Origin of the sequence: Pseudomonas sp. NPDC079367 (assembly GCF_044542195.1) — a bacterium.
In the GTDB taxonomy this organism is placed as follows: domain Bacteria; phylum Pseudomonadota; class Gammaproteobacteria; order Pseudomonadales; family Pseudomonadaceae; genus Aquipseudomonas.
In genome coordinates this window covers 1-57671 of the sequence record NZ_JBITTW010000020.1, presented here as the reverse complement: position 1 = coordinate 57671, position 57671 = coordinate 1, and the positions used below count along the sequence as shown (strand labels likewise).

46 protein-coding genes and 4 pseudogenes (1 of these 50 running past the window's edge) are annotated in these 57671 nt (G+C 57.1%); 30 read left to right on the top strand and 20 right to left on the bottom strand.

Going from position 1 to position 57671, the window contains the following annotated elements; translation table 11 throughout:
* On the top strand, positions 1 to 665 hold the 3' portion of the coding sequence (locus ACIGDJ_RS16835; protein WP_397479301.1) for a c-type cytochrome. It extends 637 nt beyond the left edge of the window; the window shows 665 of its 1302 coding nt (coding positions 638-1302); its start codon lies beyond the left edge, outside the window; its stop codon occupies positions 663 to 665.
* Positions 666 to 731: 66 nt separating this feature from the next.
* On the opposite strand, the gene ACIGDJ_RS16830 is transcribed toward ACIGDJ_RS16835, so the two are convergent.
* Positions 732 to 1034 carry a hypothetical protein gene (locus ACIGDJ_RS16830; RefSeq protein ID WP_397479302.1) on the bottom strand — a complete coding sequence of 101 codons (303 nt, stop codon included), beginning with the start codon at positions 1032 to 1034 and terminating at the stop codon, positions 732 to 734.
* Between the two features lie 246 nt (positions 1035 to 1280).
* On the opposite strand from ACIGDJ_RS16830, the pseudogene ACIGDJ_RS16825 reads away from it, so the two are divergent.
* The 9 genes and pseudogenes from ACIGDJ_RS16825 to ACIGDJ_RS16785 all read left to right on the top strand — a co-directional run.
* Positions 1281 to 1505 (top strand): annotated as a pseudogene (locus tag ACIGDJ_RS16825) (radical SAM protein); the annotation flags it as partial.
* An 86-nt stretch (positions 1506 to 1591) separates the two neighbouring features.
* Positions 1592 to 3946, top strand: a complete 2355-nt coding sequence (locus tag ACIGDJ_RS16820) for a site-specific integrase (protein WP_058410473.1) — start codon at positions 1592 to 1594, stop codon at positions 3944 to 3946.
* Entirely contained in the window at positions 3943 to 6045 is a 2103-nt protein-coding gene (locus tag ACIGDJ_RS16815) for a site-specific integrase (protein WP_033988177.1), read from the top strand. The genes ACIGDJ_RS16820 and ACIGDJ_RS16815 overlap by 4 nt, the downstream gene beginning before the upstream one ends.
* Positions 6038 to 6982 (top strand): hypothetical protein, encoded by a 945-nt coding sequence (locus tag ACIGDJ_RS16810; protein ID WP_058410472.1) that lies wholly within the window; start codon positions 6038 to 6040, stop codon positions 6980 to 6982. Before ACIGDJ_RS16815 ends, ACIGDJ_RS16810 begins: the two co-directional genes overlap by 8 nt.
* A gap of 412 nt (positions 6983 to 7394) precedes the next feature.
* Positions 7395 to 8675: a site-specific integrase gene (locus tag ACIGDJ_RS16805; RefSeq protein WP_169882235.1), complete on the top strand. Its 1281-nt coding sequence runs from the start codon at positions 7395 to 7397 to the stop codon at positions 8673 to 8675.
* Between the two features lie 444 nt (positions 8676 to 9119).
* The gene (locus ACIGDJ_RS16800) at positions 9120 to 11474 is read left to right on the top strand and encodes an AAA family ATPase (RefSeq protein WP_033988180.1); all 2355 of its coding nucleotides are present in this window, start codon (positions 9120 to 9122) and stop codon (positions 11472 to 11474) included.
* Complete coding sequence (locus tag ACIGDJ_RS16795; RefSeq protein ID WP_033988183.1) at positions 11471 to 13423, top strand: UvrD-helicase domain-containing protein; 1953 nt, start codon at positions 11471 to 11473, stop codon at positions 13421 to 13423. Before ACIGDJ_RS16800 ends, ACIGDJ_RS16795 begins: the two co-directional genes overlap by 4 nt.
* A 381-nt stretch (positions 13424 to 13804) precedes the next feature.
* Positions 13805 to 15781, top strand: coding sequence for a class I SAM-dependent DNA methyltransferase (locus ACIGDJ_RS16790; RefSeq protein ID WP_033988186.1), 1977 nt, complete (start codon positions 13805 to 13807; stop codon positions 15779 to 15781).
* Positions 15778 to 16566, top strand: coding sequence for a restriction endonuclease subunit S (locus ACIGDJ_RS16785; RefSeq protein WP_083514935.1), 789 nt, complete (start codon positions 15778 to 15780; stop codon positions 16564 to 16566). The genes ACIGDJ_RS16790 and ACIGDJ_RS16785 overlap by 4 nt, the downstream gene beginning before the upstream one ends.
* Positions 16567 to 16695: 129 nt before the next feature.
* Here ACIGDJ_RS16785 and ACIGDJ_RS16780 read toward each other — a convergent pair whose 3' ends face one another.
* The 6 genes from ACIGDJ_RS16780 to phnC all read right to left on the bottom strand — a co-directional run bounded on the left by ACIGDJ_RS16780 (position 16696) and on the right by phnC (position 22189).
* On the bottom strand, positions 16696 to 17676 hold the full coding sequence (locus ACIGDJ_RS16780) for an IS5-like element IS1384 family transposase (protein WP_010466230.1): 981 nt from the start codon (positions 17674 to 17676) through the stop codon (positions 16696 to 16698).
* 107 nt (positions 17677 to 17783) lie between these two features.
* A complete protein-coding gene (locus tag ACIGDJ_RS16775; RefSeq protein WP_010466239.1) occupies positions 17784 to 18653 on the bottom strand; it encodes a LysR family transcriptional regulator in 870 nt (289 codons plus the stop codon).
* Positions 18647 to 19657 (bottom strand): phosphonate dehydrogenase PtxD, encoded by a 1011-nt coding sequence (ptxD, locus tag ACIGDJ_RS16770; RefSeq protein WP_003118429.1) that lies wholly within the window; start codon positions 19655 to 19657, stop codon positions 18647 to 18649. Before ptxD ends, ACIGDJ_RS16775 begins: the two co-directional genes overlap by 7 nt.
* Before the next feature lie 8 nt (positions 19658 to 19665).
* Positions 19666 to 20493: a phosphonate ABC transporter, permease protein PhnE gene (phnE, locus tag ACIGDJ_RS16765; RefSeq protein WP_010466252.1), complete on the bottom strand. Its 828-nt coding sequence runs from the start codon at positions 20491 to 20493 to the stop codon at positions 19666 to 19668.
* An 8-nt stretch (positions 20494 to 20501) separates the two neighbouring features.
* A complete protein-coding gene (gene phnD / locus ACIGDJ_RS16760) occupies positions 20502 to 21365 on the bottom strand; it encodes a phosphate/phosphite/phosphonate ABC transporter substrate-binding protein (protein ID WP_010466255.1) in 864 nt (287 codons plus the stop codon).
* A complete protein-coding gene (gene phnC, locus ACIGDJ_RS16755) occupies positions 21362 to 22189 on the bottom strand; it encodes a phosphonate ABC transporter ATP-binding protein (protein ID WP_003118432.1) in 828 nt (275 codons plus the stop codon). Before phnC ends, phnD begins: the two co-directional genes overlap by 4 nt.
* Positions 22190 to 22650: 461 nt before the next feature.
* Between phnC and ACIGDJ_RS16750 the strand changes: the two are divergent.
* The 5 genes and pseudogenes from ACIGDJ_RS16750 to ACIGDJ_RS16730 form a co-directional block, all read left to right on the top strand.
* Positions 22651 to 23163: pseudogene (locus ACIGDJ_RS16750) on the top strand (IS5-like element ISPre1 family transposase); the annotation flags it as partial.
* A gap of 519 nt (positions 23164 to 23682) precedes the next feature.
* Complete coding sequence (ltrA, locus tag ACIGDJ_RS16745) at positions 23683 to 24951, top strand: group II intron reverse transcriptase/maturase (protein ID WP_010466266.1); 1269 nt, start codon at positions 23683 to 23685, stop codon at positions 24949 to 24951.
* Between the two features lie 59 nt (positions 24952 to 25010).
* Positions 25011 to 25481, top strand: a pseudogene (locus ACIGDJ_RS16740) (IS5 family transposase); the annotation flags it as partial.
* A 188-nt stretch (positions 25482 to 25669) separates the two neighbouring features.
* Entirely contained in the window at positions 25670 to 26041 is a 372-nt protein-coding gene (locus tag ACIGDJ_RS16735) for a hypothetical protein (RefSeq protein WP_051488632.1), read from the top strand.
* 244 nt (positions 26042 to 26285) lie between these two features.
* The gene (locus ACIGDJ_RS16730) at positions 26286 to 29084 is read left to right on the top strand and encodes an SEC-C metal-binding domain-containing protein (RefSeq protein ID WP_033987773.1); all 2799 of its coding nucleotides are present in this window, start codon (positions 26286 to 26288) and stop codon (positions 29082 to 29084) included.
* A gap of 83 nt (positions 29085 to 29167) precedes the next feature.
* Here ACIGDJ_RS16730 and ACIGDJ_RS16725 read toward each other — a convergent pair whose 3' ends face one another.
* Entirely contained in the window at positions 29168 to 29824 is a 657-nt protein-coding gene (locus ACIGDJ_RS16725) for a DUF6988 family protein (RefSeq protein ID WP_058410394.1), read from the bottom strand.
* 371 nt (positions 29825 to 30195) lie between these two features.
* Between ACIGDJ_RS16725 and ACIGDJ_RS16720 the strand changes: the two are divergent.
* The 3 genes and pseudogenes from ACIGDJ_RS16720 to ACIGDJ_RS16710 all read left to right on the top strand — a co-directional run.
* Positions 30196 to 31029: pseudogene (locus ACIGDJ_RS16720) on the top strand (PA0069 family radical SAM protein); the annotation flags it as partial.
* A 237-nt stretch (positions 31030 to 31266) separates the two neighbouring features.
* On the top strand, positions 31267 to 31995 hold the full coding sequence (locus tag ACIGDJ_RS16715; protein WP_093096212.1) for a carbonic anhydrase: 729 nt from the start codon (positions 31267 to 31269) through the stop codon (positions 31993 to 31995).
* A 90-nt stretch (positions 31996 to 32085) separates the two neighbouring features.
* Positions 32086 to 33612 (top strand): SulP family inorganic anion transporter, encoded by a 1527-nt coding sequence (locus ACIGDJ_RS16710; protein WP_313000517.1) that lies wholly within the window; start codon positions 32086 to 32088, stop codon positions 33610 to 33612.
* Between the two features lie 125 nt (positions 33613 to 33737).
* On the opposite strand, the gene ACIGDJ_RS16705 is transcribed toward ACIGDJ_RS16710, so the two are convergent.
* A complete protein-coding gene (locus tag ACIGDJ_RS16705) occupies positions 33738 to 34388 on the bottom strand; it encodes a hypothetical protein (RefSeq protein WP_397479304.1) in 651 nt (216 codons plus the stop codon).
* A 370-nt stretch (positions 34389 to 34758) separates the two neighbouring features.
* On the opposite strand from ACIGDJ_RS16705, the gene coxB reads away from it, so the two are divergent.
* The 4 genes from coxB to ACIGDJ_RS16685 all read left to right on the top strand — a co-directional run bounded on the left by coxB (position 34759) and on the right by ACIGDJ_RS16685 (position 39149).
* On the top strand, positions 34759 to 35886 hold the full coding sequence (gene coxB / locus ACIGDJ_RS16700; protein ID WP_101159648.1) for a cytochrome c oxidase subunit II: 1128 nt from the start codon (positions 34759 to 34761) through the stop codon (positions 35884 to 35886).
* Positions 35887 to 35968: 82 nt separating this feature from the next.
* The gene (gene ctaD / locus ACIGDJ_RS16695) at positions 35969 to 37555 is read left to right on the top strand and encodes a cytochrome c oxidase subunit I (RefSeq protein ID WP_039757110.1); all 1587 of its coding nucleotides are present in this window, start codon (positions 35969 to 35971) and stop codon (positions 37553 to 37555) included.
* Positions 37556 to 37684: 129 nt separating this feature from the next.
* The gene (locus tag ACIGDJ_RS16690) at positions 37685 to 38236 is read left to right on the top strand and encodes a cytochrome c oxidase assembly protein (protein WP_016772328.1); all 552 of its coding nucleotides are present in this window, start codon (positions 37685 to 37687) and stop codon (positions 38234 to 38236) included.
* A 25-nt stretch (positions 38237 to 38261) separates the two neighbouring features.
* Positions 38262 to 39149: a cytochrome c oxidase subunit 3 gene (locus ACIGDJ_RS16685; protein ID WP_397479305.1), complete on the top strand. Its 888-nt coding sequence runs from the start codon at positions 38262 to 38264 to the stop codon at positions 39147 to 39149.
* A 9-nt stretch (positions 39150 to 39158) separates the two neighbouring features.
* Here the strand turns inward: ACIGDJ_RS16685 and ACIGDJ_RS16680 are convergent, their stop codons facing one another.
* The gene (locus ACIGDJ_RS16680) at positions 39159 to 39362 is read right to left on the bottom strand and encodes a twin transmembrane helix small protein (RefSeq protein WP_397479306.1); all 204 of its coding nucleotides are present in this window, start codon (positions 39360 to 39362) and stop codon (positions 39159 to 39161) included.
* Positions 39363 to 39432: 70 nt separating this feature from the next.
* On the opposite strand from ACIGDJ_RS16680, the gene ACIGDJ_RS16675 reads away from it, so the two are divergent.
* From ACIGDJ_RS16675 to ACIGDJ_RS16655, 5 genes are read left to right on the top strand one after another with little or no spacing between them, the layout of a single operon-like run.
* Positions 39433 to 40173 (top strand): SURF1 family protein, encoded by a 741-nt coding sequence (locus ACIGDJ_RS16675; protein WP_101159651.1) that lies wholly within the window; start codon positions 39433 to 39435, stop codon positions 40171 to 40173.
* Complete coding sequence (locus tag ACIGDJ_RS16670; protein WP_101159850.1) at positions 40139 to 40732, top strand: hypothetical protein; 594 nt, start codon at positions 40139 to 40141, stop codon at positions 40730 to 40732. The genes ACIGDJ_RS16675 and ACIGDJ_RS16670 overlap by 35 nt, the downstream gene beginning before the upstream one ends.
* A gap of 10 nt (positions 40733 to 40742) precedes the next feature.
* Positions 40743 to 41822 (top strand): heme A synthase, encoded by a 1080-nt coding sequence (locus ACIGDJ_RS16665; RefSeq protein WP_101159652.1) that lies wholly within the window; start codon positions 40743 to 40745, stop codon positions 41820 to 41822.
* Positions 41810 to 42709 carry a heme o synthase gene (gene cyoE, locus ACIGDJ_RS16660; protein ID WP_101159653.1) on the top strand — a complete coding sequence of 300 codons (900 nt, stop codon included), beginning with the start codon at positions 41810 to 41812 and terminating at the stop codon, positions 42707 to 42709. Before ACIGDJ_RS16665 ends, cyoE begins: the two co-directional genes overlap by 13 nt.
* The gene (locus ACIGDJ_RS16655) at positions 42706 to 43341 is read left to right on the top strand and encodes an SCO family protein (protein ID WP_397479307.1); all 636 of its coding nucleotides are present in this window, start codon (positions 42706 to 42708) and stop codon (positions 43339 to 43341) included. The genes cyoE and ACIGDJ_RS16655 overlap by 4 nt, the downstream gene beginning before the upstream one ends.
* A gap of 174 nt (positions 43342 to 43515) precedes the next feature.
* Here the strand turns inward: ACIGDJ_RS16655 and ACIGDJ_RS16650 are convergent, their stop codons facing one another.
* The 3 genes from ACIGDJ_RS16650 to ACIGDJ_RS16640 all read right to left on the bottom strand — a co-directional run bounded on the left by ACIGDJ_RS16650 (position 43516) and on the right by ACIGDJ_RS16640 (position 46033).
* Positions 43516 to 44286, bottom strand: a complete 771-nt coding sequence (locus ACIGDJ_RS16650; protein WP_101159656.1) for a MetQ/NlpA family ABC transporter substrate-binding protein — start codon at positions 44284 to 44286, stop codon at positions 43516 to 43518.
* A gap of 65 nt (positions 44287 to 44351) precedes the next feature.
* On the bottom strand, positions 44352 to 45026 hold the full coding sequence (locus tag ACIGDJ_RS16645; protein WP_101159657.1) for a methionine ABC transporter permease: 675 nt from the start codon (positions 45024 to 45026) through the stop codon (positions 44352 to 44354).
* Entirely contained in the window at positions 45026 to 46033 is a 1008-nt protein-coding gene (locus tag ACIGDJ_RS16640) for a methionine ABC transporter ATP-binding protein (RefSeq protein WP_101159658.1), read from the bottom strand. Before ACIGDJ_RS16640 ends, ACIGDJ_RS16645 begins: the two co-directional genes overlap by 1 nt.
* A 262-nt stretch (positions 46034 to 46295) precedes the next feature.
* Here ACIGDJ_RS16640 and katE point away from each other — a divergent pair, with 262 nt between their 5' ends.
* Positions 46296 to 48437, top strand: a complete 2142-nt coding sequence (gene katE, locus ACIGDJ_RS16635) for a catalase HPII (protein ID WP_101159659.1) — start codon at positions 46296 to 46298, stop codon at positions 48435 to 48437.
* Between the two features lie 46 nt (positions 48438 to 48483).
* On the opposite strand, the gene ACIGDJ_RS16630 is transcribed toward katE, so the two are convergent.
* From ACIGDJ_RS16630 to ACIGDJ_RS16615, 4 genes are read right to left on the bottom strand one after another with little or no spacing between them, the layout of a single operon-like run.
* Positions 48484 to 49197 carry a PA5502 family lipoprotein gene (locus ACIGDJ_RS16630; protein WP_101159660.1) on the bottom strand — a complete coding sequence of 238 codons (714 nt, stop codon included), beginning with the start codon at positions 49195 to 49197 and terminating at the stop codon, positions 48484 to 48486.
* A gap of 37 nt (positions 49198 to 49234) precedes the next feature.
* Positions 49235 to 50023: a zinc ABC transporter permease subunit ZnuB gene (znuB, locus tag ACIGDJ_RS16625; RefSeq protein ID WP_101159661.1), complete on the bottom strand. Its 789-nt coding sequence runs from the start codon at positions 50021 to 50023 to the stop codon at positions 49235 to 49237.
* Positions 50016 to 50801: a zinc ABC transporter ATP-binding protein ZnuC gene (znuC, locus tag ACIGDJ_RS16620; RefSeq protein WP_101159662.1), complete on the bottom strand. Its 786-nt coding sequence runs from the start codon at positions 50799 to 50801 to the stop codon at positions 50016 to 50018. The genes znuB and znuC overlap by 8 nt, the downstream gene beginning before the upstream one ends.
* A complete protein-coding gene (locus tag ACIGDJ_RS16615; RefSeq protein ID WP_024014990.1) occupies positions 50801 to 51283 on the bottom strand; it encodes a Fur family transcriptional regulator in 483 nt (160 codons plus the stop codon). Before ACIGDJ_RS16615 ends, znuC begins: the two co-directional genes overlap by 1 nt.
* Before the next feature lie 66 nt (positions 51284 to 51349).
* On the opposite strand from ACIGDJ_RS16615, the gene ACIGDJ_RS16610 reads away from it, so the two are divergent.
* A complete protein-coding gene (locus ACIGDJ_RS16610) occupies positions 51350 to 52270 on the top strand; it encodes a zinc ABC transporter substrate-binding protein (protein ID WP_178081211.1) in 921 nt (306 codons plus the stop codon).
* Positions 52271 to 52371: 101 nt separating this feature from the next.
* On the opposite strand, the gene ACIGDJ_RS16605 is transcribed toward ACIGDJ_RS16610, so the two are convergent.
* Together ACIGDJ_RS16605 and ACIGDJ_RS16600 are read right to left on the bottom strand one after the other, a co-directional pair.
* Entirely contained in the window at positions 52372 to 53325 is a 954-nt protein-coding gene (locus ACIGDJ_RS16605) for a homoserine kinase (protein ID WP_397479308.1), read from the bottom strand.
* Positions 53326 to 53378: 53 nt separating this feature from the next.
* The gene (locus ACIGDJ_RS16600; protein ID WP_101159665.1) at positions 53379 to 53669 is read right to left on the bottom strand and encodes a DUF2782 domain-containing protein; all 291 of its coding nucleotides are present in this window, start codon (positions 53667 to 53669) and stop codon (positions 53379 to 53381) included.
* 74 nt (positions 53670 to 53743) lie between these two features.
* On the opposite strand from ACIGDJ_RS16600, the gene polA reads away from it, so the two are divergent.
* Positions 53744 to 56548 carry a DNA polymerase I gene (polA, locus tag ACIGDJ_RS16595; protein WP_397479309.1) on the top strand — a complete coding sequence of 935 codons (2805 nt, stop codon included), beginning with the start codon at positions 53744 to 53746 and terminating at the stop codon, positions 56546 to 56548.
* A 419-nt stretch (positions 56549 to 56967) separates the two neighbouring features.
* Here polA and yihA read toward each other — a convergent pair whose 3' ends face one another.
* A complete protein-coding gene (gene yihA / locus ACIGDJ_RS16590; protein ID WP_039757139.1) occupies positions 56968 to 57612 on the bottom strand; it encodes a ribosome biogenesis GTP-binding protein YihA/YsxC in 645 nt (214 codons plus the stop codon).
* Positions 57613 to 57671: the final 59 nt, after the last annotated feature.

Sequence of the window (57671 nt, the reverse complement as noted above, 5' to 3'; positions counted from 1 at the left end):
GTGCACCACTCGAAGGCTGGATCGCCAAGAGCCTGCGCGGCGATCACAAGGATGGTCTGGGCAGCTGGAGTGAAGGGCAACTGGTGCAATTCCTCAAGACCGGGCGCAGTGATCGCAGTGCGGTGTTCGGAGGCATGAGCGATGTAGTCACCCACAGCATGCAGTACATGAGCGATGCCGACCTCACCGCGATTGCCCGTTATCTGAAATCGCTGCCGGCCAATGATCCAGCGGATCAGCCGCACCAATACGACGAGAAAGTGGCCAAAGCGCTTTGGAATGGCGATGACAGCCAACGCGGCGCGTCGGTGTACATCGACAACTGCGCGGCCTGTCATCGTACTGATGGCCATGGCTACACCCGAGTGTTCCCGGCGCTGGCGGGCAATCCGGTGCTACAGACGGACGATCCGACTTCGCTGATCCACATCGTGCTCAAGGGCGGAACACTGCCCGCGACGCACGCCGCACCCTCGACATTTACGATGCCCGGTTTCGCCTGGCGTCTGTCGGACCAGGAAGTGGCGGATGTGGTGAGTTTCATTCGTGGCAGCTGGGGCAACAAGGGCGCGGAAGTCAGTGCCAAGGAGGTTGCGCATCTGCGCAGTGAAGATATGCAAAACACGTCCGGGGATGATCTCGGCCAGGTCACTCAACACAACTAAAAATAAAACCCTGCATGGAATATTCATGCAGGGTTTTCATTTATGAGGTGTTAGCAATAGTTGTGCTTACGGATTAATGATTGCCACATAAGCTTCGGCCAATGCGATCAACTTTTCCTTGTCATCGCTATCAATGTCACCGTCGCCGTCGACATCTTTCTTGTCGGTACGAATGGAGAAGGTCTTACCCTTGTCGGCCGATACCGCTACGACGTAAATCGAATCGACCAGAGTCTCGGTCGATAGCTGTTGCTCTGCATCCCAGCCCAGTTCCTTGCGCGCCAGTTGCAGTGAAACAATAGTGTCGGAGTCGGTGATACTCGGCTGCATCATTTGCAGAAAAACACCGCGTTGGTTCAAATACGACATTCAATCAAATCCTTTTAATTAGTTGGCCGGAGTCTGTTGCCGGTAGTTCCAGAGCCTATATAGGGAACCTGAGATCGGCAATTAGGCATCTGTATCTTCACTTGTCGTTAATCAAGCAAAAAATATATCCGTCGCAAACTTCATCAGCCAGCGGCATGGCCATTTTCGATAGCATCGCTGAACGGTACTGGATCACAGCGCACACCCTCGGATACTGTATGCATATACAGAGCAGAGGTTCGTTCGATGATCACTCCAGTACCACCCCGCGGCCGCGGCACCGCCACCAACCCGCACAACCGCTTCGCGCCCAGTCGTTCGGTGGTCGAGGATGATGGCTGGTATCAGGAAGTGCCGCAGACGCAAAACACCGAAGTGATCATCGAAAAAGCCAAATCGATCATCAGCCGCAACACCTCGCCGGATCTGCCCTTCGACCGCTCGCTTAACCCCTACCGTGGCTGCGAGCATGTTATCGTCGAAACAAAAATGTATGGCCAGACTGTCTAGTGATGCTTGATATTGCTGGCTAAAGACCCAATCCAATTGGAGGTCAGATGCCACGCAAACCCTTCTCCAAGTCTGCCCTTGAGTCGAGTGAACGACCGCTCCTCCAGCGCAAGCTGCCAGAAAACACCCCCCAAGCAATCCAAAAAAGAAGCACTGCAAGGGGACAAGTGGATGTTTCAGCTCAAGGGTTGCTTGTCCGAAACAAGACCACTGGCACCAAGGACTTCGTCCGTGACTTCACCGATTTTGTCAATGAGTATCCGCACCATAAATTAATTGTTCAGCAGTTACTCATAGGTGCGCAGCTCCATGCCGCAAAAAGATTGATCACGTATCAATCCCATCAAGACATCTATTACTCAATCCAAGAGTTTGTGCTGTTTCTAAATAGCGCTGAGCCGATCAATAAATCAGTCAAAGGTGTTGCTGATGTCGATGGGCAGGTATGCATGAATTTTAGGTCATTTTTAATTCGTTCGTATCCAGGCCGCACCGTAAATAGAAAAAGATACGGTGCATTAAAAAATATATTCATCTCGTTGAAAAATAAATATAAAGGGCAGGGCTGGGTCGGCAAAGAGTTTCAATGGCCACTTGGACCGGCGATGAACGAGCAAGTAACAGAAGGATATAGCAGGGAGATTCATAATAAGCTTGTAGAGGGATGCCTGGTTGATATTAAGTTTATTATGAAGTGGATGGAGAGTTACAAAGGTCTAGTGAAAGACGGGCAACCAATGCTGGAATACGATCTTTCATTAGAAAACTTGATGTTTGATCTAGTTATGAATGAGCAGGCCAAAAGATCCAATGGGTCGATCAAGGCGACACATGTTAAGGGGTTTGAGTGGGTCATACGCATCACTGGAGATGTTAAATATTACATACGGGAAAATGGAATAAGTATAGAGAAGTTTCTGGGCATTTACCGAGCCCGCGCCCATGAACTGGCGGCTAAAGGTCGCCCTGTAGTTGGTACTGAGGTCAGTGAACGGGGGATGGTGTATGGCTGTGATCGAGAAGAATCTGGGCGAATTGCAACTGCAAATGTAGGAAGACTTTATCCTGATTGGCCTATGCAAGTGAGCTTCGAGGAAGCTGGACATCTCTTTTCCTCTGAGTGGAGTAAAAACACCGCTCACGGAACAAACAAAAAATATTCTACGCTGGAAAAAAGATTACGGTCGGCCTTGATGTATATGAGGGTCGGGCCAGAGCACCTACCCTATGAAGTAGGTCAAATGGCATACTTCAGCAGAGTAGCTTTCACAATGGGAACTATATTCCCATTCTTTCTCTTCGTGATGTTGCAGACGGGCTGGAACTTTGAGGTTGTGGTATCGATAAGCGATAACCTAGACGACCACATTGAGGAGGACCTTCTGGATGATGACTATGTGATTATTTATGGGTACAAGGGACGGTCCGACAAAAGCCAAATGCATAGATCAAACAAGCGAGATAAGTTTGGCGCGTATCAGGTCTTGCGCTTTGTTGCCGCTGAAGTAACCAAGCATTTGTCGTCGCCTCATTATTTAAAGGGTAAATTATTCCAGTGTGTCATTTCGAAGAATCTTTGGAATAAGTTTGGTCGCTTATGCGCGCCCGTAACCACTACGAATTTTGGGCACGCTTCAACGGAGTTTCTACTTCGCCACGGCATAAAATTGGATACGGATACCAAGTCCCCCAGAATTGAAACGAAACGTCTTCGAACTACCTATGAAACTCGACGGAGAGAACAGGGTTTAGATATTGACGAGGTTTCGGCAATGATGGGGCATTCGAATCTCGATACCACAGTAAATCATTATGATAGTGACTGGGGGGCGGCAGAAATATTAAATGGTCGTCTAAGGAAGATTCAGAGAAAACATGAAGAAGATTTTAGAAGTTACTCAGCAAATCTTCTTACAGATGTGTCTTTGGTTGAGCTGCGTGAAGCCACTCTACGTTGCGGTAGCAAAGAAGAACTAAGGTCAGTTGTTGCACCATTAGTCGGTAGGCTGAATTCTTCTGAAGATGCGGTAATACAGTTGCTTTCTCCGGAAGGTCAGACATTCATTGCAAGTTGTCTAAACTCAAGGCGACCAGATTGGCCAGGCGCTGAAAGTTTTCTTAGGACGGATACGCCGTGCAACTACTTCAATCGTTGTCCGTTATGCTCACAGTGTGTGATCTTCAAAGAAGCATTACCTTTTATTGCAAGAAGAATTTCCGACCTTGACGGTCTGAGGGAGCGGTTAAATCCCTTAGAATGGGAGAAAAGCTATCGGGCTGAGTATTTAGGGTGGAAGGGGGTTATAGAGGGCTGGGGGGACCCGATTGAGATTGCGGAGGCAATAGATCAATCGAAACATCACTGCTATGCACTGCCATTGACAATGATAGGGCTCTCATGACAACTCCAACACGTGACCAATTAAAAGCAGTTTTAGAAGAAATAAGAAGTGGACTGGGTTATTACGAGGAAGAGTCAGAGCCTATCTCTGCTGAAGAAGATGATGAGGCTCTGAGTGGCGACTCTTCACTTGGGCTCATTTTCGATAATGTAAATATACTCAATCTTTCAAAAATAGATAAGAGCGAGTGGAGTTATATTAGGGTAAGTCCTAGAAGCTCTTTCGGCGATCCGGTTTGGGATTTTGGGGATTACCCCTCACCCTATGGATACCCCATACGAATCAATTTTGATTATGATAATATGTATGGTGTGAATGTTTGTGGCGTAGGGCACGAACATTGGGTGAATATTGCTAGGGCGCTGCTATTTTACCGTGTACCGCATTTCGGAATTCATGGTCGTGTTAATGCTTATACATCTCTAGAGACAGATAAAACTAAAGTATTAAGACTTGTCGGGTTGTTTCATGCCGAGGGTCTATATTTAGGTTCTGATAATTCACCAGATTATAGGACGGTGAATGATTTGGCCAAGTCGAGTGTGGAGCACTATATAGAGTCGCTTCCCACCTCTGGAATTAAGTGGGAGTTCTGTTACTTAATGTCCTTCTGGCAGGGCATGTCATCGATGGGTATGCTTCCGCCAGAGTACTCACTATACGATTCATACGTAACTAAAGATCTTGTCGCCAAATATAGAAGAGAATACGACGAGTCCTCTCGACCTTTCGAACCAATTCCGCTCGATGACTATGCAGAAATATTTAAATACTGCGTGGGATTTGTTGAAAACTATAGCGCTGATGTCCTATGGTTGTATAAAAACTTTGCACCAACGATAGTAGGCGCTTTTGAGACTCCCGAAAAGCTTGCCGCGATTAATTTTGGTGTTTCAACGGCGTCCGTTGAGGGGGTTGAAAGATTTAGGGATTATAAGCCAAAGTTGCTAGATAACGGTATGCCCTGGTGGGGAATAGTAATCAAAGAAAGAACGCATGAGAATGATGAGGGGCAGTATTTAAATCAAGCAGCTGTAATTAGCGTCGTTGTAGCTCTGATAGATGCGTGTATCGTACTTCTTCTTTGTCTGACTGGCATGCGTCGATCAGAGGTCATTGGACTTAAGGTGGATTGTCTTTCATTTAAGGCTGATGGATATTGGCTTACTTATACTGTTTTCAAAACTTCGATTTCTTCACAGGGCGATATTAAAACAATACCTATTCCGAAAATTGCTGCGGACGCAATTGAAGTCGTAGTAGAAATGGGACGTGATGCTCGTGCTTATGGTAAGCACGACTATCTGTTTGCCAAGATACCAAAGTTCAGTTTTGGAAACATTCCGCAGACCACTGGGATTGAGCGATCTTGCAATCGAGTGGCAGGCAACCTAGGTATTCAATATAGAGTACACCCACATCGTTTTCGGAAGTCTCTAGCCCTTTATATAATTCATCAAGACTCGCGTAATCTAGAAATTATTAAACGCCTTTTTTCTCACCGTAGCTTAAAAATGACGCTAAAGTACATCCTTTCTTTACCTGGCGTGAACGATGAAGTCAAAGCTACCTTGATTGAGGAAAATACGGAGATTCTTGTCGAAGTTTTGCAAGGAGTCATTTCTGGTCAAATTGGGGGCATTGGCGGGAAAAGGTTGGCCAAGACTGCTAATTCTTCTCCAATACTCAGGGCTAAATTGCAAAACGCGGGGAAAGAAAGCTTAAGTCAGTATGTCGCATCTTTGCTTGATGAAGGTGTGAAGCTTTTGCATAGAACGAATCTTGCAATCTGTTTGCGAACGCCAGGACTTACCAGCGAGTCACCTTGTGATGCTAAGAATGATAGCCCTGGGTCGAGGCTTCATCCAAATTTGTTTGCGTGTGACCCATATAATTGTAGATATGCTGCATTTGTCGAGGCTAATGTTCCATCATTAAAGAATGAGATAATTTTCCACGATAATATGATTAAGCATAGGTACTGTGGAGCGACTCAGAAGGAGTATTCGCAGAAACGAATCGCTGAAGCTTTTAAGAGGCTTCACGAGGTTGTAGGGGATGAGGCACATAATTTCCTTAAGCAGGTAGCGAATGGCTAAGCAAGAACTGCTCAACCGGGTATATGGGACTATTTCAGCGCTCCACAGAGGCGGCCGAAAAAAAATATCCGTGATGGAGGTTGCTAAATTATCTGGTGTCGCTCGGGCAACAATCAATCAAAAGCATGATCCTGACTGGGTGAAGGTCAGGGAAGTCATAAAAAGAACAGTTCATTCGGGGGGGGATGTAGAGGATTCAAGTGTGGTTTTCGAACAACCACTCAAAAACTCTCAAGAAATACATCATCGACTGAAAGAGTTGGAGGAGCAGTTATCCCTACTAAGGGAGAGAGCTAACACCACATATAATCAGTTGATCGAGAGGGTGCAATATTACTTTGCGTTGGCTAGTGAAAAGCCAGCTAAGCAAGTTGAGAAGGCTAAGGTCCTTCAAGAGCTAACTCATCAGAAGAATCAGAACGCAATTTTGCGTGCAGATCTCAAGGCGGCTCTTGCTGAATCATTAACTCCTGCGGTATCAGGAATTATTACTTCAAAAATTATTTTGGAAGTGCCTAATGCAGTATCAGAATCTGAGGCCATTCTGAATTTTTTGGAGAAACTGGACTCGTTATCTAATCAAAATCGATCTTCACTTGTTACCACAGTCTACATAATGTTCGGTCTTCCAATGTGCGGCAAGTCATCTTGGATTGAAAACCACAAGCCATCTACTCCAGGTGTATCCTTATATGTTAGTGGAGCAAGTGATACAGTTTCAATTCGGAGTTTGTTAATTTCTAGAATTAGGAAGGAATTTAACGTGCCTGTGCACTGTGTTCGATTTAGTATAGGCCTTGATGTCTGTATCTCTAGGGCCGAAAAACAGTTCAATGGTGCGGCTCTTGAATTGAATATTTTATCCATTAAAGGTGCGGCTGCGCGGCTCGAAGAAATACAATTCAGCGAAAATTTCGACTCAATCATTTTGGCATGAAATCAGTGAATGGTCTGAAGCGTTTCCAATCGTTTGTTGAAGAGCGACGTCGCTTGGGAGACTGGGCGGAATACGGTTCAGCAGATATGACTAGGCTTTCAAGAGTAAAGCTTGTTGAAGCATGTGGGATTAAGCGGAGCTTAATTTATCAAAATTCACAGGTAGTAGCTCTGCTTCGTGACCTAGAATCCGAATTAAGAGCACATGGTGTTCTATATGCGCGCAGTGCGGATAATAATTGTGTTCCCCAGAATGGTTCAACTCATGACGAGGAATTTGAGCTACGGTTAGTTGATTTATCTGCTTCGCTTTGTCAGTTTAATCAGTATTTAAGTGATGTTTCTAAGTCACTTCTGATGTACCCCTTATCGAGGCCAAAATAATTGTGTGTATCCTTCATTTTGGAAACGGTTTGGCCAGCCACTCTGGCTATATGCGAGCGCGCGTAGGAATTTATTTTGATGATAATCACAACGTCCTTGAAGCACCGACCATGTGGGCGATGGCTGTCTCGAAGATACGTTCAAGGAGTGATGAAACGACAAGAAACTATGCGAATATCCTGAGAAGGTTTTTGCAGTGGTTGGACGATAGCCCAATCGAAGGGGGTGAAGTTGTATTTGGTGCGCAGAACTGGCAGTTGGTGGATGAGGATGTTTTTGATGCCTTCCTTGTTCACATAGCATCTCCAACGGATGCGCTTCCTGATGGTCCGTCTCACAAAACCATGTATCACATTGCGGCAAGGGTCTGGAGCTTCTATCAGTGGGCCGAAAGGCAGGGCTATAAACACTATTTGGATATCAGTAGGACTGATATCCGATACATGCTGAAAGACCAGAAACTCCTGGCCCATATCAACCCAGGGGTTAAAGTTACTACCTTGGGATTTAATCTGCCCAGTGGTAGACCAGCAATGCATCAACGAGAAATGCAGAAATTTGTAAGGCAAACTGATTATGAAATAGCTCTCGGTGTGATGAATGATCCTGTTTATCAAATTATCGCAGCGATCATACGAATTACCGGGCTTAGACCGATTGATCTTTTTCAATTGCCCTACCGAGGGAAAAATGAAAATTATGGATTCATTCCTTATGATGAGGGTGAGTACCCAGAAGGGTTAGATAATGGAGCTATCTATTATTATTTTAGGTCCAAGGGAAAATGGCGTTCCATAGACTTTCCAGGGAAGCTGTGGAGAGTTATTTGCGAGTATTATTTACCCTTAAGGCGGCAACGAGCGAAGCTATATGAGGCTAAGCATGGCATTCCACCAAGGAATAGCGACTTGTTTCTTTCCGCTCGTGGTGATGTTGTTACTCATGGAATGCTTGGTTATAACTTTAGCAAGGTGGTTTCTGCAGCGAAGAACTCCGAGAGCGCTACTGATTTTAAAGCCATACGATTCAATGCACGAATGCTCAGGCACACCTGTGCGACATATTTTGTTTATGAGGCGTTGAAAGCCCAGAATAGACTTGGAAGGAGTTTTGTTTACGATGCAGCGCTCGACGAAGATCTCAGGAAAATGCTGGGCCACACTAATGTTAGAACTACACTCGAATACTATGTTCATCTAGTCAACCGATATGTGCACGACAATCTTCTGACTGATCTTCATCGCTCACGCGTTGATGCTGGTTTGTCCGCTATTTTAGACCGACATAATTACTCTGAGATTGTGGTATAGAACAGGCACTAGAGATGCTGCCTTCTTGGTGAGCAGCTCTGGACACGTCGATATGGTCCGCCTTCAGTCTCTTGGGGCGGCATTGGCCTGAACCCGCAGTCCAAGCTTGCCGCAATTTCCCCAATAATTTTCCTACCTGATTCCTGCGTTGGGAGGGTGTTCCGTGTGTTCTTTTTAGCGCAAGGCAGCTCGCGCGGTGAAATTATGTATTTTCACATAATTGCGCATAATTTAGAAATCTTGGCAGCAACGGCTTGATTCACCGCCCGGTTAGCAACTTTTCCATAGGTATTTGTTGGATAGGCGGAAATATTTGCGTGACAGGTGGAAGCTGGAACTATCTTCCGTCCTGGCCAAGTGACAGTATGCTCAATGTCTTGAGCACCTGGTTACTATGCCGAGGTGTCCTTATCTTCAGTAACTGGGCGGCCGCATGGAGGCACCATGACCACAGACCAGATCCCTGCTTCCTCTCTCACCGATAGCCCACCCTTGATCCCAGCGGGGCCTTCCCCCAAAGCAGCTGCAGCTATCGACACCCCACCGATCCGGCTCGCCTGCCTTGAGGTCTGTAATTTTCGACGCCTGGCCAAGACCCGACTTGAGCTCGACGAGGTCACTACCATTTTGGTAGGTGCCAACAACAGCGGCAAAACTTCCCTTCTTACAGTCCTCCGCAACTTCTTGAGCGAGTCACCCGGATTCCGCGCGTTCGACATTAGCCTTTCGCAGTGGGCGAAGCTGCGCGAGGTATGCCACCGCTGGGAGGCACTTGATGAGGATCCCACGACGGACTCCAAGGATGCCGAATCATGGGAGGCCGAGTATCAGGAACTCCAGGCGTGCATGCCCTTCATTGATCTTTGGTTCGACGCTAAGGAGGGGGCGTACAGCCATGTTGCGCCGTTCATCACCTCGCTGAAGTGGTCGGGTGGCGCAGTTGGTGTACGGGTACGGCTCGAACCTGTTGCAGACGCGAACGAACTTCGCAATCTGGCTTGGCGCTACCGTGAGGCGCGCGCCCCGGTCCGAGAGCTTCCGAAGGATGGCCATGCCTGGCCGATAGATCTGCTTGACTACTGGCTTAGACATTCTGCGGATCTGCGACGCATAGCCGCTTACCGTCTCGACCCCGTGAAGGGCCCCTTGGCCGATAAATCGCGCCGTGACTTGCAGGAGCTGCCACTTGGATCACAACCGATCGAGTTGCAGCATCTGCGCAAGCTCATTCGTGTGGATTTTGTACCGGCTCAACGAGGACTCGGTGCCGAAGAAGACGAAATGCGGTCAGAGTCCGCAAGTTCTCGGCCCGGATTGTTCTCAAGCCAACTCATGAAGTTCGCTCGGCAACACTTGAACGTAGCCCCATCCGGTCACGGACATCGAGAAGACTTGGTCAAGGCCGTTGCTAATGCACAAGCAGACCTCGACAAATCTATCTACAAGGCGTTAAAGCCAGCGATGGAGGACGTGGAGATTCTGGGTTACCCAGGCCTGCATGACCCTCACCAGTTCCATTTTCGTACAAGAATCCAGACCGCAGACCTTCTTGCTCACAGCACGGCCGTACAGTACCTCCTGGACAAAACTGCTGTTGATGAGTCCTTGCCTGAACACTCTATTGGCCTCGGCTATCAGAATCTGCAGTCGCTGAGCTTCATGCTCGTGTCATTCCGCGCCGCACGCCTCAATCCGCCGCAGGGCAGTCCGGCGGCAGTTCACCTCGTGATGGTTGAAGAACCTGAGGCCCATTTGCACGTTCAGGTTCAACGAAATTTTTCGAAGAACGCCCACGAGCTCATTCGTCCAAAGGAGCAGGTGCATAGCTACCTCCGCAGTCAGCTGCTGATCAGCACGCACTCGAGCCATCTGGCTCATGGAGACAACTTCACGCGTCTGCGGTACGTGAGGCGGGTGGCCAGCACGGTGCTTGGCGCAAAACCCAGCACGCAGGTCGTTAACCTGGGCGATGCGTTCGGCGAAGACGCTCCAACCAGGACGTTCGCCGAACGCTACTTTCAGGTGCAACACACCGACCTGCTTTTCGCTGACGCCGCCATCTTCGTGGAAGGAACAGCAGAGAGAATGCTGGTGCCACTTTTCATCGAGCGGGATTTCCCCAAACTTGCCAAGAAGTATGTTTCTTTCCTCGACATCGGCGGTAGCCACGCTCACCGCCTTAAACCCCTGGTGGAGCGATTGGGGATTCCGACGATCGTTATCACTGACTTGGATCCGGTTCTGCCAACCCGAACCGATAAGGGGCGCCTAGTCCGGGCAGCGGTGCACATCGCCGGCCAAGAAAAATTGGAGTGTGGGAATGACACATTGACCTCATGGCATCCGATGCTGGCGGAGTTTCAAGCTTTTGGTAAGCCGACGCCTGCCCAGCTGGTGTGGACATCCGACACAGGCGTTCAAGTCCGCTTCGCGTGGCAGCTTCCGGTTGCGGCTGCCAGCGAGCAGTGGCCCAGCTCGTTTGAGGACTCTCTAGTTCTCTCCAACATCGATTGGTTCAAAGCGTTGGAAGAGGAGGTTGACCCAATCACCGCTGCCAAAGTAAAGCACCGCGGCACCTTGGCAAAGGTGATAGGTCTTGTGCTCGACTACCCAGACCACGCCGAGCTGCTCAAGGAACTCCATGCGATGCTCCGCGGGAGCTTCAGTAAAGGAGATTTCGCGGCAACCCTGTTCGAACGGCTAAATGCTGGCCAAGACCTGAAATGCCCCGCATACATCACAGACGCGCTCACCTGGCTGAGCGGGCAACTCAACGTCACTGCGGGAGAGACCCCTTGAGTACCGCTCTGCCATCGTTTGGAAACGATCGCGACGCTCATGTCGTCGAAGATATCTGCGGCTACATCACGACAACCCCGCCTCGGAGTTTCTTTCTCTTCGCTGGCGCAGGGTCCGGAAAGACTCGCACGCTAATTGAGGTTTTGCGTCGAGTTACTGGAGTGATAAAGCATGAAGCGGGGGCTCACTATGCCGAACGACTTAGGTCTCGTGGACAGTCGGTGCGTGTTATCACCTACACCAAAAACGCGACCGCCGTCGTCAACGGTCGTCTCGGCGAAAATTACCTGACCGAAGTATCGACCATCCATTCCTTTTGCTGGGAACTCATCCAGGGCTTTGATGATGACATCCGGGAAGCCTTGCTTGCGTTCAATGCCGAAGATCTTGTGGCTGCCAAGGCCCATGCGATGGGTAAGAAAAGGGGCGAGTCCGACACCGACCGGCGGAAGTATGCGGAGATCGAGGCAGAGGCGGAGGAATTACGAAAGACTGATGAATTTAGGTATAGCCCGGACAGAAACACATTCGGTCCGGGGGCGCTATCGCACACCAACGTCCTGGACGTGACCGCATGGCTAATTGTTAAACGCCCAACGCTGCAGCGCATCCTAGAAGACCGTCACCCCCTCATCCTTATTGATGAATCCCAGGACACGATGAAGGGAGTACTTGATGCACTATTTGAACTCTCCAAAAACCGTCCGGATCGCATCACATTGGGGCTCCTCGGGGATCATCGGCAGCGAATCTACCCTGACGGTCACCACGACTTACCGTCACACGTGCCGGAAGATTGGGCGCGCCCTGCATTGCAGATGAATCATCGTAGCCAAAAGCGCATTGTTGAACTCATTAACAAGATTTGGGACTCGGACATCGAGGGCCGTACTCAGCCCAAGACTGGTGTCCCCCAGCACCCTAGGACAGAGAAAAACGGTGGAACCGTTCGAATCTTTGTCGGCGATGCTAAGACCGATTCCGCCGAAAAGATCCGGAGGGAAACGGAATGCGCGTTGGCCATGTCGGCCGAAACTGCCTTATCCGCCTGGCAAGAGCGTGGGAGTGGCTACAAAACCCTCGCCCTTGAACACAAACTTGCCGCCAAACGAGGCAATTTTTACGAGGCATACCGCGCGATGGAGCTGCTGGACAAGGATGCCGCAGTGCCTAAGAGCAATGGCGAGCGGACGGGGCCCACTATGGTGAGGCCGCTCCTCGGCCCAATGGTTGAACTTGCAGAATGTCTGCAGCCTGATGGTTCAGTGAACGAGTTCGCCGTCATGGATGTGTTGCGTAGGCACGGCGCACTTGCAAAGGTCCCGGAATCTCGCGCCGAGCGTCAGGCCGCGCTGGACAAAGCTCACGCTGCAGTTATGAGGTTCGCATCCGCCGCCACCAAGCCCGGAATAACCGTGCGAGAAGTCTTGGAACCGATCATCGAAGCCAGCCTCTTCGAAGTGGATAGTCGCCTAGTTGAGGCCTACGGTGATTCGTCGCCTCCTCCTCCAGAGCCAAAGACAAGGAGCAAGGAAGCGAAGGAGGACCGACGTAAGCGTGGCTGGCACGCCCTCTTCGGCACGCCCTGGCAAGAAATTGCTCGTTATCACGCCTATCTTGGGGGTGAAACCGAACTCGCGACGCATCAAGTCGTTAAAGGCTCTGAGTTCAAGCATGTCATGGTCATCATGGATGATGAGGAAGCTGGCGGCACGTGGTTCTCCTACGACAAGCTCTTCGGCGCTGAGGAATTGAGCCCGACTGATCTTGAGAACGTTGAAGGGGGAAAAGAGACCACTATTGATCGGACCCTAAGGCTACTTTATGTCACCTGCAGTCGAGCCGAGGAAAGCCTCGCTCTGGTTCTTTGGGCGAAGAACCCCGCTACAGCGCTCGACGCAATCAAACAGTCCGAATGGTTTACCGAGAACGAGCTTACCGCTTTGTAGTAGCTACTGCAGGCGCGTTGCGATGACCACGCGATTTTACAATTGTCGGTTTCCCTGCACTGGCGTTGGGTCTCCCTCAGCCGCTTGCCTTGTTATGCGACTAGATGATCTGTCTCGAAGAAACAAGCTTCAACCTCAGCGAGGTGCGACGGTAACTGCCGAATCAATCGCTGCCAGCCAAAGTGGCAACAGGCTTCGAGAACGGTATGGGAGTGCATACGGTCAGGACAAATCGGGAAGGTGCCGCCGGCTGACTTGCCTCTGTAGATAGGTCTGGACGCATCAGCGCTTTAAACGCCAACGGCTTTGGGTTCGAAGTGATTTCGCCTGCCCCTCTTCAGTTACACTCGGCGCTTTGCACGCCTTTCAAGGAGCAGTTGCGTGAACACGGAAAACCATTCCCAGACGGCCGCTTTCCTCTGGTCGATTGCCGACCTGCTGCGCGGTGATTTCAAGCAGTCCCAGTACGGTCGCATCATCCTGCCGTTCACCCTGCTGCGGCGGATGGAGTGTGTGCTGGAGCCGACCAAGGAAGCGGTGATCCGTGAGTCCTATGCGCAGGAAGGCCGGCCTGATCTGGTGCGTGAGCGTCTGTTGCTACGCGCCGCCGGCCAGCAGTTCTTCAATGCCTCCAAGCTGACCCTCGGTACCCTGTCCGACACCCAGACCGCCGCCGACTTGATGAGCTACGTGCAGTCCTTCAGCAAGGACGCCCGCGAGATCTTCGAGCACTTCCACTTTGAAGACTTCGTGCAGCAGCTCTCTGCGGCCAACCTGCTGTACCAGGTGGTGCAGCGCTTTGCCGCGACTGACCTGAGCCCGGAGCGCATCAGCAACTTCGGCATGGGCATCATCTTCGAAGAGCTGATCCGCAAGTTCGCGGAAAGCTCCAACGAAACCGCCGGGGAGCACTTCACCCCGCGCGATATCGTGCACCTGACCACCTCCCTGGTGATCACCGGGCAGGACGACAAGCTCAAGCCCAACAGCATCGTCACCATCTACGACCCGACTGCCGGCACCGGCGGCTTCCTCTCCGAGGGCGACGAGTACATCCAGTCCATCAGCCAGCAAGTCACCGTGTCGCTGCACGGCCAGGAGCTCAACCCCGAGTCCTATGCCATCTGCAAGGCGGACATGCTGATCAAGGGTCAGGACGTCACCAGCATCAAGCTGGGCAACACCCTGTCTGACGACCAGCTGGCCGACAGCCGCTTCGACTTCATGCTCAGCAACCCGCCGTTTGGCGTGGAGTGGAAGAAAGTCCAGAAGCAGATCACCGACGAGCACAGCGAAAAGGGCTTCAACGGCCGCTTCGGCCCGGGCCTGCCGCGCGTGTCCGATGGCTCGCTGCTGTTCCTTCTGCACCTGGTCAGCAAGATGCGTGACCCGCGTGAAGGCGGCTCGCGCATCGGCATCATCCTCAACGGCTCGCCACTGTTTACCGGCGGCGCCGGTTCGGGCGAGTCGGAGATTCGCCGCTACCTGCTGCAGAACGATCTGGTCGAAGCCATCATCGCCCTGCCCACCGACATGTTCTACAACACCGGCATCGCCACCTATGTGTGGGTGCTGAGCAACCACAAGGCCGCTGTGCGCCAGGGCAAGGTGCAGTTGATTGATGGCAGCCAGCACTTTGCCAAGATGCGCAAGTCCCTCGGCAGCAAGCGCCAGTACCTCACCGAGGAGCAGATCGACGAGCTGGTGCGCCTGTATGGCCGCTTCGAGCAAACCGCGCAGAGCAAGATCTTCCCCGTCGAAGCCTTTGGCTACCGGCGCATCACTGTCGAGCGCCCGCTGCGCCTGAACTTCCAGACCAGCGCCGAGCGCATCGAAAAAGTGCAGGAAGAAAAAGCCATCGAGAAGATGGACGCCCCGGCACGCCAGCGCCTGATCGAAGCCCTGCAGGCGATGGACGAAAGCCAGCTGCACCGCAACCGCGAGCAGTTCAGCAAGCTGCTGAAAAAGGCGCTCAGCGCTCACGATGTATCGCCCAGCACGCCCGAACTGAAGGCCATCCTCAACGGCTTAAGCGAGCGCGACCCCGAGGCGGATATCTGCCTGGTCAGAGGCCAGCCGGAAGCCGATGCCGGCCTGCGCGACAACGAAAACGTGCCGCTGGGCGAGTCGGTGTACGACTACTTCGAGCGCGAAGTAAAACCCCATGTGCCGGATGCCTGGATCGACGAGAGCAAGCGTGATGAACAGGACGGCGAAGTCGGCGTGGTCGGTTTTGAGATTCCCTTCAACCGCCACTTCTATGTGTTCCAGCCACCGCGTCCGCTGGCAGAGATCGACCGCGACCTGAAAGCCTGCACCGACCGCATCAAGCAGATGATCGAGGGGCTGTCGGCATGACGTTTCCGAGTTATCCGGTTTACAAGGATTCCGGGGTGGAGTGGCAAGGGGCTGTGCCTGCTGAATGGCCACGATCCGCATTAAAGTTTCTTGCCGATTATCAAAATGGCTATCCATTCAAGCCTGAGGACTGGGGTGAAGAAGGGCTACCGATTATCCGCATCTCTCAGCTAACAGGTGATACAGCACCAAATTATTACTCCGGCGAGCTTGATTTTCGTGTCAAGGTTGGCGATGGAGATTTGCTTTTTTCATGGTCTGCAACAATCGACTCGTTCATTTGGACGGGTGGCGCCGCCTGGTTGAATCAACACATATTTAAAGTCTCGCCTACAGTCGAAGCTGATCAAAAATTTCTTTTCTATTTGATAAAGCTTGTTGCTCCAAAATTGGCAGACTTTGATGCTCATGGCAGCACCATGAGGCATATAAAAAAGGAGAGCCTTTCTGAGCGTCTCCATGTTCCGACTTTGGTAGAACAAACCCAAATCGCCCGTTTCCTCGACCACGAAACCGCCCGCATCGACGCGCTGATCGAAGAGCAGCAGCGCCTGATCGAACTGCTCAAGGAAAAGCGCCAGGCCGTGATCTCCCACGCCGTCACCAAAGGCCTCGACCCGACGGCGCCGATGAAAGACTCCGGCGTGGAGTGGCTGGGTGAGGTGCCGGCGCATTGGGTTGTTAGGCGCATCAAACACTTGACCGAAGTGATTTCTAAGGGAACTACTCCAACAACCATTGGTGAAGACTTTCAGGACGAAGGTGTTAGGGATGGTCTGAAGTAGCCATGTATTTCCCCGGCATACCACCTAGCGCAACTTTTAAACTCGCCAAATGATCAAAAAACAATCAATTCGACGAGTATTTCTTACGTTTTCGCCACCCGGACCCCACTCCGGTGGCCATTTCCCGCATTACAGGCGCACCTCTCCTGCATTCGTCAGTAAATGTCGGCGCGCCATCCACAGGTTCGACAGAGCGAACAGTGTCACCAGTTGCGCCGTGTTTTTGGCCAAGCCGCGAAAGCGCACCTTGGTGTAACCGAACTGGCGCTTGATTACCCGGAACGGATGCTCGACCTTGGCGCGCACCTGAGCCTTGGCCTTTTCAATCTTGCGCTTGGCTTTGTACAGCACGCTGCGCTTATCGAGTTTTTTGTAGGTGCTGCGGCGTGCCGCCACCTGCCAGATAACTTCACGTCCTTCATGCTCGGGCCGCTTTTCGACACCGGTGTAGCCTGCATCGGCGCAGACCACGTTTTCGTCGCCATGCAGCAATTTGTCCACCTGGGTGACATCCGCCACATTGGCCGCCGTGCCCACTACGCTGTGCACCAGACCCGATTCGTCATCGGCGCCGATGTGGGCCTTCATGCCAAAATAATACTGGTTTCCCTTCTTGGTCTGGTGCATTTCCGGGTCGCGCTTGCCGTCCTTGTTCTTGGTCGAACTGGGCGCATTGATCAGCGTTGCATCGACGATGGTGCCCTGGCGCAGCGACAGGCCGCGGTCGCCCAGATAGCCATTGATGACAGCGAGGATGCCGGCCGCCAGCTCGTGTTTCTCCAGCAAGCGGCGGAAGTTGAGAATGGTGGTTTCGTCGGGGATGCGCTCCAGGTTCAGCCCGGCAAACTGGCGCAGGATCGTGGTTTCGTACAGCGCTTCCTCCATCGCTGGATCGCTGTAGCCGAACCAGTTCTGCAGCAGATGCACACGCAGCATCGCCATCAACGGGTAGGCCGGACGGCCACCTTCACCCTTCGGATAATGTGGCTCGATCAAAGCAATCAAGCCCTTCCACGGCACCACCCGATCCATCTCGATCAGGAACAACTCCTTGCGGGTTTGCTTGCGCTTGCCAGCGTACTCGGCGTCGGCGAAGGTCATCTGCTTCATCGGGAAACTCGGTGGGTGGGGTCGCGGTATTTTGCCAAATCAGAAAGTCTTTTTCAGAGTTTCCCTAGGCTGACAAGCCAAGCGCTGGATCGCAACCATCCATCACCTTATCCAGCTAGATCTGCCTCCTCCAATAAGTGCCGCACAAATCCCGGCGGGTGCAGATTTCCGGGAGGTTTGCGCCAGATCAGTTGGAGACGCTTTTCAAGCCCCGGGATGGGAAGAGCTACCAGCGCGCCACTGCGAACTTCGTCTTGTACTGCGGAAGCCATCACCAACGACACGCCGAGTCCCGCCCTCACTGCTTGTTTGACTGCCTCGGTGCTGCCTAGCTGCATACCGCTGCGAGGCACGCCCAGTTCGCCAAAGTATTCGGTCAGAAGCCGTCCGGTACCGCTACCCGGTTCACCTCCCAGCATCGGCAGGTCCACCAGACGATCACGTTCTATGCACCCTGCTTCAGCCAGCGCATGGTCGGGGCTGACGATAAGCACCAGCGGCTCGACCCGCCAGAGGCGGTGTTCGAAGTCGGGGTGAGGTAGCCACCATTCCATGATCGCGGCGTCGAGCTGGCCCGCCAGTAGCTGGTCGGCCACATCCGGGTTGGCGGCGATGCGCAGATCCACCTCGCCCCTCTCATTTGCGGTCGTCAGATAGTTGCGCACGAATGGCTGGAGAAGGTAGGTGCCGATGTTGGAGCTGGCCCCGACGCGCTCACGATTGCCATGCAGGGCTTCTAGCGCCCGGGCGTGCATGTCGAGCAAGGCGGTCGCATGCGGCATGAAGGCCAGCGCCCGTGTGGTAGGCTGGCAGCCGCTACGACTGCGCTGCACCAGCGTTACGCCGACCTGCTCTTCAAGCTTCTGCAAGTGCTGCGACACCGTCGGCTGGGCCAGCCCCAACGCCCTCGCCGCGCTCTGAAAACTGCCTGTTTGAACGATCGCTACCAGGCTCTTCAGCCAGACCGGATTCAACATGCGGCAGGCTCGGCCTTGGGCAGACGGTTCGCAGCGTTGATTGGGCGCGCACCTGCCAATACCTGGATGATGTTCTGCGCTGCACAACGTTCAATCTCCAGGCGCACCGCGCGCACTGCCGACCCTATGTGCGGAGTGAACAGCGTATTCGGATGCGCGAGCAGCGCAGGATCGATCAGCCGCGGCCGGTCCGCGCGAGCCCAGTCTTCCATTTCGAATACATCCGCCGCATACCCGCCGAGCTGGCCTCGCTCAAGCGCCGCGAGCACGGCGGCTTCATCCACTACCGAACCACGACAGGGGTTTACAAGCAGAGCGCCCGGCCGTACGAGGGCAAGCAGCTCGGCGTTGACCAGATGCTGGGTATCGGCATTCAAGGGAAGCGCCAGCAGGATGAAGTCCGAGCTGGCGAAGAGTTCGCTGCACGCCACCTGGCGCAGGCCGAGCCGTTGCTCGGTTTGTGTATCCAGAGCCTTCGCCTCGTGGTACTGCAGGGTCGCGCCCCATCCCTGCAAGCGATCAGCCATGGCCAGTCCGATGGCGCCCATGCCAAGGATGCCGACCGTAGCGTTATCCAGCCCCGTGCCGTAGAACTGTGGTTGCCAGCCCTGGAACTCGCCAGAGCGGACGAACGCATCTGCTGCCCGCAGATGCCGCCCCAGCCCCACCGCCAGTCCGATCGCCAGCTCGGCAGTCGGGACCGTCAACAGATCAGGCACGAAGGTCAGCCAGACCCCGCGGGCAGTACAGGCGTCCACATCGAAATTGTCGAAGCCCTTGAGCGCGCAGCCGACTACACGCAGCTCAGGGCAGGCTTGAAGAAAGTCTGCATCGACCCGATCGGGCATGAACGCCATCATCGCCTGAGCATCGCGGCAGCGGCGCAGAATTTCCTCGCGCGTCAGCGTGCTGTCGGTCTGGTTGGTCATCAGCTCGCAATGTGGCGCCAGCAGTTGCAGGATCTCATCGTGTACTCGGTGAGTTATAACGAGTTTCGGCAGCATGGTTTGTCCTATTTGAAACGTTTGCGCAGCACGCCACTGAAGGCGTCTACTAGCGTGACCATGGCCAGGATGACCAGCAGGATTGCTGCAACCTCCTGGTACTGCATGATGCGCAGCGAGCCCATGAGTTCGAAGCCGATACCGCCGGCGCCAACCATGCCCATCACGGTGGAGGCGCGAAAGTTGTATTCCCAGCGGTAGATCGCCACGTCGGCGAACTGCGGCGTCACCTGTGGCAAAACCGCGTGCAGCAGCACTTGCATCGGCGTAGCCCCCGCCGCCCGAGCGGCTTCCACCGGCGCTTCGTCGACGTGCTCGATGGCCTCGGCGAAGAACTTGCCGACCATGCCGACCGAATGCAGACCCAGGGCAAGCACGCCCGGCAAGGCGCCGAACCCTACGGCTGCAACGAAGATGATGCCCATGATCAGCTCCGGCACCGACCGCAGGGCATTGAGCAGCACCCGGGCAACACCGAACACAAGGGGGTGCGGCGCCGTATTGCGCGCTGCAACGAAGGCCACCACCAGCGAGAACACCACTGCGATGGCCGTACCGGCGATGCTCATCGCCAAGGTGTCGATCAAGGGGCGAATCCAGCTTCGATAGCCCGAAAAGTCTGGCGGCATGGCCTCGCCTGCCAGGGTCGCGATGGAGGGCAGCCCGTTCAGCAGCGTGGTGGCATCGAGCAGCCCCACGTACCAGCAGGCCAACAGCACCACTCCGAATACAATCGCCACCTGCCCCAGCTGGCGCCACCAACCGAGGCCGAAGCCTCGAAGGATGTGCTCGCGTTGCTCTGCAGGCAGCGCCTGCACGTCGTAATGAGTAGACATATCGGTGCTCACATCGTGGCGAAGTCGAGGCCGAGCAGCGATCCCATGTTGCGGATCACATCGTAGTCGGCGTCGGTGATTGGCGCGAAGGCCTCGGCCTTGAAGTTGCGCAGCACTTCGGGATCGTCGATACCGACGAATACATCCCGCACCTTGGTTTTCAGCTCGGGGCTCAGGTTCGAGCGCATCGCCCAGGGGTACTGGGGGTATTCGCCGCTGTAACCAAGTACTTTCACCTTGCTCGGATCGATTAGGCCACGTTCGGCTACGTGATTGAAAATTACCTCCGACAGCCCACCCGCATCGGCGTTGCCGTTCGCCACGTTGACGGCAACGGCGTCATGCGTGCCCACAAAATGTTGTTCGTAGTCCTGCCCACCCGTCAAATCGGCCGTCTCAAGAAGCACGGTTTTGGGAATCAAATGGCTGGACGTCGATGCCCGGTCACCATAGGCCATCTTCTTGCCCTTAAGGTCGGCATACTCATTCACGCCTGACGCCACATTGGCGATAATCACCGAGCGATAGGTCGGCTTGCCGTCGATGACCATGGCAGCGAAGGGCTCGATGTCGCTTTTGCTTTTGGCCATGACGTAGGACAGCGGACCGAAATACGCCAGGTCGATACGGCCAAAGCGCATCGCCTCAATCATCGAGGAATAGTCGGTGGTTACGATCAGCTGCACCTTCTTGTCCAGATGCTCTTCCAGATAATCCTTCAGCGGCTGGTTACGCTTGATCAGCTCGGAGGCGTTTTCGTCCGGCAGCAGGGCAACCTTTAGCACATCCGGATCGGCATCGGCCGCTAGGGCGGACAAACTTGAAACAGCGGACAGCAAGCAAGTCAATAAGAGCGCGGATAAGCGTTTCATCGGGACATCTCCAGTGAAGGTTCGAGCATGACAGGTGGTTCAGCCGGAGCATTCGCTGGCTGAGTCGTAGAGCGGCCTGCATAGATGCGCTCAAGCTGCGCATCGGTGAGTTCCGAGGGCGCGGCATCGAAAACGATCTGAGAATCGGCCAGCCCGACGACGCGATCGGCGAAGCGGCGGGCATATTCGAGTTGATGCAGCGAAACGATGGCGGTGATGCCGTCTTCCTTGCAGATGTCGCGCAGCAATCCGAGAACACGGACCGAAGTGGCCGGGTCGAGACTGGCTACCGGCTCATCGGCCAGAATGATCGCCGGCTGTTGCGCTAGCGCACGCGCGATGCCTACCCGCTGCTGCTGGCCACCGGACAGTTTGTCCACCCGGCTTAGCGCCTTGTCTGCCAGACCGACCCGAGCGAGGCAACTGAGCGCAATCTCCTGATCGGCACGCGGCAGAGGAAACAGCGAGCGGAGCGTGTTGTGAAAGGCCAGCCGACCGGTAAGCACATTAGCCAGTGCGCTTTGACGTTCGATTAGCTGGTGGTGCTGAAAGATCATGGCGGTACGCCGACGATGCTGACGCAAGGCCGAGCCGCTGCCGAGTTCACCGAGTTCGCTGGTGACACTGCCGCCAGTGGGCGTGACGAGTCGATTGAGACTACGGAGCAAGGTCGACTTGCCTGCGCCCGAGAGACCAAGCAGCACGGTGAACTCACCACGCCGAAATGCAATCGAGGTATCGCGTAGGGCTGTCACGCCGCCTGGATAGACGACGCTCAACCGGTCGACCCGCAGCACGGCGTCCTGTATCGGATGGGGCGTCATTTGATCACCTTTCGCAATATTGCTGGCCGCACAATTGCGGTTCGCGATGCAAAGGGTAGAAATTCCTTGTTAACGCACTGCTTCTAAAGGATGACATTTCGATGAATACTTCGAATCTGCCGTAGCGGGGCGGCAAGCGAAGCCGTGGAAGAACGGGCGCAACGTAGCGTCTTTCTTCACGCGGGATACAGGAGGCTTTGATTGATACTGCTGCGGATTCGCTACAGTAACGTTGGGCCAGAACGTAATGCCATCCAAGCAAGAGAGCGCACACTAGCGGACTATAGGAGACATTCTATTCTTGCCCGTCGATTGACCTAGGCCGTTATGTGGCTGGTCGAAACCTTCAGGTGCCGCCCAACTAGACGTCTGTTGTCGCGCCCAGCTTAATGCTAGGGAAACTCTGAAGAAGACTTCCAGATTTTGGCAAAATACCCGGATTCCACCCACCGAGTTTCCCGATGAAGCAGATGACCTTCGCCGACGCCGAGTACGCCGGTAAGCGCAAACAAACCCGCAAAGAGTTGTTCCTGATCGAGATGGATCGGGTGGTGCCGTGGAAGGGTTTGATTGCCTTGATCGAGCCGCATTATCCCAAGGGTGAAGGCGGTCGTCCGGCCTATCCGCTGATGGCGATGCTGCGCGTGCACCTGATGCAAAACTGGTTCGGTTACAGCGATCCAGCGATGGAAGAGGCGCTGTACGAGACCACCATCCTGCGCCAGTTCGCGGGGCTGAGCTTGGAGCGTATCCCCGATGAAACCACCATCCTCAACTTCCGTCGTTTGCTGGAGAAGCACGAACTAGCCGCCGGCATCTTGGCTGTCATCAATGGCTATCTGGGCGACCGAGGGCTGTCGCTGCGCCAAGGCACGATCGTCGATGCCACGCTGATCAATGCGCCGAGTTCGACCAAGAACAAGGACGGTAAGCGCGACCCGGAAATGCATCAGACCAAGAAGGGTAACCAGTACTGTGTGTCACGAACACAGGTCAGATGACCTGTGCTGCTGTGCCGAAGATGGAAGTAGGCCTTCCGAAGTCGGCTTGCAGGAGCGGACTTCAAACCACCCGGTGCTGCTGCATCCAAAAGGTGTGGTGGTGAGCGACCGAGGAAAAGTCATCCCTGAGGATGGCAGGTGAGTATGGAGAAGATGAGCGAAAGCAAACCGTCCGATGACGCATCGTTATGCCCAAGGTGCTGCCGAAACTGAGGTGGAGTACTGGCTTCAGGACAAGTCGGGGCGTTACCTGCTTACGGACCCGATGGCAGCCGGTGTATAGGCGGCATGATCTTCATACAGGCTTTGGTACGGAACGTGAGAACCTTGTTCCAGATGCGAAGGAAAATGACAAATGGCCAACACCATGAGGAAGAATACCGATGCTGGAACGAGGGGCGGAGCCTCCCGTAGTAGCGATGAAGCCTCTGTAATGGAGGTGGAGCGAAGGGGCGGCGTTATCCGGCCGACGAGCGTTGCCAACCTCCGGGGATGAGTGGCGTGAGCTCGGCGAAACCTTATGACATAGCGAAACGCACGGTATGGGACGCCTACCAGCAGGTCAGGGCCAACCGCGGTGCTGCCGGCATCGACGATGAAACCATCGCCGATTTCGAGCGGGATCTGTCTAAGAATCTCTACAAGCTGTGGAATCGGATGTCGTCGGGGTCGTACTTCCCGCCTCCGGTCAAGCAAGTAGAAATTCCCAAGGCATCGGGAGGCACGCGCAAGCTGGGAGTGCCCACGGTTGGTGATCGTGTCGCGCAAACCGTGGTCAAGCTTCTCATCGAGCCGGAGCTGGACTCGATCTTCCACTCGGACTCCTATGGGTACCGGCCGGGACGATCAGCGAAGCAGGCGGTGGCGATCACGCGTGAGCGCTGCTGGCGATACGACTGGGTGGTGGAGTTTGATATCAAGGCAGCCTTCGATCAGATCAATCATGGGTTGCTGATGAAGGCGGTGCGCCTGCACATCAAGGAGGACTGGATACTTCTGTACATCGAGCGGTGGCTGGTTGCGCCGTTCGAAACGGATCACGGTATGCGCGTCCGACGCGAACGCGGCACCCCGCAAGGTGGAGTGATCAGTCCCCTCCTGATGAATCTGTTCATGCACTATGCCTTCGACACCTGGATGCAACGTACCAGCCCCAACTGCCCGTTTGCCCGCTACGCCGATGATGCGGTGGTGCACTGCCGCAGTCGAAAGCAAGCGGAGTACGTGATGCGCTCCATTGCTTCACGGCTGGCTGCCTGTGGCTTGACGATGCACCCCGAGAAATCGAAGGTCGTGTACTGCAAGGACAGTAACCGTCGCGCAGGTTATCCGCATGTGAGCTTTACCTTCCTCGGCTTCACCTTTAGGCCGAGGAAGGCGCTCAGCAAACAAGACCAGCTCTTCACGAGCTTCCTTCCGGGAGCGAGTGCGGATGCCTTAAAGCGGATGCGGCAAGCGGTACGCAGGTGGCGACTCAATCGCCAAACCCACGTGACGCTGGTCGACGTGGCTCGGCTCTACAATCCAGTGATACAGGGGTGGTCGCAATACTATGGCTCGTTCTATCGGACAGCCATGCTTGGCATCTTCCAGCACATTGACCGCGCGCTTGAACGCTGGGCCCGACGAAAATACAAGGCTCTTCATAGGCGCAAGCGGCGCATTAGCCAATGGCTGGACAAGATGCGGACTGTGGTACCCCGGCTGTTTCATCACTGGCGAGTGACCGGGCAGCAAGGTTGGATAACGGGAGCCGTATGACGCGAGAGTGTCACGTACGGTTCTGCGAGCGGCTGCGGGGGCAGTTCCCGCGGCCGACTCACCACTTCGGCATGAAGGCGCACATCGGTGTCGATGATGAGTCGGGCTTGGTGCACAGCGTGGTGGGCACGGCGGCCAACGTGGCCGATGTCACCCAGGTCGATAAGCTGCTGCACGGCGATGAGAACATGGTCGGTGCCGACGCGGGTTACACCGGCGTCGAGAAACGCCCTGAACATGAAGGCCGGGGGGTCATCTGGCAGATCGCCGCCCGCCGTAGTACTTACAAGAAGCTTGATAAGCGCAGTGCTTTGTACAAAGCCAAGCGCAAGATTGAGAAGGCCAAGGCTCAGGTACGAGCCAAGGTCGAGCATCCGTTCCGGGTGATCAAGCGCCAGTTCGGTTATGTGAAGGTGCGCTTCCGTGGTCTGGCGAAGAACACGGCGCAACTGATGACGCTGTTCGCGCTGTCGAACCTGTGGATGGCGCGCCGACATTTACTGGCGAATGCAGGAGAGGTGCGCCTGTAATGTGGAAAATGGCTGCCGCGAGGTGCTCGCGGCGGCTAAAAACACAGAAATAAGCGGGTGATCTGAGCGTTTTTGATCGATTTGCCGCTTTTAAAATCGGCAGGGGCTGAAGTCAGCCAGAAATACACAACTACTTCAGACCATCCCTAGGTTCGTCGGATCCTGCCGATGCTATTTACGGGAGCCCAGTGTACGAGCGATTTTGCGAGGAGATTGATAACCTGCTATCGGGCGAAGCGGCAGACACCAATGCCTACGACTATTCGTGTGAAGATTTTGAGGTGACATCTTCGTCGTATGATGAAACCAAAGGCCTACTGGTACTGGAGGTTTCGTTTACTTACTCGGGTGAGCAGGATCAAGATCGTCCATACGCTGGTTGTGAATTTTATCTGGACGTTGAAGTTACGTTGGTGCGGCGCCCTGGTGAGTGGCTATTCGAAGAGGGCTGGGTAGCAGTAACCAAGATTGAGACAGATCAGGATCGCGACCGAGAGGCTGAGCTTGCTGACATGTACGCAGATTACTTGAAGGATAAAAAGCGAACTGATGGCATGTAAGTAAGAGCGCTGCGTGCGCAAAATGGCCGATAGTGGACTCTGGTGATAGCCGCTGTCGGCCAGGAGCAGACATCTGCGAGCTGCAACTCGGACAGTCAGTACCCGCGAATTACCGCGATCATTGAGCCGTGGCTGGGCAGACCGTGACTGGTCGGAAGCTAGGGGCTCGGGTACGCTGGCGACTCCATGAGTTGTAGTGTTAATTCGAATTTATTCTATTTAGCAATTACGAGAGATCAAAAAAATGCAGGGAGGCGATGAAAAAAGCACTCCAGATGTGCTAGATGTTACTCAACTGATACGCATCGAAGCGGTACACAGAGGATTCTTATATCAGCACCTGTATACCGTTGGTTGCTTGCTATTAGCGCAGGCGGCCGCCGTCGATGTGGTGATGGTTGAGCTTGATGAGGATATTGAGCTTGTTACCGATCAGGGACGAATCTATGTGCAGGTTAAGACCCGTTCAAAACCAATCATTCCCAGCGATATTTCAAGCGCCCTAGAGCGTTTTGAAAACCTGCGAAATGAGCATGCTGAGGGGATGCGCAAAGGCGAGGCTGCCTTTGTTATCGTCGCGAACCAAGCACCGAGCGTTCAGTTCCAGCAGACTATCAACGATAAAAAACTCCCCCCTGATGTTCTTTTCGTTTGGCCCCAATCTACTTCTGAACGCCACCCGGCACTTCCGCCCGCCTGGGAGTCGCTAACTGATGCAGCGGCATGGTGTATCGCCCAAGCGGAGAAGCTGAATTTTTCATTGTTGTCCCCGGATTCCCTGATATGGAAGCTAGCCGGACTGGCGCAGCTTGCAGCCACGGGTAGTGCCCCGAACAAACAGCATGCGTTTCACGCCAAAGACCTACCTGCGCTATTTGAGCAACTCATCGTTCAACTACAGGATTTCCCCGCACCTCCAGCGTTTTACAGGCCACAAAAACTGGAGCCATCTCTCGCATCCGACGAGCGTGTACGTATCATTTGCGGATTATCCGGTGCAGGCAAGACAGCGTGGGCAGCGCAGGCAGCTCTACACTGCTCTCAGCTGTGTGCCTACTATGACACCGGCGACCTTCCGGGCCCTGCTCTGGCGAGCACACTGGTTCGTGAGTTGGCAGCGAAATTTGCAACGCCGGATCGGGATGGTCTGCGAAAAATCCTGCTGCCGGGCGCCAGTGGTTACGAGGCACTCAGAACATTCGACACATTTCTGGATCAGCAAGGAGCCACCCTGCTGCTGATTTTAGATAATGCGCATCGTGTTCCTGTAGAAAATCTGCGCGATACACTGAATGCAACCAAATGCATTCGTTTCGTCCTGCTGTGCCAGCCCCATGACAACGTCCGCGAGCTGGAAGCTGTTACTGGACTGCAGCGTGAGGCACTTTTGGGGTGGGATATTGATACGGTGGCCGCAGCAGTAGACGATCTCGGTGGCTATGCCACCGCTCAAGGCTACGAGCAACTGCGGACTTATACCGGTGGACTGCCGCTGTATGTTCAGAGCGCTGCAAAAATAGCGGTCACAGAATACGGAGGCAATGTCGATGTGCTGTGCGCTGAACTTCAGCAGCAGGAAAACAGTGTCGAGACTGCGCAGGAAGTCATCCTTACCCGTATTTATCAGGGGTTTGATAAGTTAACTCAGGATTCGCTGGCATTGTTCAGCCTGACTGATGTGGGGTTGAGTCGCGAAGAAGTTTGTGAGCTTCTGGTCAAGTCACTAAATGTATCCACAGGTGGCGCTGCCTCAATTCTTAAGAAAATGCGGGCCACCGGCACCGTTGAGATTTTTGGGAACCAGATGCTGAAGGTACATGACGCCGTCAGAGCACTGGGGCTGCAGCACTTGGAGCTTATGGATCCGGCGGTGGCAAATAACGCACTTATGGCATTGAAAGAGCTGCTGGTCGTGAGCCTTCACAAAACTCGCGACACATCAAGATTCGCGTTGTTGACCCAGGTTTATATCAAACTCAACGATGTCATGACACTCATCGCACTTTCAGGCGAGGAGCTATTTTATGAGATGGGTATTAACGTCGACATACTGGCAAGTCTAGAACGAGCAACGAATTCAGATACACTGGAACCTGTTCATAAATTCTGGGCGTTGGATGGACTAGTTTTCTCTGAGCTTCGAGAAGGCCGTCCTGATAAAATCGTCCAGCGACTTGAGGCCATGGAAGCTCTTCTTATTGAGTATAAGTTTGATTTTCGTGAACAAATTGCATATGCAATGAAACGGATATTATTCTCAGCAGAAAATGGTAACGCATACGAGGTTAAGCGGCTTGTAGAGCAGGCCATCACGAAGTTGCCCGATGCTGAGCATGAACGCATATTTGACTATAACCATGCCATAGCTCTATGGAAGTTAAAGAGATATAAGGAGGCAGAAGCGCTGTGCTGGAAGGTCACTGATGGATATTACGACCTGTTCGGTATTCGTCCGGCAGATGTGATGGGTAAAAATGCGGATGTGCTATGGAAAATTATAAAACGCCCAGAAAATGTTCATGAACATCTCAAACATCTCGCCGACGCACTAGAGTTGTACGCAATAATCCTTCAAGCGCGTGGAAAACCAACGCCATTCATCCGTATTCATTCGATGAAGTTCTACAACATGGCCGGTGCGCCAGAGTCTATGGTGCGGGTCGGCCAGGATTTGGCGGATGAATTTGTCGCCAGGAAAGACTATGAAGGCGCCAGAGAAGTCATGGAGCAGCACGTTTTGCCGATTGTAAATACGGCTGGACTGGTGAACAGGCTGGTTCAGGTACGAAGCCAATATGCGGTGATACTGGCACTATGCGGGCGGCACGATGACGCAGATGCTGAAATGACACGTTTGGGTCCTTATTTTGACGGGTTGACTGGCGAGCAACGTCAGGAAGTTGAAAATCAATCAAATTACATTGCCCAACTCGCCTATGAGGCGTTGAAACCTACTATCGGGCAGATGTTCGGTGCGGTAGGAAGAAATGATCGATGCCCCTGTGGCTCTGGCCTGAAATATAAAAAATGTCATGGGGCTTGACGGCCTAAGACTGAACAGGGCGCGAGCCTCTTCAACATCGCAGAAATGTCTGCTCTTGGCCGAAAACTGACCACTCCAAACGGTCAATGAGCCGGTTCGGCCGTACGCTTGTATGGTGGGTTATTAGCAGGGAAGCAGTCTTGGAACTCCTTGTAGATGCCTGCCATCATCCCTGTCTCCGGCGGTACACCACTAAGGATCAAAAGCAGATTGCCTGCGATTCCGAGCAGACCATTCGAGTGCTGGATCTCTGCTAAAACCAGCTCTGGCGGAAACCCCCTTCCGTGACGATTAACTGCATGGATGCCTCCATGCACGTAGGAACTCAAAGGTCTCCAAGAGTAATGCTTAAACTCCTTTAGGTGTGCTACCGGAGCGTGCGGAGCTTTCACCTCAATCTCTTCCAACATTTGGCTGAGCATAGGGATTTTGCTTGCCTGCTTTGCCGTCTCATGTGTGAGCTCAGCAAGCATTAAATCCGCCTGACCATCCTTGGCTACATAAAGCACCCACAGTGCGCGAACTAGTGATTCGTACTGTACTCGCAGCAATGCTGCAGCAGAGGTGTACAGCCCTGCTGCCACCAGATGCTTCAGGCCCCGGGCGTGCTCAAATCCTAGACTAGCTAGAGCTTGGGTTGCCTGCAGGCGACTGGAGGCATTGACCAAGGGCAGGGCGAAAAAGCCGACAAGCCTGTCCTCAAGCATGGCCGACCGTGCCAGTAATTCATCGAAGTGCATACAGATGCCCAAGTCAGAGCAGAGTCATGTAGCCAAGGATTCTATCGACACCGGGCAATGACCGCATCTGGCCGATTCCGGCCTGCTACTACCTGGAACTCCCAGCCAAAAGTGGCATCGTGTGTCTCAAAAGCTGGGACGATTCACTACCTGCAGCCATAAACCTATGACGTAGTGGCAGGTTCGGCTCTGGTCGAGGCTTGTTAAGGAGCCGACATCTGCTGTTAGCTGGGCAGCCAATGCCGATGAGCCCGTTGGCCCTAGGTCACGCCGCGGATGCGATTCATTTCTGTTAGACCCGGTATTTCTACCTCTCCCTGGTGATACCCTCACACATCGGTGTCTAGGGGTTGACTTAATGGATAAGGACAGGCTGCATTTATTGCTACGCACGCCCCAGTCACGCCTATTGGGACATGTCGCCGGGCCTCGACTTCGAAACCCGGCTGATTGCCAAGACCAACGCCGCCCTGGTTCTTGAAGAACAGCTGAGCAAACCAGGCTATCAATGCGCGCCGATCAATCTGGGCTCCAACACCGACCCGTATCAGCCGATCGAGCGGGAGTACAAAATTACCCGCCAGACCCTGGAAGTGCTGCTGCGCTATCGACACCCGGTAACCATCGTCACCAAAGGCTCGCTGATTCTGCGCGATCTCGATTTGCTCACCGAACTGGCGCAGCAACGGCTGGTGTCGGTGATGATCAGCCTGACCACCCTGGACGACGAACTGAAACGCATCCTCGAACCGCGCGCCGCTGCGCCCAAGGCGCGCCTGCGCGCAATCCGGGTGATGCGCGAAGCAGGCATTGCGGTCGGCGTGCTGTGTTCGCCGATGATTCCGATGATCAATGACAACGAGATCGAAAGCCTGCTCACCGAAGCCCACGCCGCCGGTGCGCAAAGCGCCGCATACATGATGCTGCGCCTGCCGCTGGAAGTCGCGCCGCTGTTCGAGGAGTGGTTGCAGGCGCACTATCCGCAACGCGCCGCGCATGTGCTGAGCCTGATTCGTCAGAGTCGCGGCGGCGAACTCTACGACAGCCGTTTCGGTGCGCGTATGCGCGGTGAAGGACCGTTTGCCGAACTGCTCGCACAAAGATTCGCCAAGACCATCAAAAAGCTTGGTCTGAACAAACGCGAGGGCTATAACCTCGACTGCACGGCCTTCTGTCCGCCGGGTCGCCAGATGTCGTTGATTTAGCGACAATTGGCTTTGGGTTGACGGGTTGGACTCCTTCCGCCGAAACACGCCAGTCACGTTTTTTGTGACCTGGAACACACGTTCTAGAGCGTTTCATTCAGTTTCAATTAAGTTTCGGCGGCTACCTTGTTCATCGAGTGACTGACGGGTCGGGATGACCCGGATGGTTTAAACAGCCACTGGCTTCATACCGGAATACCGGGGAAGACTCCCTGAATCCGCACAAGAGGATGAATCATGAGTGACAAGGATAAACAGTCGTTGGCTGCCTCGGCGCAAAGCCCTGAAGCGGAATCCGCCGATGCAGCACTGCGACAGATCGTTGATGGCTTTTTACGTTTTCATCATGACGTTTTTCCACAGCAGGAAGAACTGTTCAAGAAGCTCGCCACCGCCCAGGCGCCCAAGGCGATGTTCATCACCTGCGCCGACTCGCGCATCGTTCCCGAGCTGATCACCCAGAGCTCGCCAGGCGATCTGTTCGTCACTCGTAACGTCGGCAACGTGGTTCCGCCGTACGGCCAGATGAACGGCGGCGTTTCCACCGCTATCGAGTACGCGGTACTGGCGCTGGGCGTGCAGCACATCATCATTTGCGGCCACTCCGATTGCGGCGCCATGCGGGCGGTACTCAACCCCGACAGCCTGGAAAAAATGCCGACGGTCAAAGCCTGGCTGCGCCACGCCGAAGTCGCGAAAACCATGGTGCACGACAACTGTAACTGCACCGACGAAAAAGAAAGCATGCCGATCCTCACCGAGGAAAACGTCATCGCCCAATTGCAGCACTTGCGTACCCATCCTTCGGTAGCCTCGCGCATGGCGAACGGTCATCTGTTCATCCATGGCTGGGTCTACAACATCGAAACCAGCGAAATCAAAGCTTACGACGCGGACCAGGGTCGTTTCCTGCCTCTCGACGGCAGCCATCCGATTCCTGTGGCGACGCCCAAAGCGCGCTTCTAAATCTTCCCAACAATCTGTGTGGTATGACGCCGGCCGCTGATTCAGCGGCCCGGCCTCGCCACGCCTGAAGAAAACTTCGGGAGAATCGCCATGCGTGCGGCTCAATTGAAAGCTGTGTTGCCACGGGAGCTGCTCGCTTCCGTGGTTGTGTTTCTGGTCGCCCTGCCGCTGTGCATGGGCATCGCGATTGCGTCAGGGCTGCCGCCGGCCAAGGGTCTGATCACCGGGATCATCGGCGGTCTGGTGGTCGGTTGGCTGGCGGGTTCGCCGTTGCAGGTCAGCGGGCCGGCGGCGGGGCTTGCGGTGTTGGTGTTCGAACTGGTGCGCCAGCACGGCATCGAGATGCTCGGGCCGATTCTGCTGCTCGCCGGATTTCTGCAACTGGTCGCCGGGCGCCTGAAGCTTGGCTGCTGGTTCCGCGTCACGGCGCCAGCGGTGGTCTACGGCATGCTCGCGGGCATCGGCGTGTTGATTGTGCTTTCGCAAATCCATGTGATGCTCGATGCCAAGCCGCAACCCTCCGGGCTCGACAACCTCACGGCATTTCCGTCGGCCGTGGCGCAAGCCTTGCCGTCGTTCGGCTGGCAGGCGGGTCTGCTCGGGTTGTCGACAATTGCGGTGATGTGGCTGTGGGAAAAATTCCGTCCACATTCGCTGCGTTTCGTTCCCGGTGCGTTGCTGGGTGTCGGTCTGGCAACAGCCGCGAGTCTGCTGCTGGCATTGCAGGTCAAGCGTGTTGAAGTGCCGGCGAATCTGGCCGAAGCGATCGATTGGCTCAAGCCTGCCGACCTGATGAGCCTGGCCGACCCGACGCTGCTGATTGCCGCGTTCGCCGTAGCGTTCATTGCCAGTGCCGAAACCCTGTTGTCGGCGGCAGCGGTGGATCGCATGCACAGCGGTGTGCGTTCGGACTTCGACCGTGAACTGTCGGCGCAAGGTGTCGGCAACATGCTCTGCGGCCTGGTCGGCGCGCTGCCGATGACCGGGGTGATCGTGCGCAGTTCGGCCAACGTTCAGGCTGGTGCGACCACACGCTACTCGACGATTTTCCATGGCCTGTGGCTGCTGGCGTTCGTGCTGTTGCTATCGAGCGTGCTGCAAAGCATCCCGGTGGCGAGCCTGGCGGGCGTGCTGGTGTATACCGGTTTCAAACTGGTCGACCTCAAAGCCTTTCGTGGCCTGGGTCGATACGGGCGGATGCCGATGTTCACCTACGCTGCCACAGCGCTGGCAATCATCTTCACTGATCTGTTAACCGGCGTGCTGATCGGTTTCGGCCTGACCATGTTGAAGCTGGCACTCAAGGCTTCGCGCCTGAAAATCAGCCTGATCGACCTGCCGCAGGACGGCGAGATGGAATTGCGTCTGGTCGGCGCGGCGACGTTCCTCAAAGTACCGGCGCTGACCCAGGTGCTGGGCAGCATTCCTCACGGCACGACGGTGCATGTGCCGCTCAACAACCTGAGCTACATCGACCACTCGTGTCTGGAACTGCTGGAAGAATGGGGCCGGGCGAATGCGGCGAAGGGTTCGAAGCTGTTGATCGAGTCGCGCGGATTGAAGCGCAGGCTGGAAGGCCGGGTGCGAACCAATACCGGGATTGGTGCGGCGGGTTGAATCTGCGGGTTGAACTCGCCCCCCTGTAGGAGCTGCCGCAGGCTGCGAACTTTTGATCTTGATTTTGAAAAACAACATCAAAAGATCGCAGCCTGCGGCAGCTCCTACATTGAACTGTGTATGACTCAGGCAGCAGGCTGATCCAGCTCAAGTCCCACACCCAACCGGCGGCTCATGCACGGCCAGCGTTTCCACGCCGCGCCGGTGTCCGGGCTGCTGAGTTTGTCACGGTAGGCTTCCACCGACTCCAGGGCAAAGCTCTCGTCGTTGAGCATCTCGTCGATCGCGTGATGCACCGCTTCGTCCAGTTGGTTGGCGAATGCCTCACCGATCAATTGATGAGCAATCAAATTGGCGACCGTCATGTCCAGAGGGATCAGTGGCTGGCCGAAATGCTTGATGTACAGGTCGTTGACCTCTTCGACAAAACGGTGCGCCAGATAGGCTTCGTCGAGCAGGCTGTCCAGGCCGACATGCCCGGCCATGATGGCCGGCGGCTGGAGGAAATACTGCTCGGCGATTTTCAGCACCGGTTTGATCTGCGATTCGATTCCCGCTTCCTTGGCGACTTCATTGGCTGCGTCCAGCAGATCGGGTACTTCATCGATGTAGGCGGCGACAAAACGCGTCAGCACGCCGTTGGCGTCGGTTTCCGGCAACTGGATCGCCGGGTGCAGGTGAGGCAGCTTGCTTTCCAGCTGACGGGTCAGCAGGCCGGTGTCTTTTTCGTGTTGTTGGGCTTTTTGGATCTGCTCGCGCAATGCGGCGGTGTTCATGAAAACTCCAGGAAACAAGGCAATGAAATAGGGAAGACATAACTTAGCTGGCTTACGAAAAACGCTAAGACGCATTTGTCATAATTATTTCATCCTTGATGCAGCTGCGTTATATCCATTTGCCACCACTCGTCTGCATCCTTCTCCATTCGGGCACTTGAATGCAAGCGGCGGTTGTTTCAGCTCATTGACGTGCGCGGGTTGCAATTCCCGGACGCTGTCTATACTCGCCAATGAATGGAGTTAGCTGATGACGCCCGACTGCACCCGCAGCAAGGCCCGGCGATTCAAGTTCGTAGTCTGATGCAGCCGCTCCCTTGCCGCAGGCGATACGCCGGCGGGATAACAAGAACGATAAGGGGAACCCGCAATGATGCGACATCCACATGTCTGGATGGGCCTCCTGTTGTGGTCGATATTCAGCCAGGCCAACGCGGCCTGGACAGTGAATATGGCGCCTGGAGCGACTGAAATCAGTCACGCAGTATTCGACCTGCACATGACCATTTTCTGGATTTGTGTGGTGATCGGGGTCATCGTCTTCGGCGCCATGTTCTGGTCGATGATGGTACACCGCCGCTCCACCGGCCAGGTCGCGGCGAAATTCCATGAAAGCACCGGCGTCGAGATCATGTGGACTGTCGTGCCGCTGCTGATTCTGGTGGCCATGGCCGTTCCCGCCACCGCGACGCTGATCAAGATGTACGACACCAGCGAGCCGGACATCGATATCCAGGTCACCGGTTATCAGTGGAAGTGGCACTACAAATATCTGGGCCAGGATGTCGAATTCTTCAGCAATCTGGCCACCCCCGCCGAGCAGATCCACAACAAGCAAGCCAAGGGCGAGCATTACTTGCTCGAAGTCGACAAGCCGCTGGTGCTGCCGGTCGGCGCCAAGGTGCGCTTCCTCGTCACCTCCGCCGACGTTATTCACTCATGGTGGGTGCCGGCGTTTGCGGTCAAGCGCGATGCGATTCCCGGGTTCGTCAACGAAGCCTGGACCCGTATCGACAAGCCCGGGCTGTACCGCGGCCAATGCGCCGAATTGTGCGGCAAGGACCACGGCTTCATGCCGATCGTGGTCGAGGTCAAGGAGCAGGCCGACTACGAAAAATGGCTCGCCGAGCGCAAGGCCGAGGCCGCGCAGCTTAAAGAGCTGACCAGCAAGGAATGGACCCTCGACGAGCTCAAGGAGCGCGGCGACAAGGTTTACCACACCACTTGCGTGGCCTGTCACCAGGCCGAAGGCCAGGGCCTGCCGCCGATGTTCCCGGCGCTCAAAGGCTCGAAAATCGCTACCGGGCCGATCAAGGATCACCTGGGCATCGTCTTCCACGGCAAACCCGGCACCGCCATGGCGGCGTTCGGCAAGCAGCTGTCGGAAGTCGACATCGCGGCGGTCGTGACTTACGAACGTAACGCCTGGGGCAACAACAAGGGCGACATGGTCACGCCTAAAGAAGTGCTGGAGCTGAAACAGGCGGAAAGCCAATGAGCCGGTCAATTGCGTACTCCGTGAACCGGTCGGGGCCGCACGCCCCGGCCTGCCCCGTCCACTTTCGTGAAGGAGACCGGCCATGAGCGCTGTCATCGATGACCACGGTCATGCCGACCACGCCCACGGCCCCGCCAAAGGCCTGATGCGCTGGGTGCTGACCACCAACCACAAAGACATCGGCACGCTGTACTTGTGGTTCGCGTTCTGCATGTTCCTGCTCGGCGGCTCGTTCGCCATGGTCATTCGTGCCGAGCTGTTCCAGCCCGGCCTGCAGATCGTCCAGCCGGAATTCTTCAACCAGATGACCACCATGCATGGCCTGGTGATGGTCTTCGGTGCGGTGATGCCAGCATTCGTCGGCCTCGCCAACTGGATGATCCCGCTGATGATCGGCGCGCCGGACATGGCCCTGCCGCGGATGAACAACTTCAGTTTCTGGCTGTTGCCGGCGGCTTTTCTGCTGCTGGTATCGACGCTGTTCACCCCGGGCGGCGGGCCGAATTTCGGCTGGACCTTCTACGCGCCGCTATCGACGACCTACGCACCGGAAAGCGTGACGTTCTTCATCTTCGCCATTCACTTGATGGGCATCAGCTCGATCATGGGCGCGATCAACGTGGTCGCGACCATCCTTAACCTGCGCGCCCCCGGCATGACCCTGATGAAAATGCCGCTGTTCGTCTGGACCTGGCTGATCACCGCATTTCTGCTGATTGCAGTGATGCCGGTGCTGGCCGGGTGCGTGACGATGATGCTGATGGACATTCACTTCGGCACCAGTTTCTTCAGCGCTGCCGGCGGTGGTGACCCGGTGCTGTTTCAGCATGTGTTCTGGTTCTTCGGCCACCCCGAGGTGTACATCATGATCCTGCCGGCGTTCGGCGCGGTCAGCCAGATCATCCCGACCTTCGCGCGCAAGCCGCTGTTCGGCTACACCTCGATGGTTTACGCCACGGCGAGCATCGCGTTTCTGTCGTTTATCGTCTGGGCGCACCATATGTTTGTGGTCGGCATCCCGCTGGTGGGCGAATTGTTCTTCATGTACGCGACCATGCTGATCGCCGTGCCGACCGGGGTGAAAGTCTTCAACTGGGCCAGCACCATGTGGCAGGGCTCGATGACCTTCGAGACACCGATGCTGTTTGCCGTGGCGTTCGTGATCCTGTTTTCCATCGGTGGCTTCTCCGGGCTGATGCTGGCGATTGCCCCGGCGGACTTCCAGTATCAGGACACCTACTTCGTGGTCGCGCACTTCCACTATGTGCTGGTGCCCGGGGCGATCTTCGGCATCTTCGCCTCGGCGTACTACTGGCTGCCGAAATGGACCGGGCACATGTACGACGAAACCCTCGGCAAACTGCATTTCTGGCTTTCATTCGTCGGCATGAACCTGACCTTCTTCCCGATGCACTTCGTGGGTCTTGCGGGCATGCCGCGACGCATTCCGGACTACAACCTGCAATTCGCCGATTTCAACATGGTCTCGTCGATCGGCGCGTTCATGTTTGGCGCCACGCAGATCTTCTTCCTCTTCATCGTCATCAAGACCATCCGTGGCGGCGCGCCGGCCCCGGCGAAACCGTGGGATGGCGCCGAAGGCCTGGAGTGGAGCGTGCCGTCACCGGCGCCGTATCACACCTTTACCACGCCGCCGGAAGTGAAATGAAACGCCTGGCTTCTGTGGGACGGGGCTTGCTCCCGAATGCCATTTTTCATTCAACAGTTGAGTTGACTGATCCGACGCATTCGCGAACAAGCCCCCTCCCACAGGGGTTCTCGATTGAGGATTGGAACCATGGCTGACTCGATCTCGCTGAAGAAACTGGTCACGCGCCTGCTGTTGGTGGTGGTGGCGATGTTCGTCTTCGGCTTCGCCCTGGTGCCGATCTATGACGTGATGTGCAAGGCCTTCGGCATCAACGGCAAGACCGGCGGCCAGTACGCGGGAGAGCAAGTGGTCGACACCTCGCGCCAGGTGCGCGTGCAGTTTCTCTCGACCAACACCGCCGACATGCCGTGGGACTTTTATCCCAAGCATGACGAACTGACCGCCAATCCCGGCGCGGTCAACGAGATGGTGTTCATCGCGCGCAACCCCACCGACAAACCGATGAGCGCGCAAGCGGTACCGAGCATCGCGCCGAGCAACGCGGCGGCGTTTTTCCACAAGACCGAATGCTTTTGTTTTACCCAGCAGGTGCTGCAACCCGGTGAACAGATCGAGATGCCCGTGCGTTTCATCGTTGACCGCGACATGCCCAAGGAAGTGAAGCACCTGACGCTGTCCTACACGCTGTTCGATATCACCGCCCGACATCCACCGGTGGCTGTTAATACCGGCGGTTGAGCGTGGCCGATAAGGAGAACAATAAATGGCAACTCATGAGCACTATTACGTCCCGGTCCAGAGCAAATGGCCGATCATCGCCACGCTCGGGATGTTCGTCACCGTGTACGGCCTCGCCACCTGGTTCAACGATCTGAAGGCGGCACGCCCGGATTCCCACGGCCCGCTGATCTTTTTCGTCGGTGGCCTGCTGCTCGCGTACATGCTGTTCGGCTGGTTCGGTGCGGTGATCAAGGAAAGTCGCGCGGGGCTTTACAGCCCGCAGCTGGACCGCTCGTTCCGCTGGGGCATGAGCTGGTTCATCTTTTCCGAAGTGATGTTCTTTGTCGCCTTCTTCGGCGCGCTGTTTTATATCCGCACGGTTTCCGCGCCGGGTCTGGCGGGCGAAGGCAGCAAGGGCGTGTCGCAAATGCTCTGGCCGAATTTCGAGTACGTCTGGCCACTGCTGAACAACCCGGACCCGAAACTGTTCCCGCCGCCCAAAGACGTTATCAGCCCGTGGGGCCTGCCGCTGATCAACACCATTCTGCTGGTCAGCTCCAGCGTGACCATCACCATCGCCCACCACGCCTTGAAGAAGGGCCATCGCGGCGCACTGAAATTGTGGCTGGCGATCACCGTACTGCTGGGCATCGCGTTTTTGGGTTTCCAGGCCGAGGAATACATCCACGCCTACAAAGAGCTGGGGCTGACCCTCGGCTCGGGCATCTACGGCGCGACGTTCTTTATGCTCACCGGGTTCCACGGCGCCCACGTGACCATCGGCACGATCATCCTGTTCGTGATGCTGATGCGGATCATGAAGGGCCACTTCGACAACGAGCACCAGTTCGGCTTCGAAGCAGCGAGCTGGTATTGGCACTTCGTCGACGTGGTGTGGATCGGCCTGTTCTTCTTCGTCTATGTGCTCTGAACGCCGACGCTACCAGGGCGCATGCGACACCAACTGGCCGCTGTAGAAACCCCAGGCCATCAGGCCGACGGTGACCACGGCCAGTGCCACCCGAACACTCAAGGCGATGACCAGCCGATGGGAGCTGCTGTCGTCCTTGACCAGGAAAAACAGGCCGCTGAACAGGCTGACGACCGTGGCAATCAGCATCAGGACGATCGCTGCTTTGAACATGGCAAGACTCCGGGGGACAGGCGATGCACTTGAGTATAGCGATCGCGATGACTGACTTTATGGCGCGCCCATGAAGCACTTTCGCCCGGGCGTGATCCCCACCGTGGTGGTCGCGTTGTTGCTGCCGCTGATGGTTGCGCTGGGCTTCTGGCAACTGGGCCGGGGCGCGGAAAAAACCGCGCTGCTGGCCAGTTATGCCGAACGTCGCGTGGCCGAACCGATGGCCAGCAGCGAACTCGCAACCAGCGCCGATCCGGCTTATCGCCGCGTGCACCTGCACGGCCAGTTCGACCCCGCCCACACGCTGTTGCTCGACAATCGCCAGCGTGGCGGCAAGGTCGGCGTCGAATTGCTGCAACCGTTTCAGGATCAACGCAGCGGCCTCTGGCTGCTGGTCAATCGCGGCTGGCTGCCATGGCCCGATCGGCGCGTGCCGCCGCAATTCACGACACCGGCCGAGGCGCTGACGCTCGACGCCTGGGTCTATGTCGCCCCCGGCGCAACGTTCCAGTTGCACGCCGATCCGGTCAGCGGTGTCTGGCCGCAAACCATCACCGCCGTCGAACCGGGCAAATTGTGGCAAACCCTGGAGCGCGACGGTTTCGCCTTTGAGCTGCGCGCCGAACCCGGCCCGGCCAGCTATCAGACCGATTGGCCGGTAGTCGCGATGGGCCCGGAAAAACACCTCGGCTATGCCGTGCAATGGTTTGCCATGGCCACGGCCCTGCTTGGGCTTTACCTCTATTTGGGCTGGCACAACGCAAAGGAGAAACGCCATGGGAAGCGCCATGAATCCACCCAGCATGTCTGAGGCCAAACCTGCTCCCAGCCGTCGGCGCGGGCGCATTCAATTGCTGTTGATTGTGCTCGGCGTAGTCGGGCCGATGCTGCTCGCCACCGGCATGTACAAGTTGCAATTCTGGGTGCCGGAAGGACGCAGCTACCACGGCGAGCTGATCGGCAACGGCCAGACCCGCGCCGACCTTGGCGTGCAGGCCGATGAGCAGCGCTGGCAGATTCTGGTCACGGCGCCAAAGGATTGCGCAGTCGACTGCCAGCAACTGGTGTACCTGGCCCGGCAGATCCAGATCAGCCTCGGCCGCGAAGCCGGACGCGCCAGCCATGCGCTCGCCGCCGCGCAACCATTGAGCGCCGAGTACGCCGGCAAACTCGATCGCGAATACCCGCAACTGCAGCGTTATCCACTGGATGCCGGCGTGTTCGCCAGGACCACCGGCGACAAAGCCTTGCCGCAGCTGTGGATCGTCGACCCGCACGGCAATCTGGTGCTGCGCTACGAGCCGAACGTGAAGGGCAAGGATCTGCTCAACGACCTGCGTCATCTGCTGAAACTGTCGAACATCGGATAAGGGCATCGTCATGGCCAAACCTGGATTTCGCCTCGCGCTGTTTGCCACCCTGCTGGCACTGATTGTGGTGCTGCTCGGCGCCTATACGCGCCTGACCCACGCAGGCCTCGGTTGCCCCGACTGGCCGGGCTGCTACGGGTTTATCAGCGTGCCGAAAAGCGAGGCGCAACTGGCCCATGCCGAACTGCATTTCCCGGATGCGCCAGTGGAGGCGCACAAGGGCTGGAACGAGATGATCCACCGCTATTTCGCCGGCACCCTCGGGTTGCTGATTTCGGTATTGGCCGGGCGCGCCTGGGTAAACCGGCGCCATCCGGGCCAACCGGTGAAACTGCCGCTGTTTCTGCTGGCGGTGGTCATCGCTCAGGCCGCATTCGGCATGTGGACGGTGACGCTCAAGCTCTGGCCGCAAGTGGTTACCGGGCATTTGCTCGGCGGCTTCGCCACGTTGAGTCTGCTGTTTCTGTTGACGCTGAGGTTGTCCGGCGTGCTGCCGGCACTGACGGTGCCCAAACGCCTGCAATATTGGGCGACGGCGGGGCTGCTGTTGGTAATCGGCCAGATTGCGCTGGGCGGCTGGGTCAGCTCCAACTACGCAGCGGTGGCCTGCATCGACTTCCCCACCTGCCACGGCCAATGGCTGCCGCCGGCGGACTTCGCCAATGGCTTTCATCTGACCCAGCACATCGGCCCGAACTATCTCGGCGGCCAACTGGACAGCGACGCGCGCACGGCGATTCATCTGACACACCGCATCGGCGCTTTGCTGGTGACAGTCGTGCTGCTCGGTCTGGCCTGGCAATTGAAGGTGGTGGGCATGACGCGTCTGGCTGGCTTGCTGCTGATCGCCCTCGCCGCGCAGATCGCCCTCGGTATCAGTAACGTGCTGTTTCATCTGCCGCTGCCAGTGGCCGTCGCCCACAACGCCGGCGGTGCGGCGCTGTTGCTGACCTTGGTATTGGTCAATTACCACGCGCGCACCAGTCTGCTGCGGGTGACCCAACCGGTGCTGGCGCGCTGGCGCTTGGGTGCGCACAAACCTGCCGTCGCGCCCATCGCATTGAAAGGAGAAACGCCATGGCGAGTCTGATCGGCGAACGTGCGACGCAAGCGCTGTGGCGCGATTATCTGGAGCTGACCAAGCCGAAAGTCGTGGTGCTGATGCTGATCACCTCGCTGGTCGGCATGTTCCTCGCCACCCGAGCGGGCGTGCCGTGGACGGTGCTGGTTTTTGGCAATCTGGGCATTGCCTTGTGTGCCGGCGGTGCGGCGGCCGTCAATCATGTGGTCGATCGGCGCATCGATGCGGTGATGGCGCGCACGCACAAACGGCCACTGGCCGAAGGCCGGGTTTCTCCTGCGGCGGCGCTGACATTTGCGTTGCTGCTGGCGTTGCTCGGCCAGGCGCTGCTGCTGACGTTCACCAATCAATTGACCGCATGGCTGACCCTCGCCTCGCTGCTCGGCTACGCGGTGATCTACACCGGCTTCCTCAAACGCGCGACGCCGCAGAACATCGTCATCGGCGGCCTCGCTGGCGCCGCCCCGCCGCTGCTCGGCTGGACCGCCGCCACCGGCCATGTCAGCGCCGAACCGTTGCTGCTGGTGCTGATCATCTTCGCCTGGACCCCGCCACATTTCTGGGCGCTGGCGATTCATCGCAAGGAGGAATACGCCAAGGCCGACATTCCGATGCTGCCGGTGACCCACGGCGAGCACTACACCAAAGTGCACATTCTGCTGTACACCTTCGCGCTGCTGGCGGTGAGTCTGCTGCCGTACGTGATTCACATGAGCGGCGTGCTGTATCTGGTCTGTGCGCTGGCGTTGGGCGCGAGGTTTCTGCAATGGGCCGTGGTGCTGTACCGTGGCACTCGGCCGCACGCGGCGATCAACACCTTCAAGTACTCTATTTATTACTTGTTCCTGTTGTTCATCGCCCTGCTCGTAGACCACTACTTACTGTTGAACCTATGACCCGAACCCAGAAAACCGTCTTCATCCTCGCTGCCGTGATCGCACTGATTCTCGGGCTTACCGTCAACAAGGTGCTGAGCGGTAAAGGTCAGGGCGACCCGACTGCGCTGATCGACGCCGGGATCATCCTGCTGCCACAGAGCCGCAATCTGCCGGACGTGACCATGACCGATCAGGACGGCAAACCGGTGGCGATCGATGAGTTGAAAGGCAAGTGGAGTCTGTTGTTCTTCGGCTACACCTTCTGCCCGGACATCTGCCCGACCACCCTGGCGCAACTGCGGCAGATCAAGAGTGAGCTACCGAAAGAGGCTGTGGATAAATTGCAGATCGTGCTGGTCAGCGTTGACCCCAACCGCGATACGCCGAAACAGCTGAAGCAGTATCTGGGCTACTTCGATCCGCAGTTCGTTGGCCTGACGCCAACGTCGATCGAGGAGCTGCAGAAGGTCGCGAATGCAGTGAGCATTCCGTTCATTCCCGCCGATACCAGCAAGCCGAATTACACCGTCGATCACAGTGGCAACCTGGCCGTGATCGGCCCGGACGGCACGCAGCGCGGGTTCATTCGGGCGCCGCTGAATAACGCCAAACTGGTGGCGCAGTTGCCGGCGATGCTAAACCGCAAGTAGTAACACCACTGATCCAGTGTGGGAGCGGGCTTGCTCGCGAATGCGGTGGCTCAGATGAAGAAATGCTGGCTGATACACCGCTTTCGCGAGCAAGCCCGCTCCCACAGGGACGGTGTTTCAGGCACAAAAAAGGGGACGCTCATGGCGTCCCCTTTTTCATTGCCGCCGCCCCGATCAGAACGCCGGCAACACCGCGCCTTTGTACTTCTCGGTGATGAACTTTTTCACTTCCGGCGTGTGCAGCGCAGCCGCCAGTTTCTTCATCGCGTCGCTGTCCTTGTTGTCCGCGCGGGACACGAGGATGTTCACGTACGGCGAGTCGTTGCCTTCGATCACCAGCGCATCCTTGGACGGATCGAGCTTGGCTTCCAGCGCGTAGTTGGTGTTGATCAGCGCCAGATCGACCTGGGTCAGCACGCGCGGGATGGTCGCGGCTTCCAGCTCACGGAATTTCAGGTCTTTCGGGTTCTGCGCGATGTCCTTGATGGTCGACAGGATATTGGTCGGATCCTTCAGGGTGATCACGCCAGCCTTGGCCAGCAGCAACAGCGCACGGCCGCCGTTGGTGGCGTCGTTCGGGATCACCACGTTGGCGCCGCCCGGTAGATCCTTCAGATCCTTGAGCTTGCTCGAGTACGCGCCCAGCGGCTCCAGGTGTACACCCGTCACGGCTACGAGATCGGTGCCCTTGGCCTTGTTGAATTCATCGAGATACGGCTGGTGCTGGAAGAAGTTGGCGTCCAGACGCTTTTCCGCGACCTGTACGTTCGGCTGAATGTAATCAGTGAAGACCTTGACCTTCAGATCCACGCCTTCTTTGGCCAGGGCCGGTTTGACGAATTCGAGGATTTCCGCGTGCGGCACCGGAGTGGCGGCAACGGTCAAGGTTTCGGCGTGGGCCGAGAATGCTGCGACGGCAGCGAAAGCAGCGATCAGTTTTTTCATTCAGCTAACTCCTTTTCCGGCGCCCGCCAGCGTGCGGCCAGCGCCTCATTGATGACCAGAACCGATTATTTGCGCGAGAAATGCACGACCAGACGATCGCCCACCATTTGCAGCACTTGCACAAGGATCAACAGCAGCACAACGGTGACGATCATCACGTCGGTCTGGAAACGCTGGTAGCCGAAACGGATCGCCAGGTCGCCCAGACCACCGGCGCCGACCACACCGGCCATCGCCGTGTAGGACACCAGTGTAATCGCTGTCACCGTAATCGCTGCGAAGATGCCCGGACGGGCTTCCGGCAGCAAGGCGTTCATGATGATCTGCCGCGTGGTCGCGCCCATCGACTGGGTGGCTTCGATGATGCCGCGATCGACCTCACGCAAAGCGGTTTCCACCAGCCGCGCGAAGAACGGCGTAGCGCCCACCACCAGCGGCGGAATCGCACCGGCCACGCCCAGCGAAGTGCCGGTGATCAGCACCGTGAACGGGATCATCACGATCAGCAGGATGATGAACGGCAGCGAACGCAGGATATTCACCGCCAGCGACATGATCGCGTACAGACCACGGTTTTCCAGCAACTGGCGCGGGCTGCAAAGAAACAGCAGCACACCCAGCGGCAAGCCGAGCAGCACGGTGAACAACAGCGAACCGCCGAGCATCAGCATCGTGTCGCCGGTGGCCAGCCAGATTTCGTACCAGTCGATATTGGTGAAGAAACTGATCAGGTCTTCCATTAGCGCAATACCTCCATGTGAACGTCAGCGGCGGTGAAGCGGGCGAACGCCGCTTCCATGTCGCCACCGGTGACGGCGAGGGTCAATTGCCCGTAGGGAATGTCTTTGATGCGGTCGATGCGACCGGCAAGGATGCTGTAGTCGACGCCGGTTTCCCGGGCGACGGTACCGAGCAACGGCGCGTAGGTCGCTTCGCCCTGGAAGGTCAGACGCACGATCCGCCCCGGCACATGGGCGAAATCGTCACGCTGCTCGCTCTCGTCGATCTGCTCGCTTTCCTGCACGAAACGCTTGGTGGTCGGGTGCTGTGGATGCAGGAACACGTCGGCCACCGAACCCTGCTCGACGATCACCCCGGCGTCCATCACCGCGACCTGATCGCAGACGCGACGGATCACGTCCATCTCATGGGTGATCAGGACGATGGTCAGTTTCAGTTCGCGGTTGATCTCGGCCAGCAATTGCAAAACCGAGGCGGTGGTCTGCGGGTCGAGGGCGCTGGTGGCCTCGTCGCACAGCAGAATCTTTGGCTTGGTCGCCAGGGCGCGGGCGATGCCGACGCGCTGCTTCTGGCCGCCGGACAGTTGCGCCGGGTACTTTTTCGCGTGGTCGGACAGACCGACCCGCGCCAGCAACTCGGCCACGCGCTGGTTGATTTCACTGCTCGACAGCTCACCGGCCAGGGTCAGCGGCAAGGCAACGTTGTCGGCGACAGTCTTGGAGGCGAGCAGGTTGAAGTGCTGGAAGATCATCCCGACCTGCTGGCGGAAACGGCGCAGGCCGTTGGCGTCCAGTGCGGTGACTTCTTCGCCATCGACGATGATCTTGCCGCCACTGCAATCTTCCAGGCGATTGATCAGACGCAGCAGGGTACTTTTGCCCGCACCGGAATGGCCAATCAGGCCGAACACCTGACCGTTCTCGATGGCGAGACTGGTCGGGTGCAGCGCGGGAATATCCTTACCGGCGACGCGGTAAGTCTTGTGGACGTTTTGAAACTCGATCACGTAGCGAACCTTGTGGGGCGCGTTGGAAAAGGATCAGCGGTTAGCCGGGCGCGCATTTTAGCCTGTCCGTATAGAGGTTCTTAGCATTTATTTCGCAATTAACCTTCAATTTGGCAATAACGCGATCAAAGGTCAGATAAACGGAACGGCTGAAACGCTCATCAGTCACTAAGTAAGCGACTTGAAACCCTGGGTGCCGTGCCCGGGAATCACTCAAGGGTCTTCGGAAGGCATCCGGGGCCAAACGAGGAGTTTACGTCTGATGAGCATCAAAAAGCCTGCACCCGATAAAAGCGAAATGGCCGGAACCGACACCCCGGATCGCGCCAACACCAACGCCAAGCTCGAGAGTCTTGAAGAATTCCGTTCCGACGCTACCGGTCAGGCACTGCGCACCAATCAGGGTGTGAAGATCGCGGACAACCAGAACACCCTTAAGGCCGGGCCGCGCGGGCCGTCGCTGCTGGAAGACTTCATCATGCGTGAAAAGATCACGCACTTTGACCATGAGCGGATTCCAGAGCGCATCGTCCATGCCCGCGGCACCGGCGCGCACGGTTTCTTTCAGAGTTACGAGAACCATGCAGCGCTGACCAAGGCTGGTTTCCTACAGGATCCGGGCAAGAAAACCCCGGTGTTCGTGCGCTTTTCCACAGTTCAGGGACCACGTGGTTCCGGCGATACCGTGCGTGACGTGCGCGGCTTTGCGGTGAAATTCTTCACCGACGAAGGCAACTTCGACCTGGTCGGCAACAACATGCCGGTGTTCTTCATTCAGGACGCGATCAAGTTTCCCGACTTCGTTCACGCGGTGAAACCCGAGCCGCACAACGAAATCCCGACCGGCGGCTCGGCCCACGATACGTTCTGGGACTTCGTCTCGCTGGTGCCGGAATCGGCGCACATGGTGATCTGGGCGATGTCCGACCGGGCGATTCCGAAAAGCCTGCGCAGCATGCAGGGCTTCGGCGTGCACACCTTCCGCCTGATCAACGCCGAGGGCAAATCACGCTTCGTCAAATTCCACTGGCGCCCTACCGCCGGCACCTGCTCGCTGGTGTGGGACGAGGCGCAGAAGCTCGCCGGTAAAGACACCGACTACCACCGACGCGACCTGTGGGAAGCGATCGAGATGGGCGACTACCCGGAATGGGAACTCGGCGTACAGATCGTCGAAGAAGAGAACGAACACGACTTCGACTTCGACATTCTCGACCCGACCAAAATCATCCCCGAAGAAATCGTGCCGATCACGCCGCTGGGCAAAATGACCCTCAACCGCAACCCGGACAACTTCTTCGCCGAAACCGAGCAGGTCGCCTTCTGCCCGGGCCACATCGTGCCAGGCATCGACTTCTCCAACGACCCGCTGCTGCAAGGTCGGCTGTTTTCCTATACCGACACGCAGATCAGCCGACTCGGTGGGCCGAACTTCCATGAGCTGCCGATCAACCGTCCGGTGGCGCCATTCCACAACGGCCAGCGTGACGCGCAGCACCGCACCACCATCGACAAGGGCCGTGCCTCTTATGAGCCGAACTCGATCGACGGTGGCTGGCCGAAAGAAACCCCGCCGGCTGCGCAGGACGGTGGTTTCGAGAGCTATCCGGAGCGCATCGACGCAGCGAAGATCCGCCAGCGCAGCGAGTCGTTCGGCGATCATTTCTCCCAGGCTCGCTTGTTCTTCAACAGCATGAGCGAGCACGAGAAAGAGCACATCATCGCTGCCTACAGCTTCGAGCTGGGCAAGGTCGAGCGTGAGTTCATCCGTGCCCGTGAAGTGAACGAGATCCTCGCCAATATCGACTTGACCCTGGCCAAACGCGTGGCGGAGAACCTCGGTTTGCCGGCGCCAGCCAAAGGTACGGTCGAAGTGCGCAAGACTTCGCTGGAGCAATCGCCAGCGCTGAGCCAGGCCAATCTGCTGCCAGGCAATATCAAGACGCGCAAAGTGGCGATCCTCGCGGCCAACGGCGTTGATGCTGCGGCCATCGAGGCAATGAAGAAAGCACTTGAAGCCGAAGGCGCCCACGCAAAACTGCTCGGCCCGACCTCGGCGCCAGTCAAAGCCGCTGACGGCAAGGCATTGCCGGTGGATGCTTCGATGGAAGGTATGCCATCAATCGCTTTCGACGCGGTGTTCGTGCCGGGTGGCGCAGCGTCGATTACCGCGTTGAGCGGCGACGGCGTGGCGTTGCATTACCTGCTCGAGGCCTACAAGCACCTGAAAGCGATCGCGCTGCACGGCGAGGCCAAGCAATTGCAGGACCTGTTGAAGCTGGATGCGGATGCGGGGTTGGTGCAGGGCGCGGATGTGGGGGCGTTGACCAAGCCGTTCTTCGCGGCGATTGGCGAGCATCGGGTCTGGGCGCGGGAGGCTAAGGCCAAGGCGATTCCAGCGTAAAAGCAAAGGATCGTCCGAAGGCTCGGGCCGCGTTCGGACGATCTTTTTATGGTTTACGCGGACTTAAAACCATCTGCGCTGGCACTGTGCGCAGGATCTGCTTCTCGATCTGCAAATCAAAATCAGGATCGAGCTTCTTGACTCGCTTGGTCAGCAAGGTCGCCAGCCACGGATAATCCGCAGTCCGTGGAGCCTGGATGCTGACGGCGCAATCGTAATTCACCACATCGGCGGCGATCGCATCGAGTTGTCGCTGCAACTTGTGAATATCGCCGATGTTCAACGCAACCGTGGTGCTCTCGGCTGTCGGGTCAATGACCTTGGCTTTCGGTCTGGCTTCAGCCGCCAATAACGCCGCTTCAGCCTTCTCCAGCTCGGCCTTGCGCGCTTCGGTGATCGCACCGTTGACCCCACCGGTCAGCGCGGGCGCCTTGGGCATCAAGGCGCGGGCACGGCTCAGCGCGGTGGCCGCAGCGTTGACATCACCTTTCTGCAGGACGATCTGGCTGCGGCGCAGGTACGCCTCGGCCAGCTGCCGCTGGTATTGCTCAAGGGATTGATCATTGGGGGTTGCGGCTTGCAACGCGGCCAACTGGTCTTCGGCGGTGGCCAGTTCGCTGCTGGCCAGGCTTTGCTCCAGCTGTGCGATGGCCGTAGCCCGCGCGTCCGGGACTTCAGCCACCGGCGGCGTGCTTTGGCAGGCGCCCAGCAGCACGGAAAATGCGACAAGGAGCAGATAACGGGAGGCGAACGGCTTCATTCCTGCGACTCTCTAATTGCGCAAAAAGCGGCCAAGTCTACACCCCACGACGGGGCAGAACAAAACTCAACAGAAACAGCGCGGCTGCCGTCACCACGATAGACGGCCCCGCCGGGGTGTCCTTGAACCACGACAACGCCAGCCCGCCGCACACTGCGAGCATGCCCAGCAGGCTCGCGCCCAGGGCCATCTGCTCTGGCGAACGGGCGTGACGCTGTGCCGCAGCCGCCGGGATGATCAGCAGCGAAGTAATCAGCAGCACGCCGACAATTTTCATCGCCACCGCAATCACCACCGCGATCAACAGCATCAGCGCCAAGCGCAAACCTGCCACCGGCAGGCCTTCGACCCGCGCCAGTTCTTCATGCACGGTGACCGCCAGCAGCGGACGCCACAGCGCGACCAGCAACACCAGCACCGCTGCGGTGCCGCCAAGAATCCAGGCCAGGTCGCTCGGACTGATCGCCAGCAGATCGCCGAACAGATAGGCCATCAGGTCGATCCGCACTTCATGCATGAAGCTTAGTACCACCAGGCCGAGAGAGAGCGTGCTCGGCGCAAGAATTCCCAACAGCGTGTCAGACGCCAGTGGCTGGCGTTGTTGCAGAGTCACCAGCAACACCGCCAGCAGCAGGCAGCCGACCGTCACCGCCACCGTCGGGCTGACATCCAGCAAAAAGCCCAGCGCCACGCCGAGCAATGCGGCGTGTGACAGGGTGTCGCCGAAATAGGCCATGCGCCGCCACACCACAAACGAGCCGAGTGGCCCAGCCACCAGCGCCAGCGCCAGACCTGCGAGCAGGGCATACAAAAGAAAATCAGCCATGCTTGCAGCCGTCTCCATGAACATGAGGTTGCCCGCCGAGCGGGCCCTTGACCACCGAACCATGCAGATCGTGGGCGTGGTCGTGATGGTGGTGATAGATCGCCAGGCTCGGCGCGTTCTTGCCGAACAGCTCGACGAATGCCGGATCGCCGCTGACCTGCTCGGGATGCCCGGAGCAACAGACGTGACGGTTGAGGCAGACCACCTGATCGGTGGTGCTCATCACCAGATGCAAATCGTGAGAGACCATCAGCACGCCGCAACCGTGGCGGTCGCGCAGACGCGTAATCAGGCTGTACAGCTCGGCCTGCCCGGCCACATCGACGCCCTGCACCGGCTCATCGAGCACCAGCAGCTCAGGCTCGCGCAGCAGCGCCCGAGCCAGCAGCACGCGCTGCATTTCACCGCCGGAGACGCTCTGCACGGGGCTGTCGATCACGTGTTCGGCGCCGACTTCCTTCAACGCGGCCAACGCCCGAGGGCGGTCGACGCCGGGCACCAGACGCAGAAAGCGCAGCACTGACAAGGGCAAGGTTGGATCGACATGCAATTTCTGCGGCATGTAGCCGACGCGCAGTTTCGGCTTGCGCCAGACGCTGCCGCTGTTCGGCTTCAACAGCCCGAGCACGGCGCGTACCAGCGTGGTCTTGCCGGCGCCGTTGGGGCCGATCAGCGTAACAATCTGCCCCGGCTCGACGCTCAGCTCAATGTTGTCCAGCACGGTCTGCCCGGCAAACGTGACGGCGACCTGCTCCAGACGGATCAGCGCGTTGCTCATCAGGCCCCCTGGCAACCGGCGCACAGGCCAACCACTTCGACCGTCTGCGCTTCGACGATGAAACCCACGTCTTTGGCGCTGCTGATGATCGCGTCGCTGATCACTTTTTGCTCAAGTTCGATAGCGGCGTGGCACTCGCGGCAGATCAGGAACTGGCCCTGATGCGCGTGCTCCGGGTGTACGCAGCCGACGAAAGCATTGAGCGAGGAGATGCGATGAACCAGGCCGTTTTCCAGCAGGAAATCCAGCGCGCGGTACACGGTGGGCGGCGCGGCGCGGCGGCCGTCCTGCTCGCTGAGCACGGCGAGGATGTCATAGGCGCCCAGTGGCTTGTGACTCTGCCAGACCAGTTCCAGCACACGGCGGCGCAGGGCAGTCAGACGCAAACCTTTCTGCGCGCACAAGGTATCGGCCTCGGACAGAGCGCTGTGCACGCAATGGGAGTGGTCGTGGGGACGGCTGGCAATCGGGGTAATAGGCATGAGCGGCGACGAGATTTGCTGGAGACGTTATTATGTTACCCGTTCTCGCTTCCTTGAGTGGTCATCGTGTCCCGACTTTTTTCTGTTTTTGTCGCTTTTGTTGCCAGTTTTCTACTGATCGGTTCGGCTCAGGCCGAGGTCAAAGTGCTCACCAGCATCAAGCCGTTGCAGTTGATTGCTGCTGCGGTGCAGGACGGCGTGGCGATTCCGGAGGTGCTGCTGCCGCCGGGCGCCTCGCCGCACAATTACGCCCTGCGCCCATCCGACGTACGGAAGGTGCAGTCGGTCGATCTGCTCTACTGGATCGGCCCGGACATGGAAGGTTTCCTGCCGCGCGTACTCGGCGGTCGCAGCCTGCCGAGCGTCGCGGTGCAGGATTTGCCGGGGCTCAAGCTGCGGCATTTCGGCGCGGACAACCATTCCCACTCCGAAGAGGCCGATGAACACGATCACGATCATCGCCCCGGCTCGCTGGATGCGCACTTGTGGCTGTCACCGGTCAACGCGCGGGTGATCGCCGACAAAATGGCCGCCGACCTCAGCGCCGCCGACCCGGCCAATGCCCAGCGTTATCAGAGCAATGCCAAAGCGTTCGATGAACGTCTGGATGCGCTGGACCAACGCTTGAAAAAGCGTCTGGCCAATGTTGAAGGCAAGCCGTACTTCGTCTTTCACGAGGCCTTTGATTATTTCGAGGACGCCTACGGCCTGAAGCACGCCGGGGTCTTCGCGGTGGCCGCCGAGGTGCAGCCGGGCGCCCAGCACGTCGCGGCGATGCGCAAGCGCTTGCAGGAAGTGGGCAAGACCTGTGTGTTCAGCGAGCCGCCGTTGCGTCCGCGTCTGGCGGAAACGCTGGTGGCCGGTTTGCCGGTGAAACTGGCCGAGCTGGATGCGTTGGGTGGTTATACGCCGGCGACGGCTCAGGGCTACGAGCAGGTGCTGGAAAAACTCGGCAATGACCTGGCCGGGTGCCTGGAATCGTTGTAACCCCAGCACCGGCGCTGCCCCGTTCGCGAGCAAGCCCGCTCCCACATTGGATTTGTGAACGACACAGACCTCATGTGGGAGCGGGCTTGCTCGCGAAGCTTTTAAAGGGCAAAAGGCAACGGGGTGCTGACCCTCTGCCGCTGCGCCAAGCGCTGCTCAAACTCCTGCGGATCGTGAATCAACACGTCCTGCCCGGCGAACTGCTCGGCGGCGATCAGGCGTGACAGCCAGAACCGCACACAAGCGACGCGCAGCATCGTCGGCCACAATTCGGCTTCCGCCGCCGTGAACGGGCGCAGCGCCGCGTAGGCACCGAGAAACGCTCGGGCACGCGGGCCATCGATTACGCCAGCCTCATCCGAACACCAGTCGTTCAACGCGATTGCCACGTCATACAGCATCGGCCCCGAGCAAGCGTTGTAGAAGTCGATCAGCCCGGTCAGATGGGTGCCTTCGAACATGGCGTTGTCGCGAAACAGATCGGCATGAATGTTCGCCCGAGGCAGCGCGAGGATCTTGTCCTTTTGTACCGTGATTTCATCCAGAGCCTTTTGCAACAAGGCTTGCGGCTCACCGCTCAAGTGGGAGACGAAGGCGCTGCCCTCCTCCAGCATCCAGTCCAGACCACGATCGGTCTTGCGCTTGATCATGCGCTCGCCCTGAGTCGCCAGATGCAGATGCGCCTGCAATTCGCCGACCTGTGCGCAATGCTGGGCGTTGGCGACCTTGATGTGCTTGCCTGACAGGCGCGGTTGCAGCAATGCCGGTTTGCCTTTGAGTTCACGCAAGGCGACGCCGTCCGTGGTGCGCAGGGCGTAGGGCACCGGCAGATCGGCTTCGTGCAGCACGTCGAGCAAGTCGATGAAGAACGGCATCTCCTGCACCGGGCCGCGCTCGACGAGGGTCAGGACAAATTCGCCCTGCTCCAGGCTGATGAAGAAATTGGTGTTTTCGCTGCCGGCGGCGATCCCCTGGAAATCAAGCAGGCGGCCGAGCCCATAAGGGGCGAGAAAAGTTTCCAGCTCGGGCCGAGCCAGGGGAGTGAACACAGACATGTCTTAACTGCCAGTACGGGCGCCGCAACGGCGGCGCCGGGTGAATTGAAAACCTACTTCCATTCGAAGATCTTCCATGACGGGATCAGCATATCCGGCTGATCCGAGCGGATGAAATTCGCATCCGTCCCGTCGGCGCGCACCAGAAAATACGGCGGCGCACCCTTGGGCGTGACCTTGATCGCATACAGGAACCCGTTCTGACGGTACTCCTGAATGGTCTTGTCGCCCTCCGTGCGGATGGTCACCTCGGGGTCACCGCCCGGTGCATCATCCGCCGCCATCGCGGTCAGTGGTGAGACAGCGATCAACCCGACCAGCAGCAAGCGATTTAACGTACGCATGATAACCTTGTCCCTTTGTCGTCAACGGTCCCGCTATTCTAGCCCCGGACCCGCCGAAAAGGTTGATCCTGCTCATGAGCCAAGCCCCCCTCGTCCTGGTGGACGGTTCGTCTTACCTGTACCGCGCCTTTCATGCACTGCCACCACTGACCACGTCGAAAGGCCTGCCGACCGGTGCGGTCAAAGGCGTGCTCAACATGCTCAAGAGTCTGCGCAAGCAGTACCCGGACAGCCCGTTCGCCGTGGTGTTCGACGCCAAGGGCGGGACATTTCGCGATGAGATGTACGCCGAATACAAAGCCAACCGCCCGAGCATGCCAGATGACATGCGCGTGCAGATCGAGCCGCTGCACCAGAGCGTTATCGCCCTGGGTTTCCCGCTGCTGTGCGTGGATGGCGTCGAGGCCGACGACGTGATCGGCACCCTCGCCCGCAGCAGCGCGGCGGCGGACCGTCCGGTGATCATCTCCACCGGTGACAAGGACATGGCGCAACTGGTCGACGGCCACATTACCTTGGTCAACACCATGTCCGGTAGTTCGATGGATGTGGAGGGCGTGAAGGAGAAATTCGGCGTCGCTCCGGAGCAGATCATCGATTATCTGGCGCTGATGGGCGATTCGTCCGACAACATTCCGGGCGTTCCCGGCATCGGCCCGAAAACCGCGTCCGGTCTGTTGGTCGGGGTCAATGGCGGCCTGACTGAGCTGTACTCCAACCTCGACATCGTCCCGACCCTGCCGATTCGCGGCGCCAAGACCCTGCCGGCCAAGCTCGAAGAGCACAAGGAAATGGCATTCCTCTCCTACCAATTGGCGACCATCAAGATCGACGTGCCGCTGGATATCGGCCTCGACGATCTGCAGATGGGTCCGGAAGACCCAGCCAAACTGTACGAGCTGTACACCCTGCTGGAATTCAAGAGCTGGCTCAATGATCTGGATCGCGATGCCAAGCGTCTGGAACTGAGCGCGGCAGCCGAGCCTGCGCCCGCGCAGGATCTATTCAGCGCCCCGCCAGCCGAGGCAGCCGCCGCGCCTGCTGAAGCCGCATACGAAACCATCCTCGATCAGGCCCGCTTCGACGTCTGGCTGGAAAAACTGCGCAACGCCAAACTGATCGCCTTCGACACTGAAACCACCGGTATCGACGCGCAGCAGGCGCAACTGGTCGGCCTGTCGTTCGCCGTGCAGGCCAACGAAGCCGCGTACATTCCGCTGACCCACTCCTACATCGGCGTGCCGGAGCAGCTGGATCGCGACACCGTCCTGCGCGCACTCAAGCCGATCCTGGAAGACCCGCACAAGCTCAAGGTCGGTCAGCACGCCAAATTCGACATGAACATCCTGGCCAACTGCGCCATCGGCGGCGATCAAAGTGGAGGCATCAGCGTGCGCGGCGTCGCCTTCGACACGATGCTTGAGTCCTACGTGCTCAACTCCACCGCGACCCGTCACGACATGGACAGCCTCGCGCAAAAGTATCTCGACCACACCACGGTGAGCTTCCAGGACATCGCCGGCAAAGGTGCCAAGCAATTGACCTTCGACCAGATTGCCCTGGAACAGGCCGGGCCGTACGCGGCCGAAGACGCCGACATCACCCTGCGCCTGCATCAGGCGCTGGTAGAAAAACTCAATGCCATTCCGAGTCTGGCCAGCGTGCTGACCGATATCGAGATGCCGCTGGTGCCGGTACTGGCTCGCATCGAGCGTCAGGGCGCCTTCGTCGACGCAGAACTGCTCGGCATCCAGAGCATTGAGCTGGGCAACAAAATGGTCGCGCTAGAGCGTGAAGCCTTCGAAATCGCCGGGGAAGAATTCAACCTCGGCTCGCCGAAGCAGCTGGGCGTGATTCTTTATGAAAAGCTCGGCCTGCCGGTGCTGAAGAAAACCGCCAAGGGCCAGCCGTCCACCGCCGAAGAAGTGCTGGCGAAACTCGCCGAAGACGATCACCGCTTGCCGAAGGTGCTGATGGAGCACCGCTCGATGAGCAAGCTGAAAAGCACCTACACCGATCGCCTGCCGGAGCAGATCAACCCGCGCACCGGGCGCATTCACACCTCGTATCATCAGGCCGTGGCCTCCACCGGGCGGCTGTCCTCCAGTGATCCGAACCTGCAGAACATCCCGGTGCGCACCGCTGAAGGCCGGCGCATTCGCCAGGCATTCGTCGCGCCGAAGGGCTACAAACTGCTGGCGGCGGACTACTCGCAAATCGAATTGCGGATCATGGCGCACCTGTCCCGCGACGAAGGCTTGATGAACGCTTTCCGCAACAACCTCGACGTGCACACCGCAACCGCTGCCGAAGTGTTCAAGGTCGAGCTGGATCAAGTGACCTCGGACCAGCGCCGCAGCGCCAAGGCGATCAACTTCGGCCTGATCTACGGCATGGGCGCGCAGAAGCTTGGCAAGGACATTGGCGTCGACACCAAGACCGCCAAGGCCTACATCGATACTTACTTCGCCCGTTATCCAGGCGTCCGTGAATACATGGAACGCACCCGCGCGCAGGCGGCCGATCAGGGATACGTCGAAACTTTCTTCGGTCGTCGCCTGTACTTGCCGGAGATCAACTCGAACAAGCCACAGGAACGCGCCGCCGCAGAACGCACGGCGATCAACGCGCCGATGCAGGGCACGGCTGCGGACATCATCAAGAAAGCCATGGTCGCTGTGGACGACTGGCTGGCGACGTCAGGGCTGGATGCGCGGGTCATCCTGCAGGTACACGATGAACTGGTGCTGGAGGTTCGCGAGGATCTGGTTGAGCAGGTCAGCGCCGAGATTCGCCTGCACATGAGCGAAGCGGCGAAGCTCGATGTGCCGCTGCTGGTGGAAGTGGGTGTCGGCAACAATTGGGATGAGGCGCACTAAGACTTCAGCGTTGCCGCGACTTGCTGTCGCGGCAAGCCGCGCAGAACGGGCTTAGACCGATAAATGCCTGAAGCTATTCCAAAGCTTTTTGAAAAAAATCTGAACTAATCTGCCGATCCAACACTCAGAGGTACTGAATGGCTGGTGAAGCCCTTCGATGCTCCTATGTTGTGTTAAGTGTTGGCAGATATCTGAACCCCGCCCTAGCGGTTCGGAACTTAAACCCCGGAACTTCTCCCTCCCCAATGAAGTCCGGGGCTTTTTTTGCTAAAAAATCAGCTGTAGCGCGGCCATGCTGCGTTGAAAGCAGGTCTAAAAATGCTCATTTAGGTCCCCTAAAGTCGAGCGCGACCCCGGCCGTTTTAGCCCTACTTTCGCCTTGCCTGGCCACACTACAACCAATTTTTCCCTATTCCGAATTACTCGGCTGCCGCCTCGGCGCCTTTGTCTGCCAGTTCCATCCAGTCGGCCAGTACAGTGTAGGCCTCTTCCAGGCCCATGCGTTTTGGTGCGGAGAACAACTGGATGGTGATCGAGTCGCCCCAGCCTTTGCGGATTTCCGACTGTACTTTCAGCAGAGTATTTTTTGCCGCGCCGTAGGTGAGCTTGTCGGCTTTGGTCAGCAGGATGTGCATCGGCATGCCAGCCGCGACGGCCCAGTCGAGCATCAGCAGGTCGAAGTCGGTCATTGGATGGCGGATGTCCATCATCAGAATCAGACCTTTCAAACTCTCCCGGCCACCGAGGTAAGCCTCGAGGTGGCGCTGCCAGTGTTGCTTGAGCGGGATCGGTACTTTTGCATAACCGTAGCCCGGCAGGTCGACCAGACGGCGATCATCGTCTAGCTTGAAGAAATTCAATAGCTGTGTGCGACCCGGAGTTTTCGAGGTGCGCGCCAGGCTGGCATGAGTCAGGGTGTTCAGCGCGCTGGATTTGCCGGCGTTGGAACGACCGGCAAACGCCACTTCGAAGCCTTCATCGTCAGGGCATTGATCGACTTTGGCGGCACTGAGCATGAACGTGGACTGTTGGCACAGGCCGAGGATGGGATTCTTGAGTTGCATGGGATTTCCGATGTGGGCGGCGCCGGGATTGGGCGCGGAACGCGGTGTCGCTTCCGTTT

Coding starts and splice junctions, on each gene's coding strand:
- ACIGDJ_RS16685 (WP_397479305.1), top strand. CDS start 38,262: ATGGCAACTCATGAGCACTATTACGTCCCGGTCCAGAGCAAATGGCCG.
- znuC (WP_101159662.1), bottom strand. CDS start 50,801: ATGAGCAACGCGCTGATCCGTCTGGAGCAGGTCGCCGTCACGTTTGCC.
- ACIGDJ_RS16780 (WP_010466230.1), bottom strand. CDS start 17,676: ATGAAGCAGATGACCTTCGCCGACGCCGAGTACGCTGGCAAGCGCAAG.
- ACIGDJ_RS16775 (WP_010466239.1), bottom strand. CDS start 18,653: ATGTTGAATCCGGTCTGGCTGAAGAGCCTGGTAGCGATCGTTCAAACA.
- ACIGDJ_RS16800 (WP_033988180.1), top strand. CDS start 9,120: ATGACCACAGACCAGATCCCTGCTTCCTCTCTCACCGATAGCCCACCC.
- ACIGDJ_RS16650 (WP_101159656.1), bottom strand. CDS start 44,286: ATGAAAAAACTGATCGCTGCTTTCGCTGCCGTCGCAGCATTCTCGGCC.
- ACIGDJ_RS16725 (WP_058410394.1), bottom strand. CDS start 29,824: ATGCACTTCGATGAATTACTGGCACGGTCGGCCATGCTTGAGGACAGG.
- ACIGDJ_RS16675 (WP_101159651.1), top strand. CDS start 39,433: ATGAAGCACTTTCGCCCGGGCGTGATCCCCACCGTGGTGGTCGCGTTG.
- phnC (WP_003118432.1), bottom strand. CDS start 22,189: ATGACGCCCCATCCGATACAGGACGCCGTGCTGCGGGTCGACCGGTTG.
- ACIGDJ_RS16830 (WP_397479302.1), bottom strand. CDS start 1,034: ATGTCGTATTTGAACCAACGCGGTGTTTTTCTGCAAATGATGCAGCCG.
- ptxD (WP_003118429.1), bottom strand. CDS start 19,657: ATGCTGCCGAAACTCGTTATAACTCACCGAGTACACGATGAGATCCTG.
- ACIGDJ_RS16655 (WP_397479307.1), top strand. CDS start 42,706: ATGACCCGAACCCAGAAAACCGTCTTCATCCTCGCTGCCGTGATCGCA.
- ACIGDJ_RS16810 (WP_058410472.1), top strand. CDS start 6,038: ATGGCTAAGCAAGAACTGCTCAACCGGGTATATGGGACTATTTCAGCG.
- ACIGDJ_RS16680 (WP_397479306.1), bottom strand. CDS start 39,362: ATGTTCAAAGCAGCGATCGTCCTGATGCTGATTGCCACGGTCGTCAGC.
- ctaD (WP_039757110.1), top strand. CDS start 35,969: ATGAGCGCTGTCATCGATGACCACGGTCATGCCGACCACGCCCACGGC.
- phnD (WP_010466255.1), bottom strand. CDS start 21,365: ATGAAACGCTTATCCGCGCTCTTATTGACTTGCTTGCTGTCCGCTGTT.
- ACIGDJ_RS16815 (WP_033988177.1), top strand. CDS start 3,943: ATGACAACTCCAACACGTGACCAATTAAAAGCAGTTTTAGAAGAAATA.
- ACIGDJ_RS16630 (WP_101159660.1), bottom strand. CDS start 49,197: ATGAAGCCGTTCGCCTCCCGTTATCTGCTCCTTGTCGCATTTTCCGTG.
- phnE (WP_010466252.1), bottom strand. CDS start 20,493: ATGTCTACTCATTACGACGTGCAGGCGCTGCCTGCAGAGCAACGCGAG.
- ACIGDJ_RS16670 (WP_101159850.1), top strand. CDS start 40,139: ATGGGAAGCGCCATGAATCCACCCAGCATGTCTGAGGCCAAACCTGCT.
- ACIGDJ_RS16645 (WP_101159657.1), bottom strand. CDS start 45,026: ATGGAAGACCTGATCAGTTTCTTCACCAATATCGACTGGTACGAAATC.
- ACIGDJ_RS16615 (WP_024014990.1), bottom strand. CDS start 51,283: ATGCCTATTACCCCGATTGCCAGCCGTCCCCACGACCACTCCCATTGC.
- yihA (WP_039757139.1), bottom strand. CDS start 57,612: ATGCAACTCAAGAATCCCATCCTCGGCCTGTGCCAACAGTCCACGTTC.
- katE (WP_101159659.1), top strand. CDS start 46,296: ATGAGCATCAAAAAGCCTGCACCCGATAAAAGCGAAATGGCCGGAACC.
- ACIGDJ_RS16705 (WP_397479304.1), bottom strand. CDS start 34,388: ATGAACACCGCCGCATTGCGCGAGCAGATCCAAAAAGCCCAACAACAC.
- znuB (WP_101159661.1), bottom strand. CDS start 50,023: ATGGCTGATTTTCTTTTGTATGCCCTGCTCGCAGGTCTGGCGCTGGCG.
- ACIGDJ_RS16785 (WP_083514935.1), top strand. CDS start 15,778: ATGACGTTTCCGAGTTATCCGGTTTACAAGGATTCCGGGGTGGAGTGG.
- ACIGDJ_RS16730 (WP_033987773.1), top strand. CDS start 26,286: ATGCAGGGAGGCGATGAAAAAAGCACTCCAGATGTGCTAGATGTTACT.
- cyoE (WP_101159653.1), top strand. CDS start 41,810: ATGGCGAGTCTGATCGGCGAACGTGCGACGCAAGCGCTGTGGCGCGAT.
- ACIGDJ_RS16605 (WP_397479308.1), bottom strand. CDS start 53,325: ATGTCTGTGTTCACTCCCCTGGCTCGGCCCGAGCTGGAAACTTTTCTC.
- ACIGDJ_RS16690 (WP_016772328.1), top strand. CDS start 37,685: ATGGCTGACTCGATCTCGCTGAAGAAACTGGTCACGCGCCTGCTGTTG.
- coxB (WP_101159648.1), top strand. CDS start 34,759: ATGATGCGACATCCACATGTCTGGATGGGCCTCCTGTTGTGGTCGATA.
- ACIGDJ_RS16600 (WP_101159665.1), bottom strand. CDS start 53,669: ATGCGTACGTTAAATCGCTTGCTGCTGGTCGGGTTGATCGCTGTCTCA.
- polA (WP_397479309.1), top strand. CDS start 53,744: ATGAGCCAAGCCCCCCTCGTCCTGGTGGACGGTTCGTCTTACCTGTAC.
- ACIGDJ_RS16715 (WP_093096212.1), top strand. CDS start 31,267: ATGAGTGACAAGGATAAACAGTCGTTGGCTGCCTCGGCGCAAAGCCCT.
- ltrA (WP_010466266.1), top strand. CDS start 23,683: ATGAGTGGCGTGAGCTCGGCGAAACCTTATGACATAGCGAAACGCACG.
- ACIGDJ_RS16710 (WP_313000517.1), top strand. CDS start 32,086: ATGCGTGCGGCTCAATTGAAAGCTGTGTTGCCACGGGAGCTGCTCGCT.
- ACIGDJ_RS16820 (WP_058410473.1), top strand. CDS start 1,592: ATGCCACGCAAACCCTTCTCCAAGTCTGCCCTTGAGTCGAGTGAACGA.
- ACIGDJ_RS16665 (WP_101159652.1), top strand. CDS start 40,743: ATGGCCAAACCTGGATTTCGCCTCGCGCTGTTTGCCACCCTGCTGGCA.